Origin of the sequence: Rhodococcus koreensis (assembly GCF_900105905.1) — a bacterium.
Classification (GTDB): Bacteria; Actinomycetota; Actinomycetes; order Mycobacteriales; family Mycobacteriaceae; genus Rhodococcus_F; species Rhodococcus_F koreensis.
This window is the reverse complement of record NZ_FNSV01000009.1, coordinates 1-54,476: the sequence shown is the minus strand read 5'-3', so window position 1 is coordinate 54,476 and position 54,476 is coordinate 1. Positions and strand designations below refer to the sequence as shown.

The 54,476-nt window shown below is 65.4% G+C and carries 51 protein-coding genes and 5 pseudogenes; 25 read left to right on the top strand and 31 right to left on the bottom strand.

What is annotated here, in order from left to right; all coding sequences use genetic code 11:
• On the top strand, nucleotides 1-490 hold a 490-nt coding region (locus BLV94_RS47570), incomplete at its 5' end, for a pyridoxamine 5'-phosphate oxidase family protein (RefSeq protein ID WP_341866531.1).
• A 207-nt stretch (nucleotides 491-697) separates the two neighbouring features.
• Here BLV94_RS47570 and BLV94_RS52285 read toward each other — a convergent pair.
• From BLV94_RS52285 to BLV94_RS47555, 3 genes and pseudogenes are all read right to left on the bottom strand, one after another.
• Complete coding sequence (locus BLV94_RS52285; RefSeq protein ID WP_143051331.1) at nucleotides 698-1,342, bottom strand: CNNM domain-containing protein; 645 nt, start codon at nucleotides 1,340-1,342, stop codon at nucleotides 698-700.
• Between the two features lie 706 nt (nucleotides 1,343-2,048).
• Nucleotides 2,049-2,703, bottom strand: a pseudogene (locus tag BLV94_RS47560) (response regulator transcription factor).
• Nucleotides 2,700-3,712: pseudogene (locus BLV94_RS47555) on the bottom strand (HAMP domain-containing sensor histidine kinase). Before BLV94_RS47555 ends, BLV94_RS47560 begins: the two co-directional pseudogenes overlap by 4 nt.
• 131 nt (nucleotides 3,713-3,843) lie before the next feature.
• Here BLV94_RS47555 and BLV94_RS47550 point away from each other — a divergent pair.
• Both BLV94_RS47550 and BLV94_RS47545 read left to right on the top strand, forming a co-directional pair.
• Nucleotides 3,844-4,116 carry a cation:proton antiporter regulatory subunit gene (locus BLV94_RS47550; protein WP_072950254.1) on the top strand — a complete coding sequence of 91 codons (273 nt, stop codon included), beginning with the start codon at nucleotides 3,844-3,846 and terminating at the stop codon, nucleotides 4,114-4,116.
• Nucleotides 4,117-4,268: 152 nt separating this feature from the next.
• A complete protein-coding gene (locus tag BLV94_RS47545) occupies nucleotides 4,269-7,241 on the top strand; it encodes a UPF0182 family protein (protein ID WP_174705582.1) in 2,973 nt (990 codons plus the stop codon).
• Nucleotides 7,242-8,546: 1,305 nt separating this feature from the next.
• On the opposite strand, the gene BLV94_RS47540 is transcribed toward BLV94_RS47545, so the two are convergent.
• Nucleotides 8,547-8,897: a hypothetical protein gene (locus tag BLV94_RS47540; protein WP_167372111.1), complete on the bottom strand. Its 351-nt coding sequence runs from the start codon at nucleotides 8,895-8,897 to the stop codon at nucleotides 8,547-8,549.
• A gap of 344 nt (nucleotides 8,898-9,241) precedes the next feature.
• Nucleotides 9,242-10,366, bottom strand: coding sequence for a helix-turn-helix transcriptional regulator (locus tag BLV94_RS47530; RefSeq protein WP_072950259.1), 1,125 nt, complete (start codon nucleotides 10,364-10,366; stop codon nucleotides 9,242-9,244).
• 107 nt (nucleotides 10,367-10,473) lie between these two features.
• Here BLV94_RS47530 and BLV94_RS47525 point away from each other — a divergent pair, with 107 nt between their 5' ends.
• The 5 genes from BLV94_RS47525 (at nucleotide 10,474) to BLV94_RS47505 (ending at nucleotide 14,095) form a co-directional block, all read left to right on the top strand.
• Nucleotides 10,474-11,493: a methyltransferase gene (locus BLV94_RS47525; RefSeq protein ID WP_072950262.1), complete on the top strand. Its 1,020-nt coding sequence runs from the start codon at nucleotides 10,474-10,476 to the stop codon at nucleotides 11,491-11,493.
• 27 nt (nucleotides 11,494-11,520) lie between these two features.
• Nucleotides 11,521-12,648, top strand: a complete 1,128-nt coding sequence (locus tag BLV94_RS47520; protein WP_072950264.1) for a flavin-containing monooxygenase — start codon at nucleotides 11,521-11,523, stop codon at nucleotides 12,646-12,648.
• 293 nt (nucleotides 12,649-12,941) lie between these two features.
• Nucleotides 12,942-13,136: a site-specific integrase gene (locus tag BLV94_RS51390; RefSeq protein WP_307718331.1), complete on the top strand. Its 195-nt coding sequence runs from the start codon at nucleotides 12,942-12,944 to the stop codon at nucleotides 13,134-13,136.
• Between the two features lie 147 nt (nucleotides 13,137-13,283).
• The gene (locus BLV94_RS47510) at nucleotides 13,284-13,745 is read left to right on the top strand and encodes a hypothetical protein (RefSeq protein WP_083396019.1); all 462 of its coding nucleotides are present in this window, start codon (nucleotides 13,284-13,286) and stop codon (nucleotides 13,743-13,745) included.
• A complete protein-coding gene (locus BLV94_RS47505) occupies nucleotides 13,742-14,095 on the top strand; it encodes a hypothetical protein (protein ID WP_072950270.1) in 354 nt (117 codons plus the stop codon). The genes BLV94_RS47510 and BLV94_RS47505 overlap by 4 nt, the downstream gene beginning before the upstream one ends.
• 186 nt (nucleotides 14,096-14,281) lie before the next feature.
• Here BLV94_RS47505 and BLV94_RS47500 read toward each other — a convergent pair.
• Together BLV94_RS47500 and BLV94_RS47495 are read right to left on the bottom strand one after the other, a co-directional pair.
• A pseudogene (locus BLV94_RS47500) lies at nucleotides 14,282-14,755 on the bottom strand (calcium:cation antiporter); the annotation flags it as partial.
• A 319-nt stretch (nucleotides 14,756-15,074) separates the two neighbouring features.
• Entirely contained in the window at nucleotides 15,075-15,497 is a 423-nt protein-coding gene (locus tag BLV94_RS47495; RefSeq protein ID WP_072950274.1) for a pyridoxamine 5'-phosphate oxidase family protein, read from the bottom strand.
• A gap of 597 nt (nucleotides 15,498-16,094) precedes the next feature.
• Here BLV94_RS47495 and BLV94_RS47485 point away from each other — a divergent pair.
• Nucleotides 16,095-16,625 carry a universal stress protein gene (locus BLV94_RS47485; RefSeq protein WP_072950278.1) on the top strand — a complete coding sequence of 177 codons (531 nt, stop codon included), beginning with the start codon at nucleotides 16,095-16,097 and terminating at the stop codon, nucleotides 16,623-16,625.
• Between the two features lie 80 nt (nucleotides 16,626-16,705).
• On the opposite strand, the gene BLV94_RS47480 is transcribed toward BLV94_RS47485, so the two are convergent.
• The 7 genes from BLV94_RS47480 to BLV94_RS47450 all read right to left on the bottom strand — a co-directional run bounded on the left by BLV94_RS47480 (nucleotide 16,706) and on the right by BLV94_RS47450 (nucleotide 23,376).
• The gene (locus BLV94_RS47480) at nucleotides 16,706-16,963 is read right to left on the bottom strand and encodes a hypothetical protein (protein ID WP_007298788.1); all 258 of its coding nucleotides are present in this window, start codon (nucleotides 16,961-16,963) and stop codon (nucleotides 16,706-16,708) included.
• A 174-nt stretch (nucleotides 16,964-17,137) separates the two neighbouring features.
• The gene (locus BLV94_RS47475; RefSeq protein WP_072950280.1) at nucleotides 17,138-17,326 is read right to left on the bottom strand and encodes a hypothetical protein; all 189 of its coding nucleotides are present in this window, start codon (nucleotides 17,324-17,326) and stop codon (nucleotides 17,138-17,140) included.
• Between the two features lie 264 nt (nucleotides 17,327-17,590).
• A complete protein-coding gene (locus BLV94_RS47470; RefSeq protein WP_072950283.1) occupies nucleotides 17,591-17,992 on the bottom strand; it encodes a DUF5313 family protein in 402 nt (133 codons plus the stop codon).
• Nucleotides 17,989-19,722 carry a SulP family inorganic anion transporter gene (locus BLV94_RS47465; protein ID WP_072950286.1) on the bottom strand — a complete coding sequence of 578 codons (1,734 nt, stop codon included), beginning with the start codon at nucleotides 19,720-19,722 and terminating at the stop codon, nucleotides 17,989-17,991. The genes BLV94_RS47470 and BLV94_RS47465 overlap by 4 nt, the downstream gene beginning before the upstream one ends.
• 305 nt (nucleotides 19,723-20,027) lie before the next feature.
• On the bottom strand, nucleotides 20,028-21,941 hold the full coding sequence (locus tag BLV94_RS47460) for a phosphoenolpyruvate carboxykinase (GTP) (protein WP_072950289.1): 1,914 nt from the start codon (nucleotides 21,939-21,941) through the stop codon (nucleotides 20,028-20,030).
• A gap of 58 nt (nucleotides 21,942-21,999) precedes the next feature.
• Nucleotides 22,000-22,878 (bottom strand): hypothetical protein, encoded by an 879-nt coding sequence (locus BLV94_RS47455; protein ID WP_072950291.1) that lies wholly within the window; start codon nucleotides 22,876-22,878, stop codon nucleotides 22,000-22,002.
• Between the two features lie 132 nt (nucleotides 22,879-23,010).
• Entirely contained in the window at nucleotides 23,011-23,376 is a 366-nt protein-coding gene (locus BLV94_RS47450) for an ArsR/SmtB family transcription factor (protein WP_072950293.1), read from the bottom strand.
• A gap of 304 nt (nucleotides 23,377-23,680) precedes the next feature.
• On the opposite strand from BLV94_RS47450, the gene BLV94_RS47445 reads away from it, so the two are divergent.
• The gene (locus BLV94_RS47445) at nucleotides 23,681-24,346 is read left to right on the top strand and encodes a DUF1275 family protein (RefSeq protein WP_279635376.1); all 666 of its coding nucleotides are present in this window, start codon (nucleotides 23,681-23,683) and stop codon (nucleotides 24,344-24,346) included.
• Between the two features lie 524 nt (nucleotides 24,347-24,870).
• Nucleotides 24,871-26,268, top strand: a complete 1,398-nt coding sequence (locus tag BLV94_RS47440; RefSeq protein WP_072950297.1) for an NAD-dependent malic enzyme — start codon at nucleotides 24,871-24,873, stop codon at nucleotides 26,266-26,268.
• 255 nt (nucleotides 26,269-26,523) lie between these two features.
• On the opposite strand, the gene BLV94_RS47430 is transcribed toward BLV94_RS47440, so the two are convergent.
• A complete protein-coding gene (locus BLV94_RS47430; RefSeq protein WP_072950302.1) occupies nucleotides 26,524-27,150 on the bottom strand; it encodes a carbonic anhydrase in 627 nt (208 codons plus the stop codon).
• 3,117 nt (nucleotides 27,151-30,267) lie between these two features.
• Between BLV94_RS47430 and BLV94_RS50135 the strand changes: the two genes are divergently transcribed.
• Nucleotides 30,268-30,876, top strand: a complete 609-nt coding sequence (locus tag BLV94_RS50135; protein ID WP_174705588.1) for a hypothetical protein — start codon at nucleotides 30,268-30,270, stop codon at nucleotides 30,874-30,876.
• Nucleotides 30,803-31,519: a DUF4238 domain-containing protein gene (locus tag BLV94_RS47415; RefSeq protein WP_143051548.1), complete on the top strand. Its 717-nt coding sequence runs from the start codon at nucleotides 30,803-30,805 to the stop codon at nucleotides 31,517-31,519. The genes BLV94_RS50135 and BLV94_RS47415 overlap by 74 nt, the downstream gene beginning before the upstream one ends.
• Nucleotides 31,520-31,602: 83 nt before the next feature.
• Here the strand turns inward: BLV94_RS47415 and BLV94_RS51385 are convergent.
• Nucleotides 31,603-31,799 (bottom strand): annotated as a pseudogene (locus tag BLV94_RS51385) (phosphatidylserine/phosphatidylglycerophosphate/cardiolipin synthase family protein); the annotation flags it as partial.
• An 873-nt stretch (nucleotides 31,800-32,672) separates the two neighbouring features.
• Nucleotides 32,673-33,791, bottom strand: coding sequence for a TauD/TfdA family dioxygenase (locus BLV94_RS47410; protein ID WP_074934000.1), 1,119 nt, complete (start codon nucleotides 33,789-33,791; stop codon nucleotides 32,673-32,675).
• 137 nt (nucleotides 33,792-33,928) lie between these two features.
• Between BLV94_RS47410 and BLV94_RS47405 the strand changes: the two genes are divergently transcribed.
• The gene (locus BLV94_RS47405; RefSeq protein WP_074933998.1) at nucleotides 33,929-34,576 is read left to right on the top strand and encodes a TetR/AcrR family transcriptional regulator; all 648 of its coding nucleotides are present in this window, start codon (nucleotides 33,929-33,931) and stop codon (nucleotides 34,574-34,576) included.
• A 606-nt stretch (nucleotides 34,577-35,182) separates the two neighbouring features.
• Here the strand turns inward: BLV94_RS47405 and fdhA are convergent.
• Together fdhA and BLV94_RS49135 are read right to left on the bottom strand one after the other, a co-directional pair.
• Entirely contained in the window at nucleotides 35,183-36,400 is a 1,218-nt protein-coding gene (fdhA, locus tag BLV94_RS47400) for a formaldehyde dehydrogenase, glutathione-independent (RefSeq protein WP_072950802.1), read from the bottom strand.
• Nucleotides 36,401-36,464: 64 nt separating this feature from the next.
• Nucleotides 36,465-36,689, bottom strand: a complete 225-nt coding sequence (locus BLV94_RS49135; protein WP_341866532.1) for a 2Fe-2S iron-sulfur cluster-binding protein — start codon at nucleotides 36,687-36,689, stop codon at nucleotides 36,465-36,467.
• Between BLV94_RS49135 and BLV94_RS50130 the strand changes: the two genes are divergently transcribed.
• Both BLV94_RS50130 and BLV94_RS47385 read left to right on the top strand, forming a co-directional pair.
• Complete coding sequence (locus BLV94_RS50130; protein WP_174705586.1) at nucleotides 36,631-37,005, top strand: hypothetical protein; 375 nt, start codon at nucleotides 36,631-36,633, stop codon at nucleotides 37,003-37,005. The two genes, BLV94_RS49135 and BLV94_RS50130, sit on opposite strands and share 59 nt — an antisense overlap.
• 45 nt (nucleotides 37,006-37,050) lie before the next feature.
• Nucleotides 37,051-38,121, top strand: coding sequence for a PhnD/SsuA/transferrin family substrate-binding protein (locus tag BLV94_RS47385; RefSeq protein WP_244163966.1), 1,071 nt, complete (start codon nucleotides 37,051-37,053; stop codon nucleotides 38,119-38,121).
• Nucleotides 38,122-38,553: 432 nt separating this feature from the next.
• Here the strand turns inward: BLV94_RS47385 and BLV94_RS47380 are convergent, their stop codons facing one another.
• The 6 genes from BLV94_RS47380 to BLV94_RS47355 form a co-directional block, all read right to left on the bottom strand.
• On the bottom strand, nucleotides 38,554-39,294 hold the full coding sequence (locus BLV94_RS47380; protein ID WP_072950797.1) for a hypothetical protein: 741 nt from the start codon (nucleotides 39,292-39,294) through the stop codon (nucleotides 38,554-38,556).
• On the bottom strand, nucleotides 39,291-39,569 hold the full coding sequence (locus BLV94_RS47375) for a hypothetical protein (protein WP_167372268.1): 279 nt from the start codon (nucleotides 39,567-39,569) through the stop codon (nucleotides 39,291-39,293). The genes BLV94_RS47380 and BLV94_RS47375 overlap by 4 nt, the downstream gene beginning before the upstream one ends.
• A gap of 161 nt (nucleotides 39,570-39,730) precedes the next feature.
• A complete protein-coding gene (locus tag BLV94_RS47370; RefSeq protein WP_072950792.1) occupies nucleotides 39,731-39,994 on the bottom strand; it encodes a hypothetical protein in 264 nt (87 codons plus the stop codon).
• An 86-nt stretch (nucleotides 39,995-40,080) separates the two neighbouring features.
• On the bottom strand, nucleotides 40,081-40,464 hold the full coding sequence (locus BLV94_RS47365; RefSeq protein WP_072950789.1) for a hypothetical protein: 384 nt from the start codon (nucleotides 40,462-40,464) through the stop codon (nucleotides 40,081-40,083).
• On the bottom strand, nucleotides 40,461-40,721 hold the full coding sequence (locus BLV94_RS47360) for a hypothetical protein (RefSeq protein ID WP_143051546.1): 261 nt from the start codon (nucleotides 40,719-40,721) through the stop codon (nucleotides 40,461-40,463). The genes BLV94_RS47365 and BLV94_RS47360 overlap by 4 nt, the downstream gene beginning before the upstream one ends.
• 78 nt (nucleotides 40,722-40,799) lie before the next feature.
• A complete protein-coding gene (locus BLV94_RS47355) occupies nucleotides 40,800-41,012 on the bottom strand; it encodes a hypothetical protein (RefSeq protein ID WP_072950783.1) in 213 nt (70 codons plus the stop codon).
• A gap of 229 nt (nucleotides 41,013-41,241) precedes the next feature.
• On the opposite strand from BLV94_RS47355, the gene BLV94_RS47350 reads away from it, so the two are divergent.
• Together BLV94_RS47350 and BLV94_RS47345 are read left to right on the top strand one after the other, a co-directional pair.
• Entirely contained in the window at nucleotides 41,242-42,606 is a 1,365-nt protein-coding gene (locus tag BLV94_RS47350; protein WP_072950780.1) for a hypothetical protein, read from the top strand.
• Nucleotides 42,607-42,742: 136 nt separating this feature from the next.
• Nucleotides 42,743-43,531: a hypothetical protein gene (locus BLV94_RS47345; RefSeq protein WP_072950778.1), complete on the top strand. Its 789-nt coding sequence runs from the start codon at nucleotides 42,743-42,745 to the stop codon at nucleotides 43,529-43,531.
• Here the strand turns inward: BLV94_RS47345 and BLV94_RS47340 are convergent.
• Nucleotides 43,488-44,879 carry a hypothetical protein gene (locus tag BLV94_RS47340; protein WP_072950776.1) on the bottom strand — a complete coding sequence of 464 codons (1,392 nt, stop codon included), beginning with the start codon at nucleotides 44,877-44,879 and terminating at the stop codon, nucleotides 43,488-43,490. The two genes, BLV94_RS47345 and BLV94_RS47340, sit on opposite strands and share 44 nt — an antisense overlap.
• Nucleotides 44,876-45,694 carry a protein kinase domain-containing protein gene (locus BLV94_RS47335; RefSeq protein ID WP_072950774.1) on the bottom strand — a complete coding sequence of 273 codons (819 nt, stop codon included), beginning with the start codon at nucleotides 45,692-45,694 and terminating at the stop codon, nucleotides 44,876-44,878. Before BLV94_RS47335 ends, BLV94_RS47340 begins: the two co-directional genes overlap by 4 nt.
• A gap of 522 nt (nucleotides 45,695-46,216) precedes the next feature.
• On the opposite strand from BLV94_RS47335, the pseudogene BLV94_RS52280 reads away from it, so the two are divergent.
• Nucleotides 46,217-46,334 (top strand): annotated as a pseudogene (locus tag BLV94_RS52280) (YciI family protein); the annotation flags it as partial.
• Nucleotides 46,335-46,391: 57 nt separating this feature from the next.
• Here the strand turns inward: BLV94_RS52280 and BLV94_RS47330 are convergent.
• The gene (locus tag BLV94_RS47330) at nucleotides 46,392-46,577 is read right to left on the bottom strand and encodes a hypothetical protein (protein ID WP_072950772.1); all 186 of its coding nucleotides are present in this window, start codon (nucleotides 46,575-46,577) and stop codon (nucleotides 46,392-46,394) included.
• A 9-nt stretch (nucleotides 46,578-46,586) separates the two neighbouring features.
• Entirely contained in the window at nucleotides 46,587-46,895 is a 309-nt protein-coding gene (locus BLV94_RS50125; RefSeq protein ID WP_174705587.1) for a hypothetical protein, read from the bottom strand.
• A gap of 232 nt (nucleotides 46,896-47,127) precedes the next feature.
• Between BLV94_RS50125 and BLV94_RS47320 the strand changes: the two genes are divergently transcribed.
• Nucleotides 47,128-47,529, top strand: a complete 402-nt coding sequence (locus BLV94_RS47320) for a helix-turn-helix domain-containing protein (protein ID WP_072950770.1) — start codon at nucleotides 47,128-47,130, stop codon at nucleotides 47,527-47,529.
• On the opposite strand, the gene BLV94_RS47315 is transcribed toward BLV94_RS47320, so the two are convergent.
• Complete coding sequence (locus tag BLV94_RS47315; protein ID WP_072950768.1) at nucleotides 47,526-48,017, bottom strand: hypothetical protein; 492 nt, start codon at nucleotides 48,015-48,017, stop codon at nucleotides 47,526-47,528. The genes BLV94_RS47320 and BLV94_RS47315 overlap by 4 nt on opposite strands.
• A 191-nt stretch (nucleotides 48,018-48,208) precedes the next feature.
• Between BLV94_RS47315 and BLV94_RS47310 the strand changes: the two genes are divergently transcribed.
• The gene (locus BLV94_RS47310) at nucleotides 48,209-48,895 is read left to right on the top strand and encodes a helix-turn-helix transcriptional regulator (RefSeq protein ID WP_083396016.1); all 687 of its coding nucleotides are present in this window, start codon (nucleotides 48,209-48,211) and stop codon (nucleotides 48,893-48,895) included.
• Nucleotides 48,896-49,829: 934 nt separating this feature from the next.
• Here BLV94_RS47310 and BLV94_RS49835 read toward each other — a convergent pair.
• Complete coding sequence (locus BLV94_RS49835) at nucleotides 49,830-49,994, bottom strand: hypothetical protein (protein WP_167372267.1); 165 nt, start codon at nucleotides 49,992-49,994, stop codon at nucleotides 49,830-49,832.
• A 686-nt stretch (nucleotides 49,995-50,680) separates the two neighbouring features.
• Here BLV94_RS49835 and BLV94_RS47300 point away from each other — a divergent pair.
• The 4 genes from BLV94_RS47300 (at nucleotide 50,681) to BLV94_RS49125 (ending at nucleotide 53,786) form a co-directional block, all read left to right on the top strand.
• The gene (locus tag BLV94_RS47300; RefSeq protein WP_167372266.1) at nucleotides 50,681-52,345 is read left to right on the top strand and encodes an SIR2 family protein; all 1,665 of its coding nucleotides are present in this window, start codon (nucleotides 50,681-50,683) and stop codon (nucleotides 52,343-52,345) included.
• A 65-nt stretch (nucleotides 52,346-52,410) separates the two neighbouring features.
• A complete protein-coding gene (locus BLV94_RS47295; RefSeq protein ID WP_143051544.1) occupies nucleotides 52,411-53,184 on the top strand; it encodes a DUF5677 domain-containing protein in 774 nt (257 codons plus the stop codon).
• Between the two features lie 94 nt (nucleotides 53,185-53,278).
• The gene (locus BLV94_RS51380; protein ID WP_244163965.1) at nucleotides 53,279-53,401 is read left to right on the top strand and encodes a DUF6308 family protein; all 123 of its coding nucleotides are present in this window, start codon (nucleotides 53,279-53,281) and stop codon (nucleotides 53,399-53,401) included.
• On the top strand, nucleotides 53,376-53,786 hold the full coding sequence (locus BLV94_RS49125) for a hypothetical protein (protein WP_167372265.1): 411 nt from the start codon (nucleotides 53,376-53,378) through the stop codon (nucleotides 53,784-53,786). The genes BLV94_RS51380 and BLV94_RS49125 overlap by 26 nt, the downstream gene beginning before the upstream one ends.
• Nucleotides 53,787-54,476: the final 690 nt, after the last annotated feature.

The following is a 54,476-nucleotide window of genomic DNA, read 5'->3' as shown; positions in this document are numbered from 1 at the left end:
CGACAATGCTGGAGGGGTCGGAACGCGCACCGATGAACAGGACACCATGGACTCTCACCTGGAGCCAGCGAGCGCCCCGATCAACGGGGCGCTCCGGACGGGGGAGTGCCTGAGTCTGTTGCGGTCCGTGGCCGCCGGGCGGCTGATCTACACTGACAATGCCCTGCCGGCCGTGTGGCCGGTGACCTTCGCCGCCCCGGACGGGCAGATCGTCATCCCTACCGGAGGACATCAATGGTTCGACCGTTTCGACGCCACCGTCGTAGCCCTCGAAGCCGGGGCCATCGCGTCGGTGACGCGCACCGGCTGGACGGTCCTCGCCATCGGGCGATCCCGGTTGGTGATCGGCACCGACGGCCTCCACGGATTCGACGACCCCACCCGCGCGCCCTGGACCGAGGGCCCCGACGAGGGGTACCTCGTCTTCGACATCGAACGCCTCACCGGGCACCGAGCTGCCCTGCTCCGTCCCACCGGTGACCACCGCTGAAAACGCCCGCATAAGCGCAGGCCCACAAGGTTTTTCCGAGGCCATCCCTCTCGGATGTTACCGCGGGCCTGTTTCGAGGACCGTGGTCGCATCGGTGCCCAGCAATACCGTTGCGGCCCGCTCCGTAATGTGTCTGGTCGCTTCGATTGTCGCTTTCGGGTCCTCACCGAGCAGGCGCACCAACAGGTCGGTCGAGGCCGACAGCAGTCAGATCACCGGGCGCACCACCGTGGCGAACCGGCCCAGGGTCGGAGTAGTGAGCAGGGACACGTCACTGGAGCGGTGCAGCGCAATATGTTTGGGAATCAACTCGCCCAGGATCAAGGACAGGTACGCGATCATCGCACCGGCGGTTCCGCCGCCGACGGTACGGGTGCCGATGCGCGACGCGACCGCTCCAGCCCCGGGCTGGCGGGCAACCTGGAGGCTTACAATCGGGTTATGCGGAAGGGCGGTCCGGTGCGCGAGGTGCGCGAGGTGCCCGATGTGGTCGGCTTCGGCGCGGACGATGCCTGCGCCATTGTGCGCGGGGCGGGACTGATCCCGGTCGGGCCGAAAGGCGCCGGGGCGCCGACCGTCGGAGTGATCGTCGCCCAGCGGCCGATCGGAGCTGCCGGAATCGAAAAGGGCGGCGAGGTGATTCTGTGGAATCAGGACAGCGGAGGCGCGCACGGCGCACCGGTACCCCGGGGCCACGAGTCCGCGGCCCTGGATCCGGTATGACACCGGCCACTCCGGCGGACACGCGAGGTGATGCAACCTGCAGCGAGGTGGTGGGTCGGGGAACGCCGGTGTGGGGGCGTCGAGCAGCGCGACCCACACCAGTGGGGCGACTACGATCTGTGTCCGCACCGCCGGATCAGGTTGGGCCGCGGCGGCGGCCTGCTTCCCAGCTTCGAGGACACCATGATCATCGGCTACCTGAACCCGCTCCGTACACTCGTGTTGGCGAAACATCCGGCCGCGCACCGGCGGCACGAATTTCCAAGTCCTCCAGGACCAGCAGTTCGGCTGCACCGGTCCGTCCTCGAGTCCGGTCCGTCGTCGTCTCGTCTGACGGGCGTGATGCCACGGCCATCGTCGCGTTGGGGGTCTCGAGCGACTGGCGCACAGGAGGTTCGAAAAGGGGTGAGGGCCGCGCCGACATGTGCGGCGGCGGCCGATGACAGTGGCTCGTGCGGGGGCGGGTCAATCGTTGCCCGGCACCCGCGCCGGCACAATCGGGTCCGACACCCACTTATCGGGTGGACGACATGTAGCAGCAGGTTCACGGCCTGCGGTGCAGGGAATGGCTGCGCTCACCCATCGACGCCGGTTCGATTCCAGCGGAACCGGGGAATAGGTGGAATTCGGCGGTCATCCGCCGGGGCACGGGACACCGAGAAAAGGTCGACCGGAGTCACAAACCGATCGATCCGCTCGCCGACCGCCGCCACCTGACTGAACGAGAATCCCCGGCACACACAAAGGTACGGCAACTAAATCCATGTAGACGTCCCAGCTCGCGTCTACACCATGGTCTGAGAAGGGTCTCCGCGGTGGGCGGGGAGTACGACGATTACGGCTCGATCAGTCCGGAACGGATTGCGTATCGGGTCAGGGCGAGTCTGTCTCGTAGTCCGAGTTTCTTCAGGATGTTTGCGCGGTGCCGGTCGACCGTTTTGGCGCTGATACTCAAGGTGTTCCCGATTTCTCGGTGGTGTCGCCTTCGGCGATCAGTTTCAGTATTTCCTCTTCGCGGGGGTGAGGATGGTGCTCGGTAATGATTCTCCGTGCCGGGCTCGGTGCAGGTAGTCGCGGATGAGGGCGGTGACCGCGCCGGCGTAGAGGAAGGGTTCGCCCCGCAGGGTTGCCCGGCATGCTTCGAGCAGGTCGCGGTCGGCGACGGATTTGAGGACGTAGCCGGAGGCGCCGGCTTTGAGGGCCTCGAAGAAGTATTGCTCGTTGTCGTACATCGACAGGATCAGGATCCTCACGTGGGGATGGGACCGGGTGATTTCGCGGGCCGCTTGCAGCCCGGTCATCCGCGGCATCGCGATGTCGAGGATCGCCAGGTCCGTCGGGGTGTGGGCGAGTGCATCGATCGCCTCGTATCCGTTGGCTGCCTCGGCGACCACCTGCAGGTCGGGCTCGGCGTCGAGGATCATCCGCAGGCCGCTGCGCACCATCGCGTGGTCGTCGGCGAGCAGAATGCGGGCAGGTTGCCTGGTCATCGTGGCCTCGATTGCACGTGGACCGGGACGATCAGCCGGATCTGCGTCCCTCGCTGGACGACGAGTCGATGGTGAGGGTGGCGTCGACCAGCAGGGCGCGTTCGCGCATTCCGGTGATACCGGCACCGGCAGTGACCACTCCGCCCTTGCCGTCGTCGGCGATGCGCAGCGTCAGGTGTTCGTCGGTGGCATGGAGGTCCACCCGAACCTTGTCGGCGCCGGCGTGGCGAGCGACGTTGGTCAGCGCTTCTTGTGCGACGCGGTAACAGACGAGTTCGATGTTCGGGTCCAGCCGGGCGAGGTGGGCGTCGAGGTGTTTGACGACGTCGACGCCGGTCGCCTGGGTGAATTCGCTGCACAGGGCGTTGAGCGCGCTGTGCAGGCCGAGGTCCTCGAGAACGTCGGGTCGCAGCCGACGGGCGATGCCACTGACCTCGTCGAGGCTGCCGCGCACGGCATCCTGGGCGTGGTGCAGGTCCCCGCGAAGTCCCGTCGGCGCTTTGTCGACGGCACGTTTGAGCGCAAGCAGTGCGACGGTGAGGCTTTGGCCGATCTCGTCGTGCAGCTCGCGCGCGATCCGCGCTCGTTCGGCTTCCTGGGCGGCGAGGGCCGACCCGCTCGCCGAGGTTCGCTCGGTCTCGAGCCGGTCCAGCATGGCGTTGAACGAGGCGATGAGATGCCGTAGGTCGCCCGTGCCTCGGTCGTCGATCCGGTCACTGCGGCGTGGGGGGTCCACCCGGCCCATGGAACTGGCGAGTTGGTCGAGCGGTGCGAGGCTCGACCGCAGCAGAAGGGCGTTCGCGGCGAGGATCGCGGCCAGTCCCACGACGAGCACCGGAATTTCGGTCAGCCGGATATGCGTCGACACTGTCGCCGGTGACAGGGCGAGGGCAAGGGTGCCGACCGTGAAGACCAGCCCGTTGATCACGAATACTCGCCAGAACAGCGCGCCGGCAGGTGTTCGCGCTTGTCCTCGGAACCGGTCCACGACCGATGCGCGACGGTTCATGGGTCCAGCTTGACCGCTGCACATCGCAAATGTCCATACATGTCGTTGCCCAGTGTAAATGGGTGTCGGACCCCATTGTGACAGCATCGATCGCCTGCACAGACTGGGTTCATCTCCAGTAGGGAGCTTCGATGTCCATCGATCGGACGACGGTACCCGGCAAGGGCGTGCTGCACCACGTCGTCGCCCGCGCCGGCGGACACCTCTACCTGCTGGTCGATCCCCGCGGCCCCCGGCACATGCTCTGCTATGACGACTCCGATCTTGAGGTTCCCGCCCGGGCGATCGCTCTGGCACCGGACGAGGCCGACCAGGTGGCCGAGATCCTGCACAGTCAGCCGATCGCCGACCGACTCGCTTCGCTGGAACGACAGGTCAGGGACCTGATTCGGGGGGCGAGGTAGATGACGAAGAGCTGCCCGCTGATCGCCGTGGTCGAACCCGCCCCACCCACCCCCGGAGTGGGCCGAAACGGGCATTCTGTGTGTGTCGTCCGGCCCGTTCACAACACGTCGCCGGCCGTTGCGATAGGCGTGGGGGTCCGCGGGAGGTGAGCATGCAACCGTCGGAGGATGCGCGGCCGCTGTCGCGGGGAGCGGTCAGATCGATCTGGGTGCTGCTGGGCTTTGTGGCGTTGCTGGTGATCGGGCCGCGGCTGATCACGGTGTATACGGAGTGGTTGTGGTTCGGTGAGGTCGGCTACCGGACCGTGTGGGGCACGATTCTGCTGACTCGGCTGGTCTTGTTCCTCGCGGTGACCCTGCTCATCGGTGCCCTGATGTTCGGCACCCTGATCTGGGCCTACCGGTCACGGCCCCTGTTCGCGGCCGCGGCCGCGAACAAGGATTCGCTCGAGCAGTACCGGACCGTGGCGATGAGCCGGCCCCGGTTGTTCGGCATCGGTATCCCACTGCTGCTGGCTCTGCCGTTCGGGCTGAACGCGCAAGCGAACTGGGCCACCGTGCAACTGTTCCTGCGCGGTGGCGATTTCGGCACAGCCGACGCAGAATTCGGGCACGACATCGGTTTCTATGTCTTCGACCTGCCGCTCTACCGGCTGATCCTGACCTGGTTGTTCGTCGCGGTATTCTTCGCCTTGTGGCTCAGCCTCGCCGCGCACTACCTGTTCGGTGGGATCCGGGTGACCCCCAAGCGCGGCGGGAACCCCATCGAGGTCACCGCCGCGGCGCGTGTCCAGCTCGCGGTGCTGGCCGGGTCGTTCGTCGCGCTGAAAGCGGTCGCGTACTGGCTGGATCGGTATGCGTTGCTGTGGGGCAGCCGTAAGGAACCCACCTTCACCGGGGCCGGGTTCACCGACATCAATGCCGTCCTGCCGGCGCGGCTGATCATGTTCTCCATCGCGATCGTGTGCGCGATCGCGTTCTTCGCCGCAATCGTGGTGCGGGATCTGCGGATTCCGGCGATGGCCACCGCGCTACTGGTGTTGTCCTCGATCCTGGTCGGGGGAATCTTCCCGGCGCTGATGGAACAGTTCTCGGTGCGCCCGAACGCGGCCGATCGGGAACGCCCGTACATCGAACGCAACATCGCCGCGACCCGGCAGGCCTACGGACTGGGCCCGGACCGGGTGCAGTACGAGGCCTATCCGGGTGTGGGCACCCGGGCGCCGCGCGACGTCCCGGCCGACGTCACCACCATCGCCAACGCGCGACTTCTGGACCCGAACGTGCTCTCCCGCACCTTCACCCAGCAACAACAATTGAAGAATTTCTACGGTTTCACCCCGACCCTCGACATCGACCGATACACCATCGACGGGGAGGTCGCCGACTACATCGTCGCCGCCCGGGAGCTGTCCCCGAACAGCCTCAGCGGCAACCAAACCCAGTGGATCAACCGGCACCTCGTCTACACCCACGGCAACGGGTTCGTCGCCGCCCCCGCCAACCGCGTCAACGCCGCCGTCCGGGACGCCTCCGGCCAGAGCGCCAGCAGCGACAGCGGCTACCCGATCTACACCGTGAGCGATCTCGCGTCCCAGGCGACCGGCCAGCAACTGATCCCGGTCGACCAACCCCGCATCTACTACGGCGAGGTGATCGCGCAGTCCGAGGGCCCGGACTACGCCATCGTCGGTGCCGAGGCGGGTGCACCGGCGCGGGAGTACGACACCGACGTCTCCACCTACACCTACACCGGCGCCGGCGGAGTGCCCATCGGGAACTGGATCAACCGGCTGGCGTTCGCCGCCCAATACGCCGAACGCAACATCCTGTTCTCCGGCGCCATCGGAGCCGAATCGAAGATCATCTTCAACCGCGACCCGAAAACCCGGGTCGAGCACGTCGCCCCCTGGCTGACCACCGATACCAACCCCTACCCGGCCGTCGTCGACGGGCGGATCACCTGGATCGTCGACGCCTACACCACCCTCGAGCACTACCCCTACGCACAGTCCGGGGCGCTGACCGAGCCGGTGATCACCGACACCGGGCGTCCGCTGCCCCGGCAGGAGATCTCGTACGTGCGCAACTCGGTCAAGGCCACCGTCGACGCCTACGACGGCACCGTCACCCTCTACCAGATCGACCGGGAGGACCCGGTCCTGGCCGCGTGGATGAGCGTGTTCCCCGGCACCGTCAGACCTGGCGAGGCGATCTCCGACGAACTGCGCGCTCATCTCCGCTACCCCGAGGACCTGTTCCGGATCCAGCGCCAGCATCTGGCGAAATACCACGTCAACGATCCGCGGGAATTCTTCACCAACAACGCCTTCTGGTCGGTGCCGTCGGATCCGACCTCGGACAGTACGGGGCAACAGCCTCCGTATTACATCCTGGTCGGAGACCCCGAGACGACGCAGCCGTCGTTCCGGCTCGCCAGCGCCATGGTCGGCTTCAACCGCGAATTCCTCTCCGCCTACCTGTCGGTGCGTTCGGATCCCGATGGATACGGAACGATCGAAATCCTGCAGTTGCCGACTGACACCCTGACCCAAGGTCCGCAGCAGATACAGAACTCGATGATCTCCGACACCCGGGTGGCCTCCGAACGCACGTTGCTCGAGCGGTCGAACCGCATCCACTACGGCAACCTGCTCACCTTGCCGATCGCCGACGGCGGTGTCCTCTACGTCGAACCGCTGTTCACCGAGCGGCTGTCCACCACAGCCGAGGGCTCGACGTTCCCGCAGTTGGCCCGGGTGCTGGTCAGCTACCGCGAACCCGGCACCGGCGGTGTCCGTGTCGGGTACGCCCCCACCCTCGCCGAAGCCCTCGACCAGGTCTTCGGTCCCGGTACCGGCCGCGCCGCCACCGCACCCGGCGGCGACGCCGCCACCGCACCCCCACCGGCACCCGAGACCAGCCCCGGCACCCCGGTTCCCGAGGTCGTGCCGCCGCAGGCAGTGCCGGAGGAGCTGACCGGCGCGGTCCTCGAACTCAATGCCGCCCTGACCAACCTGCGCGCCGCCCAGCACACCGGGGACTTCACCGCCTACGGCACCGCCCTCGACCGCCTGCAACGTGCCATCGACGGCTACCTCGCCGCCGGCGGCACCCTCAACTGAAGGCTCGGTGCCGTCGCCGACACGCCCGATGTGCGCACCAGCGATAGTGTTTCGCCACTCGGCGATCAGGGAGTGAGGGACAGGTTGCCCATGCCCTGCGGCCCGTCACCGGCACTGCCGATTCCTCGACGGTCGCTGTGGCGGCTGATCGCGTCGCCGACGAGACGTCCCGAGTCCGCCCGGTCGTCGTGAGCGCGAACATGCCGTACATCAGCAGCGACACCACTACCGACAGGCCCACACAAGGCCATGGAGGGTGCTCATGACGCCGGAATGGGCCCCACCGGTCCAGGCCGCCCATGGCTGACCGATGGGGTCCATCGCCCGTGTGGCGGCGTCCGACGGAAAATCGATTCGGCGTCGGCGCGCCGCGTACGGGCACACCCGCCCAATCTCGGTTGGGCGGACTCTCGCCTCGGTCTCGAAGGTCCGAGATCGCGATTTGCCGCTGCGTCGTGCGACTGGTTGGACGCTATCGCGATCCAAGGTAAAGCGCAAGTAAAGGCGCTCGGGTTTCGGGACGACCGCTCCGCGCCCCGCCGGAGCGACGCACCGAACGGAGTGCTGGGGACGGGCTTCACGTTCGCCCAGGTTCCCGTGTGCCGGGTTTTCCCGGAGTCATGGTCACGCGTGCCTAGGGTGCGGTAGGGAGGCGCGGTGGACTATGGTTCCGTTCTGCACGCCCGTGACCTGCGTGCGAGGTGGGTGATTGCCGCGGCTGCACTCGGATACGTCGCGGTGGTGTTGAGCTCGCCGGTGACGGTCTTATTTGTGGCGGCCGTACTTTCGGGTCCGCGATCCCGGCCTTCCACCTCGAGCAGTGCCGTCCGATTGCCGGCTGGTGCGCCTCGATCAGCGCCGGGCTATGTATTCCGTCGGTGCCGTTGTCGGTGCTGCAGTTGGTCAACTCCCTGTAGATCGGCCTTACCGGATGAAGGTTCGAGAACCGGATGCACCGCTCGGTTCGGCCCGATCAACGACGGCGCAGCACCCGACGATGCCGACGCCGACGACCGCCTCGTCTGGTGAAACCCCGTGACGAAGCCGCAACTGGGACTCGCAGGCCGGACATGCGGGGAGGATTGCGGGATACCCGAGGATTGTTCCACCCGGATGTACGGACCAATCATGCGCCTCGGTCGAATGCACGAAAATTGTTCTCCCGCAACGGCAGAAACTCCACACGTCTTGCTCCCAAGCGGGGCTGGGGCCGGACGCCGATCGAGCTCATGGGGCCAGTTCATCCTTAGCCGCTAAAGGTAAAGGATTGACAAAAGTAGTGCGCCAGGGGGAGTGTGATCAGCTTTACTTATGGCGCTCCCGCTGCCGTCTGGCGAATCGTCCCCGCTGCTCGTCCAAGATCGCAATACCCTGCCGCTCTTTGCGGTGATGCTCGCGCGCGATCGCAACACGAACTCGGGTGGTGTGGGCCGTCAACGCGATCGCACGGTGGGCTGCGGTCTCGTCGTTCAACAAACATGCGGCAACCTGGTCGCATCCAATCAGGAACTGCTCGTAAGCGAGTCTGGTCGACGCCTCCGGGTTCATCTGCGACACCCCGACGTCCTCGATCAGCTGCAGCGGAATGCGCACCAACCGGTAGTTGAATCGCAGCACGGCAACCGGGAATGTCTGAAATGTCCTAATCGGGGTCACGAACGTGGATGTTAACGGGTGAGAATCGACCGTGGGGGAGGAACGTGCCGATACCCGCGAATTGCCGCGGAGGATCGGCTCGGAAGCGACTGCTCAGTAATGCCCACACCCAGTCGATCGTGTGGTGTGAACAAATTGCTCATCGACGAACCAGATATGGGAATCGGGGCCACCTCCGTTCGCTGCGGCGGCGACAGAATGTGCGAGGGGCACGTTCCTGGTCGACGGCATACTGTCGGTGAGCGGCAGCGTCGTGGAAGGAGAGATGGTTCGGGCGGTGCACCTTCTTGGTTGGCGCGCCATTGGCCGTGAAGCAGTTACGCACGGCTGAGAGTTCGGCGAATTCAGTTGATGCCCTTCGCCCACCATCCGGATGGCGGGGATGCCGCAAGCTCCCAGCGTGGCGCGTAGTGCTCGAGGAATATCTGCCCCACCAGTTCCCCGCGGCTGCGCACCCCGGTCTTGTCGAAGATCGACTTCATGTGGTCTTGAATTGTGTAGACGGATAACGACATTGCGTGCGCCATCTCCCTTGTCGATCGCCCTTGGACGCACAGCGCAGTGAGATGGCATTCGCGTTGGGACAGTCCGTAGGCCATGGCAATGACGGGCGCGATCTCATGCGGCGTCGCGGGTTGGATGATGACGGCAGTGCGTCCGTCTTCGACGCCGGAAAGCCTGGTCCCGTACAGCAACAGCCAGGCGCCGGATCGCGTGCGTACCCGCGAGCGCGCGGCAAGTTCCAGCGGATCGGTGCCCGGTTCGATCGCCCGCGCCCTGGCCGCGATGGCCTGCACGACCTTCGATTCGAACGGCGTCGACGGCGCCGGGACCTCGACAATTTCGTCGATCCAGCGTTCCGCGGCGGGTGAGACCGATTCCGGGTCGCCCGCGGCGTCGAAGACCACCACGCCGGGGCCGTAGTCCACGGTCGTCACGGCGACCTCGACCTCGTGGAGCATCGAACGTCGCAGACCGGTAGCGAGCGCGGGCGCCAGCGCGGCGATTGCGCGGACGTGCTCGGCGGTGTACCACGGCGCGCCCGCATCGCGCAGGAATGCCGCTGCACCCCAATAGACCCCGTCCGACACCAGGGAGACCCGCAGCTCGTCGCCGATTCCGTACGCCTCGTGCGAACGGTGCCGTGCACTGCGGGACATATCTCCGTGGGTATCCAGACTGAGTGCACCCGCCAGGCGGCCACTGTGCGCAAGAAACGCCCACTTGTCGACGTCCTCGACCTCGTATTCGTAGTGCGCCAACCAGGATCCGGAACACCCAACGTTCCGGTTCACGCTGCCGGTGAACAGGATGGTGCCCGGGTCGACGGTGTGCCAGCAGCAGCGGTCATGTGGGATCACCGTGCGCAGGGCCTCGCTCATTCGCGCGCTGTACCCCACCCAGTCCAGCTGGTCGGCGACGGCACGCGAGATTTGATCGCGGACGCGTGGCAGCAAGCTCTGCGCCATGTCCGAAGTGTATCGCAGCAGGTTAGGGCTGCCTACCCCAGAAATCTGGGTGAATTCCCCAGGATTCAGGGATATGACGCAGAACCGACAACAACGACGCTGGTTTCATGACGATGACAGCCCATACCTCCGCCGAAACCGACCACGACCTGCCTAACCCGGAGCCGATCATGCAGCTGGCGTCCGGGTTCATGGCCGCCAAACACCTCTTCGCCGCCAGCGAACTCGGTTTGTTCGAGGCGTTGGGCGAGGGCCCCACCGACCTGCGTGGCCTGGCCGCCCGCACCGGGCTTACTGCCCGAGCCACCCGGATCAGCGCCGACGCCATGGTCGCGCTGGGTATGCTCGAACGCCGAGGCGAACAGTACGTCAATACCGAGACGGCGGCCGCGTTCCTCGCCGGCGGATCGCCCGCCGACCTGCGTCCGCTGCTGCGGTTCTGGGACAAGATCAGCTTCCCGGCGTGGGAAGATCTGGCCGACGCACTAGCCCGCGGGCCGAAACACCAGATCTTCGACCTCGAAGCCGCCCTGCAACCCATCGCCTCGATCGGTATCGAGGCGTTTTCGGCCGGCCCCTCGCTCGCCCTGCCGGACACGGTCGATCTGTCCGGCAATCGTCGACTCCTCGACATCGGCGGCGGCACCGGCTCCTGGTCCATCGCGGTGGCGCGCCACTGCCCGCAACTGAGCGCGACCGTGTTCGAGCTGCCGGCGGTTGCCCAGACCGCGCAGGACCGCATCGCGTCGGTCGGGCTGGAGGGGCGAATCGACGTATGCGCCGGCGACGCAGGGGCCGACCCGCTGCCCGCCGGATACGACGCCTTCCTGGTCGCGAACCTGGCGCATTACTGGTCACCGGAGCAGAATCGTGCTCTGCTACACCGCATTCGCGACGTCGCCGCACCCGGCGCCACGCTGCTGATTGCCGACTTCTGGACCGACCCCACCCACACCCAGCCGGTCGCGGCCGCCCTGATGGCGGGCGAATTCGCGGTCCACCTCGAACACGGCGACGTCTACAGCGTCGACGAAGGCATCGCCTGGCTGCAGGACACTGGCTGGCGCTACCGCGACCATCGCTCGCTCACCGGCACGATGAGCGTCATTGTCGCCGAAACCGCATGAAACAAGACAACACCCAAGGAGCACACGATGAGCGAGCATCAAGTCGCAATCGTCGGTGCCGGCACCTCCGGGGTCGCGGCGGCGGTGGCCCTCGCCGACCGTGGCATCAACCCGTTGCTGATCGACCGAGCCGACCAAGTCGGTTCGTCGTGGCACTCTCGTTATGACCGGCTGCGACTGAACACCGGCAGGCAATTCTCCCATCTGCCGAACCGCCCCTACAAGCAGGGCACACCGACCTTTCCCACGCGGGAACAGGTGATCGAGCATCTCGAGCGGCACGCACGCGCGGACGGGATCGAACTGCGCCTGGGCTGCCCGGTGGAACGGCTCGACCGAACTGACGGGCGCTGGCGGTTGACCACCGCTGCCGGTTCGGTCGACGCTGCCGAGGTGGTGGTCGCGACCGGCTTCGATCATGAGCCCTTCGTCCCGGACTGGCCCGGACGCGGGGACTGGCGGGGTGCACTGGTTCATTCCTCGCAGTACCGGAATCCCTCGCCGTACAACGGGAAACGGGTCCTCGTGGTGGGAGCGGGCTGCTCGGGCATGGAAATTGCCTACGACCTCGCCACCGGAGGCGCGGCAAAGGTCTGGCTTTCGGCTCGCACGCCGCCGAACATCATGCTCCGCCAGGGACCTGGTGGCATACCGGGAGACTTCATCGCAACGCCGCTCTACCATGCCCCGGTCCCTATCGCGGACGCAATCGCTCGGTTCGGCCGGAAGAGGAGCATCGGCGACCTGCGCGAGTTCGGATTACCGATCCCCGACGAGGGGATCTTCGCCCGCAGCGCCCGCCTCGGCGTGGCACCGGCGATCGTCGACAAGGAGCTCATCGCCGCGATCCGAGACAGGTCCATCGAGGTCGTTCGCGGAGTCGAGTCACTCGACGCGGACAGCGTGTGGCTGGTGGACGGGATGCGAATCGACCCGGAGGCGATGGTCTGCGCGACGGGGTTCCGCCAAGAACTCGAAAAGCTGGTCGGGCACCTCGGCGTACTGGACGAGCGAGGTTGGCCGCACGCCACCGGTGAAAAGCCGGCCGCCGAGAGGTTGCGTTTCATCGGGTTCGTGCCCAGGCCGTCGCAGATCGGGTTCGCGGCGAAGCAGGCTCGCCGCGCGGCCCGAGCGATCGCGCGGGAACTGCGGTGAGCGTCGGCGGTAGGATTCTCTCGCCCTGCCCCGGCGCTCGAACAATGGCGGGTCTGCGCGGAGATGGCCGACCGGTCAGATCCCCCCACACAAACGGTCGATATCTTTAGTCGCTCCGCTGCTGTCTTTCACGTAGCCCACGTGATGTTTCGGTGGCCCATGCTGCGTCAAGGACGGGCTACCGTCGCTGTCGTCCATGACGAAGACGGTGGGAGATGTGATGCGAGTGATGCGAGTATTGGATCCGTCGAGTGACGCGGTGTCATTTACTCTGCTCGACGAAAAACGGTGTCGTGGCGCCGGCTGAACGCTATCTGCGGTACCTGGCCGATATCGAGCGGTCGCCGAACACGATCAAGGCTCATGCTCATGACCTCAAAGACTGGTTCACCTTCCTGGGTGAGATCGAGTGTGATTGGCAGACAGTAAGACTAGAAGAATCGGAGCGTTCATCCGATGGTTGCGGCGACCTCCGCTACACACTCTGAGCTCGTCCACGAGTTGCAGATCCATCAAGTCAGACTCGGCGGGACTCGGGTCCGCCCATTGTCGGGTTGCGCCGACGTGGTGGTCGGTGCCTCGTCATCGCCACCTTGCCGACCCAACACTTTGAAAGTACATTGAAAGTTATGTCTGTGGGTGAGGTGCCGTTCTCGGATATCCAGAACAAGGGGAAGGCGACACTGTCGGAATGGCAGCGGTCGGGAGCGCGGCCGCTGCGGGTGACGCGCCGCGACGATGAGGATCTGGTGTTGATGACGGCGGCGCGGGCGGATCAGGCGCGGGAGGTGCTCGCGGCGGCGACGGCGATGGTCGACGCCCTGCTGCACTCGGATGACCGTGATCTGGTGCGCAAGGTCGTCGCGGCGGCGTTCCCGTGGGTGAGCTACCTCTCGGGTGAGGAGGTCGCCGACTTCGTCGACGAGCTGATCGCGTCGCTGCGGGCGGGTTCGTCGCTGGATAATCCGGCTCCGCCGGCCCGCACGATCGAGACGTGGCGCCACACGGCGGAGGTGTATGCGGATCCGGAGTTGGCTCGGATCCTGTCGACGCCGTCCGAGGGTAACTTCGGTGCTGTGCCGGTGCCGGAGCTGTGAGTCCGAAGCGGGGCGAGCGAGTCGCGCCGCCGGTGGCCGGAGAGTTGTGGGACCTGCGGTTCGCAACGAGCGATGCGGCAAAGGGGTGGGACGAGCTGTGCCGGCAGGCGCCGGCGAACACATTGGTGGCGTACGAGGGGATGCGACGCCGCGCGGTCGCGCAGGAGTCGACCACCCGTCATCACCGGTTGAAGGGCAAGCTCGCGACCGGGGTGCACAACGGTGTTGAGATGGAGCAGTGGCAGTACGAGGTCACCGCAGGTGGCCGAATCTGGTACGTGATGGACATCGAGCACCGCACCTTGTGGCTGAAGTACGCTGGCACAGGACATCCCAAACAGACCGAATAGTGTTGCCGGAGACGAAAATGGCCCGAACCCCCAACGCCACCTTCAGCAAGGTCACGCTCAGCCCGGCCATCGCGGCCGTCGGTTGTCGGGGACTCTGTCCGATCTCGATGGGCGGGTCCTCCGTGACGGCCGGGGGGCACCGCAGCGAAAGCAATTTGGGTCGAAGGGAATTCGGTCCTGGGTTGGGCTGCTGGTGAACGTGGGCAGCACCAGGGCAAGGGTGATGAGCGAGACGATGGTTGCGAGGGCGGCGCCGGTACCCTTGGCGCTGAACAGCACGGCCCCATGGCGCCCTGCGCCGACGAACAGGGCGAGCCCGACGATGCCGTTGAGGGCGATCATCACGGCGGCGAAGACGGTGTCTCGTGCGAGGGACGCCGTCGAGGGGCCACCGGAGATCATCAGGACCACGATCAGCCCCACCTGGATGACCGTGACCGCGACGGCAAAGATCAGGGACCCGAACGGCTCGCCGACCCGGCGGGCGAGCACCTGCGCATGATGGACCGCCGCCAGGACCGCGCCGATCAGCGCCAGCGCCACCGCGAGCACCAGCACGGGTCCGAGGTCGCGTCCCCAGGTGACGGCGAGCACCGCCATCGCGACCGATGGACTCACAAGGGGCCACGTAGTGATGGCCGACCGCCGACGAAGCGCCATGGTTCGACTGTGCCAGCACCTTTCGGGTCCTGTTTACTGAAATGACGATTCCCAGGGATCTGTGACCGAAATCCGTTAGGTCGACAACAGCTACCGACTCTTTCGACTGCGGACCGGGGAGGTGCGCCGGGATGTGCTGTAGAACGGCATCCCGTGGTGACGGCACGAGCGGTGTGCGCAGGGGCCGACTCGGAGGTCAGGGGGTGCGCCCGAATGCCCTGATGGTGCTTGCTGATTCAGCGCGCCCCAGCGGGGCGACCGGTACCCCTTGCCAGTCTGATCAATCCGGTTCGGGTTTCCGGCGTCTGGTCCCACACCATCATCGGTTGTCACCGTGACGCCGCATCAGCGTGACGCGTCGGCCCGACACGTATTCCATGTCGATGATGAGATGCCGGTCCCCGGGATGAATCGACCACGGGACCGCGTTCCGGTCGTGGAATCTGGCCACGGAATCGGCGAAGGACACGTACGTGGCGTGGCCCATGGCAGTGACACTCCACCCGATTCGGGTGATCAGATCGATGTCTCCCGCTTCGAAGGCGAGAAACTCCCCGTCGAACCGTGCGAACGACTCGTCGTCGGTGGGGATGACGACTTCGCCCCCGACGGCGGCGAAGGTCACCGGACGCAGCGCCGGCGCCGCGTTCTCGGTGAAGACCATTCGACCGACCGGAACCGACCGCAGCAAGTGAATGCACTCGGCTGCGGAGAGCACCGAATCCGGTGCTGTCGTGGTCATGGCGGTGTCCTCCCTCGACGTGCCCGACCACTTCAACACTCACCTCACCGCGGGTGGTGGAACAGAGGACAAGGTCACCCGCTAGGCCGGTCCCCGAACTCACGAGGAAACACACCCACCTTGACGGGCACCGTTGTCGGACCGCGGGAGCGTGTGCGCCGTCGTACCGGCCTGCCTGGTCGCCACCACGGCCGGCGCGCCCGGCGTCTTAATCGATGACGTCGAATTGCCAGGCATTGCCGGCAACATCGCTGGTCCGGGGCAGAGTCGCTTCGCCGGTGTTCGGTGGATTGCGCGTGCGGGCAGCGCCGGGGGTGCCTGCGGATCGTCGACGCGATGATCGGTCACCGGCGGGGCTCGTCGTCGCCGTGGGCGAGGGCCGCTCCTGATCGGGTGGCGCCTTGGTGGGTTTCGTGACCGGGCCCGTGTGTGCACGACGTTCCGCGGTGATCCGGCTGATCGTGGGTGTCGGGTGCTGTTGTGGGTACACCACCTTCAGCACCGTGGGAGTCGAGGACCGTACCGCCGATCGAGCACCGGACGTACCTCTGCCGGTGCGGCGAGCGCGCTGGGCGCCGCGGCGGTGAGGAGGAGCAGGTGATCGAGAAGAAGCCTTCCGACCGGGACGGCGTGCGGGACTGGCGGAAACCGGTGCGGGTGGACGGGCCCGCAGCCGCGACCGCGCCGGTGTGCCATCTGGTGGTGGGGTTCGACCGGTATCCCGCCAGCCATCGGGCGCTGTCCTTCGCCATGGGCCTCGGGGTCCCGCTCCGTGCGTATCTGCATGTCGCCCACGTCGTCGACCTCGACGATTTTCCGGTCGAGCCGGACCGGGACGATTGGGAACGGCGCATCGTCGAGACGGTCGAGCGGGACCGGACGGAGGCGTGCACCATGCTCGCAGCGCTGCCCGGGAACTGGAGTTACTACTCCCATGAGGGCAACCCGGCGCACCTGTTGGCGTCGATCGCCGACGCGAATGACGCCCTGATGATCATCATCGGCAGCTCACGGGGAGGGCTGGTGTCCGTCCTCGAGCGGGTGGTGGGGGAGTCGGTGTCCTCGCATCTGATCCACCATGGCCGCCGTCCGGTGGTCCTGGTCCCCGAACACATCGGCGGGCGCTGAGTGAGATGCCACAGCGAGGTCCGGTCACTCGCGCCGCGACTCGGACGCCGCGAGTCCGTCCCGTTGTGGCCGGGATGGGGTCATCCGTGGGCGAGGCGGCGTACGGCGCCGCGGAGGGTGTGTTCGATCTGGGGCAGGTCGACGTCCTCGGGGGCGGTGGCGGTGTTCTGGGTGGGGTTCCAGCTGATTCGGCGGTCGATCCCGGTGGCCGCGGCGGCGAGTTCGGTGCTCCACTCGCTCAGGGTCGGTTCGGGGTTGTCGACGCCCTCCCACTCGAGAATCCAGAGGGCGAGTGAGTTCCACTGCAGATCGGCGGCGTGGATGGTGCGGGTCGTCATCGGGTGGGTCCTGTTTCTGTGTCGAGGTTGGCGGGTCGCTGCGGTCGGTGATCTCGACGAGCATGGGTGGTGGTTCCGTTCCGGTGTCGCCCCGTCGGCGACGCCCGGGGGGCGAGGGTCGGGCACGGTGATGCGAGGGAGAAGGCTATCGGCCCGAGTTTCAGGCGTGCGGACTTATTCGCGTTCCGGCGCTCCCACGGATCGGCGGCTCAGCCGTTCGGTGATCTGGTCCGGTTCCACCAGCTCGAAGTAGCGCGGGTCGGGATTGGTTCGCGCCGCGACGATGTCGCCGTAGTTGATCATCCGGGTCGCAGCACCGAGATGGATTCTCTCGTGGGTGCCGACGTATCGGAAATGTGGCATGACGTTCCTCCCTCGCGGGCGTGGCCGGTGATCGGGCGCACCGCCGGACGGATATGGGGCGCCACCACCCACAATGCGTGCCGATCCAGCCTGGCTGGTTTCGCCGAGCCCCGGTTCCGCGTCGCTCGATCCGGGAGGCGCGCATACCCCGCCCAGTTCATCGTCCATTCCATTTTTTCTACTTACGAAGATTAGCAATTAATCGTTTGGTAGTGAACTGGGGTGGACCCCAGGATCTGGGGTGCGCCCCGGTTGTTTGCGGGTTCAGGGGGCGGATCGGTAGCGGGATTCGTAGGAGGCCTGCTCCTGGTCGAGTCGGCGTTGTTTGGTGGCGTTGAGGAGGCGGGGGTCGAGGCCGTGACTGACCAGGCGGTGGCGGAGGTAGATGTTCTTCAGGGCGAGGAGGAAGTACACGAACGGCAGGAACAGCAGCAGCACCATCCCGGTACGGATGATCCAGGGGCCGGGGATGAGCAGGAGCCCGACCAGGATCGGGATCAGCGGGATCAGGCAGCGGGTGGCGTAGCGGCGGGTGGCGCCGGGCCCGGTGGTGTCGCCCACGACCCAGCCGTGGAACTCGGCGGGCAGGGTCCTGCCCAGGACGTAGCCGAGGCGTTGCCGCGCGGTGGGCGTGGGGGTGGGAGTGGCTGCGGGGTTCTCGGTCATCGGTCCTCGTTCGTGGTGGGGGTGTAGTGGTGTTCGGGTAGGACGAGCATGCGGGCGTAGGCGATGGCAAGCGGGGTGGTGTCGAAGAGGTGCCGGTCTTCGCTGTCGGTGGTGGTGAACACCCCGAGCGCGGTCAGGGGGCGGAGGTGTTCGGGTTTGGCTCCGGAGATCAGGACGGTGATGTGCCGGTGCTCGAGCTTGGTGATGACGTCCTTGAGGACGATCGCGCCGGTGGCGTCGATGGCGGTGATCCGCGACATCCGCAGGATCACCACCTTGACGTCGGAGACGTCGGCGAGTTCGAGTAGGAACCGGTGCGCGGCGGCGAAGAACAGGGCGCCGTCGATCCGGTACGCGACGATGTGCTCGCGGAGCAGGTCGTGTTCCTCGGCGAGGTGGTCGTCGGTTTCGAGCGGGACCTGTTCGAGGCGGGCGGATTTCGCGACCGCGCGGAGCGCGAGGACGGCGGCGAACCCGACCCCGACGGCGACCGCGGTGACCAGGTCGAAGACGACGGTGACCAGGAAGGTGGCGACCATGACGATCGTGTCGGCGCGGGTGGCTCGGGTGATGGCCAGGATCGAGGCGGTCTCGACCATCCGCACCGTGGTCGCCAGCAGCACCCCCGCCAGGGCGGCGAGCGGGATCTGCGCGACGAGCCCGGCCGCCGAATACACGATCGCCGCGAGGATGAGCGCGTGGGTGAGGGCGGCGAGCCGGGTGCGGGCGCCGGAGCGCACGTTGACGGCGGTGCGGGCGATCGCCCCGGTCGCCGGGACACCGCCGAACAGCGGGGCGGCGATGTTCGCGAGCCCCTGCCCGAACAGTTCCCGGTCCGGGTTGTGGCGGGCTCCCACGGCCATCGAGTCGGCGGCGGTCGCCGACAGCAGTGACTCGAGTGCCGCCAGCGCGCCGACCGCGAGGGCGGGGGCGATCAGTGAGGTCAGCTCGCCGAGGTGCAGGAAACTCAGGGTGGGTGCGGCGAACCCGGCCGGAATGGTGCCGATCCGGGCGATGTCGAGGTGAAAGAGTTGCGCGATCAGGGTGGTGGCGGCGACCGCAATCAGGGAGAAGGGGACGCGGGGGAGGTAGCGGCCGCCGAGGAGGATGACCGCGGCCACCGCCAGTGCGGTCGCCGGGGTCAGCAGGGAGGGGTCCTGGGCGAACTGGCGGACGGCGTCGGCGGCGCTCTGCCACACCTTCTCCCCGGCGGCGCCGGTGATGCCCAGCGCGGCGGGAAACTGCTGCAACGCGATGACGACGGCGATGCCGGCGGTGAATCCCTCGATCACCGGGGCCGGCATGTACCGCACGGCCCGGCCCACCCCGGCGAACGCGAGGACGACCAGCACCATTCCGGCGATCAGCCCGACCGCGAGGACCCCGGTCGGCCCGTACTGACCGACGATCGGCACCAGCACCACGGTCATCGCCCCGGTCGGGCCCGACACCTGGAACCGGGACCCGCCGAACACGGCCGCCACCGCCCCGGCAATGACGGCGGTGGTCAGGCCGGCGGCGGCGCCGAGACCGGAACTGATCCCGAACCCCAACGCCAGCGGCAGCGCCACCAGCGCGACGATCAGCCCGGCGAGCAAATCTGCGCCCGGGGCACCAGCCGCGGGTTTCCACTCACCCCAGCGCGGCAGCAGCGCGGCCACCGACCGCGCCGCCCGCACGAGGGTGCTCTCGGCCGCGTCGGCCGGGCCGGTGGTGGTGGGTTCGGTCATCGACGTTCCTCGGTAGTGACGGCCAGCAGGCCATCTCCTCTATAGTTGCTAATGTTAGCAAGTAACCATCATGGAAAGTTGAGTGATGCGGGTAACCCCGATCACCGTCCTGCGGGGGGGGCGGATTCTGCATTGCACCGACTGCGGACGGTGGTGCCGGGTGTCGGCGCTGCGGGCCGGCGACGACCGCTGCCCCGGGTGTGGGCACCGGACGCTGGTCTCGGCCGGGACCGGACGGCCTCACCGCTCGGAACCCGGCACGGTCTCGAACTGATCCGTGCTGCCCGAGCGTTGCGCGTCCCGGGTCAGAACCGCGGTCGTGACCAGCGCGAATCCTTCTCACCGGAGGTGGCGTGAGTTCCCCTGCGGTGGAGGGCGTCGCCGAGTTCGAGCTCGGCCAGGCGGAGCTTGAGGGCCCCGAGTTCTTGGCGCAGGACGTCGGGCAGCGTGTTGCCGCCGATCCTCGCGTACCACTCGTCGATCAACCGGGTCTCGGCTACCCATTCGGTCGTGTCGACCTTCAGGGCGGCGGCGATCTTGGTGTGATCGAACTTCAGGCCCGTCAGGTCGAGGGCGCCCGGGGTGGGCACCAGGCCGATCGGGGTCGCCTCGGCGTCGGCGGTGCCCTCGATCCGCCGCAGCGCCCACTCGAGGATCCGGGAGTTCTCCCCGAAGCCTGGCCAGAGGAATTCGTCGTCATCGCCGCGGCGGAACCAGTTGACGTAGAAGATCTTCGGCAGCAACTCGGCGTTCGTCCGGGTGCCGATGTCGAGCCAGTGCTGGAAGTAGTCCCCGACGTGGTAGCCGAGGAACGGCAGCATCGCCATCGGGTCGCGGCGCACGACGCCGACCTGCCCGGCCGCGGCGGCGGTGGTTTCCGACGACAGGGTCGAAGCCAGGAACACCCCGTGCTGCCAGCTGCGCGATTCGGTGACCAGTGGGATGGTGGTGGCGCGGCGGCCGCCGAAGAGGATCGCCGAGATCGGCACCCCGGCCGGATCGTCCCATTCGGGGGCAACGGTCGGGCACTGGGTGATCGGGGTGCAATACCGCGAGTTCGGGTGCGCGGCAGGCTCTCCGGAGGCCGGGGTCCAGTCCCGCCGTTTCCAGTCCGTCAGATGCGCCGGCGGCGTGTCCGTCAGCCCTTCCCACCAGATGTCGCCGTCGTCGGTGAGGGCGACGTTGGTGAAGATCGAGTTGCCCCGCTCGATGGTGGCCATCGCGTGCGGGTTGGTGTGGACGCCGGTGCCGGGGGCGACGCCGAAGAACCCGGCCTCCGGGTTGACCGCATAGAGCCGGCCGTCGTCACCGAACCGCAGCCAGGCGATGTCGTCGCCGATGGTCTCGGCGGTCCACCCGTCGAGGGTGGGGTCGAGCATGGCCAGGTTGGTCTTGCCGCAGGCCGACGGGAACGCCGCCGCGATGTAGTGCACTCGCTGCTCGGGTGAGGTGAGTTTGAGGATGAGCATGTGCTCGGCGAGCCAGCCCTCGTCCTTGCCCATCTTCGACGCGATCCGCAGCGCGTAGCACTTCTTGCCGAGCAGGGCGTTGCCGCCGTAGCCGGAGCCGTAACTCCAGATGGTGCGCTCCTCGGGGAAGTGGGAGATGTATTTGGTGTGATCGCACGGCCACGGCACGTCCACCTGACCCGGGTACAGCGGGGCGCCGACCGAGTGCAGGCATCGGACGAATTCGGTGCCCGCGGTGAGCCTGTCCCAGACCGGGGTGCCGGAGCGGGTCATGATCTGCATCGACACCGCCACGTACTCCGAATCGGTGATCTGGACCCCGAACTTCGGCTCGGCCGCATCGAGGGGTCCCATGCAGAACGCGATGACGTACATCGTGCGCCCGGCCATCGCGCCGCGGTAATGCTCGGTCATCACCGTCTTCATGTCGACCGGGTCCATCCAGTTGTTCGTCGGACCCGCGTCCGCCTGGAACCGGGAGCAGATGAAGGTGCGGTCCTCGACCCGGGCAACGTCCTCGGGGTCGGAGGCGCACCAGAAGGAGTTCGGTTTGCGCTCCAGTCGCACGAAGGTGCCCTTGTCCACCAATTGTGTGGTCAGCCGGTCCCACTCGCCGGCGCTGCCGTCGCACCACACCACCTCGTCCGGTGCCGTGAGGTCGGCGATCTCGTCGACCCAGGACACGACGGCGGGATGCGCGGTCGGGGCAGTGCCGGCGCCGGCAGCGCCGGGGGCGGTGGGGGTGCTCACGGGTGTTCTCCTCACAAGAATCCGACAGAATGTGCTGCGTGCGGTGCGGTGCGTTCGATCACCGATGTGGATCGCGATACGGGACGGGATGGCCGAGGGCCCGGCTCACGTGGCGGGCGACCGCGGACACCAGCAGCCGGTCACCGAGAGACGGCAGCATCCGATCGGCGGGGGTGATCAGCGCCAACGCCCGCACACATGCGGCCACCACCTCGACCGTCACGGTCCGCACCTCGTGTCCACACAGCGCGGCGAGCAGCCCCGGCAGCACCAGCGCACCATAGGCGAAGCCGTCGGCCGGGACCGTCACCGTGCGACCGACTGCCGCACCGTCGGGGGCGCAGCCGGCGAGATCGACCAGGACATCGTTGTGGTCCATCACCCGGCGCAGCGGGAACGCCTCGGCATCACGCTCATGCCAGCTGCTCAGATCCCCGACCCCGGAGGCGATCAACACTGGAGCCAGCAACGGCGCCCACGACGCGCCGGTGATCACGACCCGGCCGGCGCGCGGCGGCACGCCGCGGCGGCGCAGGGTGGTGATCGCCGCGGCCGCCACCGCCGCCGTCAGCACGTCCAGTTCGGTGAGGACCACGGGCCCGCCGCGCCCGGTCACCGCACGCGCTACCGCCGCGGACTCCCGGTGCCCCACCCCGACCACGAACACCGCGGACACCCCCGTCGGGAGTCCCAGGATGCGCTCGGTCAGCACGTGCGGGTCGCCCGTGGTCACCGGAAGGCGCAGCGCGCGCATCGGGGTGTTCGCCCGGATGAGTGCCGCATAGTCCTCCATCGCGACCCACGGCGGCCGGGTCCGCGCCGACCCGGCCGTGCGCGAGCCGGTGGTGGACACCGCGACGACGGCCACGCTGATTCCCGTCAAGACCGGACCGCCGTCGGACGGACCACTGGCACCACCGTCGTGATTGTTCGTCACCGCCCACTTCTCTTTTCTCGTTTTCCGGTCGAGAGCGACATCTCCCACGCCACCCGATCGCACAATGTACGCACTTAAGAAAATTCGCAACCAACCCATGCAATGGGGGATTCCTGCCTTGGTGAGCCCCCGTCAGCCCCCGGTTTCACCCACCAAGGCAGGAGGTTGGGAGACGTCCTCGAGCACCTCGGCCTGCCCGGCCACCACCCCCGTCAAGATCCCCCGCGCCACCCGCAGGAGTTCGGCGATGCGGGGGGAGGTCAGCGCGTAGGACACCGACAGGCCCTCACGGCGGGCGGTGACCAGGCCGGCGCGCCGGAGGATCGATAGCTGCTGGGACAGGTTCGCCGGCTCGATTCCCACCTCGGGCAACATCTCGGACACGGCGTGTTCGCGTTCGCTGAGAAGCTCGAGGACCCGGATGCGCGCCGGGTGCCCCAACGTTTTGAAGAAGTCCGCCTTCATCTGGTACAGGGGTTGGCGCGAGTTCGCGGTCATGGCTCCTCCTGTCGTCCGGGTCGAGCCTGCGGCGGCGAGGTGCGTGTCGCGCTCGCCGCGTCGCCGGGTCTGCGGCCTCGCCTGCAACCTCCAACTCCGGCAGGTTGCATTACTTGCGAATCTTAGCAATTTGCTAGAATTCGCGCTGCAGAGCCCCTTCCGGCCCCGCATCCCGAAACCCGGGCGCCCGTAAAACGGTCGCGGCAGGCGCCTCGCCACCGAGGGGAGAGGACCGGACCGACCGCGCTGGTCCACGATCCCCACCCTGCCCGATGCCGGCAACCTACCGGTGGTGAGAGAGCCGATGAGCACAACCGATGCAGAGATGACAGCGCGACCGCGGTCACGGCGACCGGTGGAGACGATCGTCGCGATGCACCTCGGATTCGTCGACGCCTTCGGGTTCGTCCTGCTCGGCGGGTTCTTCGTCTCCTCGATCGAAGCCACCACTACCCGAGCCGGCGTCGCCCTCGGCAGCAGTTCGTGGTTCGTCGTGGGCCTGACCGGGGCCATCCTTGCCGGGTTCGTCGTCGGTGTCGTCCTGGCCGCGGTGGTCGGGCAGAAGTGGCCACGCCAGCCGGTACCACGGGTACTGCTGCTCGCGGCGGGCCTCCTCGCGGCGGCCGGCGGCCTCCACGCGGTCACCACCACCGCACCCCTGATCGGATTCGCCCTCGCCCTGGCCATGGGAGCCGAAGCCACCCTGCTCGAGACCGGCGGCCTGCTCGCCGACGCGGCGCGGTCCCTGACCGATCGACTCTTCGGCCGGGGACCCCATCGATGGGTTCGATACCTACAGCTCTGGGCTGCGGTCGCGGTGGGGGCGGCCGCCGGCGCGGCGACATACCGGGTGCTCGGGTTCGGCGCCCTCTGGATCGCCGCGGGCGCCGCCACCCTCGCCGCCTACGCCTTCAGAAACAACCCCACCGACCCGACCGACACCGCCGGCCCGTGTGGGCTGGAAAGGTAGGTGCCCCACCACCGATCGGCCAGCGCGGGGGTCGATCGGCCGATCCGGAGCAGACCCGCGAAGTCGCCCACAGGTCCCCCGCAGACCGCCGCCCGGCCGCGCAAGGCCGCGGTGTCACCGCGCGCCAGCGAGGCCCAGCACGACCCCTCGATGGGCCACCGCGCCCACCAGTGCCGGCGACAACGCCGGGGAGACAGCTATGCCAGGTCCCGGCGGAGCACGGCCCCGGACCCGCGGACACTTTCGCCGTGGCGTGTTCCCGGACGAGGGGTTAACTCGCGGTAACCAATCACCGTGTTCTGTGTTCGCGCCTGGTGGTTGGTCGCCGGTGTGTCTTCCATCCTGCTCCGCGGCCCGGGGACGCGGGGCAGCGTTTCGGGCGCGGAATCAGCCGAACTCCTCTTGTCCGGATCGGCGCTGGCCGCGCAGACTGAAGATGTTGCGGCGGAAGCGCCGGCCGTGCGGGCCGATCGGGTCACGCCCCCTGTGGGCGCCTGCTGCTCGTCACTCGATCAGGAGTTCCCATGCCCAGTCCCAGCCCCGGCTATTCGATCACCGTCCGCGTCCACGCACCGGTCGGCGTCGGCACCACGTCCACGTTGGCGGCAGCCATCGCGTCGGTGAAGGGCGCGATGACGGCGCTCGATGTGGCCGAGAGCCACCCCGACCACATGGTCATCGACCTCACCTGCGACGCCTCGGACGTCGCGCACGCCGACCAGATCGCGACCGCCATCGCCGAGGTGCCCGGGGTGACCGTCGGCAAGGTCAGCGACCGCACCTTCCTGCTGCATCTGGGCGGCAAACTCGAGGTGAACCCGACGGTTCCGCTGACACACCGCGACGACCTCTCCCGCGCCTACACCCCCGGCGTCGCCCGGGTGTGCACCGCGATCGCCGAACACCCCGAGGACGTGCGCCGGTTGACGATCAAACGCAACACCGTCGCCGTGGTCACCGACGGGTCCGCAGTCCTGGGATTGGGCAACATCGGTGCCGCGGCGTCGATCCCGGTGATGGAGGGCAAGGCGGCACTGTTCAAACAATTCGGTGGTGTGGACGCCTGGCCGGTGTGCCTGGACACCCAGGACCCGGATGCCATCGTCGAGATCGTCCGCGCCCTGGCACCCGTCTACGGCGGGATCAACCTCGAAGACATCTCCGCGCCACGGTGTTTCGAGATCGAGGCCCGGCTCCGCGACATGTTGGACATTCCGGTGTTCCACGACGACCAGCACGGCACCGCGATCGTGGTCCTGGCCGCCCTGACCAACGCGCTGCGCGTGGTCGGCAAGACGCTCGACCGGGCTCGGATCGTGGTCTCGGGTGTCGGCGCCGCCGGGCACGCCGTCATCCGGTTGCTCGTCGCCCAGGGCGGCACGAACATCATCGGTTGCGGGCGGAAGGGAATTCTGTCCCCGGACGACACCGCCGACGAATTTCGTACCTGGATCGCCGAGCACACCAATCCGGAGGCTCGGACGGGATCACTGCGGGACGCGCTGGTCGGGGCGGACGTGTTCATCGGGGTCTCCGCGCCGAACATTCTCACGGGTAAGGACATCGCGGCGATGGCCGACGACTCGATCGTGTTCGCACTCGCCAATCCGGTCCCGGAGGTCGATCCCGTCGTCGCCGGTGAACATGCCGCCGTGGTGGCCACCGGCCGGTCCGACTTTCCGAACCAGATCAACAACGTCCTCGCCTTCCCCGGGGTGTTCCGCGGTCTGCTCGACGCGCACGCGGTCGACATCACCGACGAGATGCTGATCGCCGCGGCCGGCGCGATCGCCGACAGGGTGTCGCCGCCGGAGCTCAATGCCACCTACATCGTGCCGAGCGTGTTCGACGCCACTGTCGCGCCGGCGGTCGCGGCGGCGGTCCGTCAGGTGGCCGAGAGGGGGCCACAGCCGCAGAAGTGAGCTACTCGATCGTCGTCGTGCGTGCGCCCGGGCGATCACCGCAGCGGGCACGAGGTGTCCCGATGCGTCGGCACGTGGGAATCGATCGAGTCGCAATGCTCGCCGGCCTGGCGAGGACCTTCCGGGTCTCCTTCGCGGTGACCTCGGGGGCCGCGGAGATCGGCCGGTTCGCGATCTGCCCGTGCGTTCCGTTCACCGCGTCAGGTCTCCGGATGGACCGGTGGATCAGCGGATCAGCGGGCTCGGTGTGTCGCGTCAGTCGCGGAGCTCGCCGATGTCTCCGACCCCTCCCTGCAGGTGCATCCGGCCGTCGGACAGTTTGTAGGTGACGCCGGCAATAGCGCAGGCACCACTTCCGACGCGATCGGCGATGATGCGCGAACGCTGCATCAGGAGAGCCCCGGTCTCCACGACGTGGCGGCCTTCGAGTTCGTCGACGGTGGTGAGGCCCTCTTTGCGACCCACCATGATCGACGGCGCCACCCGTTCGACGATGCTGCGGATGAAGCCGTCCGGAACCTTGCCCTTGTCCAGCGCGTCCAGCGTGGACTTCACGGCGCCGCAACCGTCATGACCCAGCACGACGATCAAGGGCGCGTCGAGGATCTGCACCGCGTATTCGATGGAACCGAGCACGGCGTCGTCGAGGACGTGGCCGGCCGTGCGGACGACGAACATGTCACCGAGTCCCTGGTCGAAGATGATTTCCGCGGCGACACGTGAGTCTCCGCATCCGAACACCACCGCGGTGAGGTGTTGCTCGGCGTCGAGCTGCGCGCGGTCGGCGATTCCCTGACCGGGGTGGATCGAGACTCCGCTGACGAAGCGCTCGTTACCCTGGCGGAGGGTTTTCCACGCGGCAACCGGGTTGGAGTGGGGCATGCGGTTATCGTGCACCCGCCCTGTTGCGGCTGCTCGGCGGGAACATTACGGCGACGGAAACTCCGGTTCGCGCCTCGCCGACGGGACGTGTGAGGAGAAGTGACGGGCGACGCCTCGTGCCGATCAGCCGGTGCGAGTCGGAGGCCTGGAATCTCCCGCGGCGTCGTGAGGGTGTGTGACCGCCCGACACATCCTGATGAGCGAGATCATGCTGCAGCAAACGCCCGTCGTCGGTGGCGCCCACTGGGGGGATGGGTGCAGTGGCGGGCGTCGAGCCAGACCGACATCCTGCGTGCTTCCGGCGGGCCACCATCGACGGGGGAGACAGCCCTCGATAGGCCTCGCGAGTCTCGTGTCCCGACCGAACCGCTGATCCGCAACCCGAGGGCATACCCCGGCGCGCGAATCACGGCCCAGCAGGAAGCCATGAACGCGATGATGTGGATTGGGGCGGCGCCCTCCTGGTGGTTGACGGCGCGGTCAGCCTGCTGACAGGGCCCATCACCTAGCGGGTCCTCCGACGTCCGGACAACCCCGAGCAGGAACCGCCCCGTGTCGACGAGGTCACCTCGAGCAGGGCCACCACACCGATGTCCTGCGGCCACCCGGCCTCGTCCGGCCACAGATTTATCACATCCTGGCGGCCAACCTCTCGATGAGCCTCACCCGATCCGTGCCGGATCGTCCACCCCGGAAAACGACATCGCCCGCCCGCCGTCTCCCCACCCCCGCGACCAGATCACCCGGCCGCCGTACCGCCACCGTCCGGGAACCCGCCGGGCCGTCGAGTCGTCACGCTCGATCGTCCACCTGGCGTTCGCGCACCCGCGCATAGCCACTGGTATCCGAGTCGGCGAACGGTCCTCGCACCTGATCCACCACGGCCGCCGCCCGGTGGTCCTCGTCCCCCCCACACACACACCAACACCGCGCCACCAGCAGCCGGTCGCTGAGTTGAGACGACCGACAGTCGGTCGCCGAGTCAGCCGGTGCCCTTGTGTCACCGCGTCTTCCGGAGCACATGCGCGTGAGGGGGCGCCCCGGCAGCGGTATCCGTCGGAGGCCTGCTCCTGGTCGCGTCGGCGTCGCTTGTGGAGACCGAGCAGGTGGGGGTCGAGGCGGTGGCCGACGAGCCGCTGCGGAGGTAGATGTTCTCTCGGGGCGAAACAGGGAGTACGCGAAGGGCCGGAACAGCAGCAGCACCATGCCGATTAGGATGAACCGGCGGACACCAGATTCCAAAACCCGTGAGCCTGACAGGAACTCGAACATCGTAACGGTAAACCGCGGTAACCAACCAATTGGGCGAACGGTGGTAGGTCCCGGCAGTCGGACTGAGGCGCAAGCCTCCATGCATGGGAGGAATCGCCTGTTGCGAGGAGGGCGGCGGAGCACCTGCCGATTGCTGATCGTCTCGGCACCTGGCGAAACCTCTACTGCGGCGGTCTGACCGCACACTTCGACGAGATCGGTACGCTGGAGTGGTGCCCGCTTTCTCGGCACTGGCCGCGTTGCCGTTCCACCGTGCTCCCCACCATCCCGCTCGTCCGCGTTTGGGGATGCGACCCGGTGAGGATCGAAACATGTCGCCAGCGCGGCATCCTGGCAATCGATATGCTCCCGCCCTGCAACGAGCCGAACACCCACCCGCCCACACCACCGTTCACACGCCGGAGAACCGATGCTGCCGTGCTTCGTGCCCCAGACGGTGCCTCCCACGTATCACCGCCGCCCAGCGCTCTAGAATGTGACGGTGGTCATCGTTTTCGAGGTGTTGCTGGTTCTCGCGGCTGTGCTCATCACGTGGTTCTCCCTGTACGTCGTCTACCGCTTGATCGACGGCGAATCGAACCGCCGATACCGGTAACCCTGCAGGGGTCGCCCGCACACGCATGATTGGGCGAGCGTCGACTCGATCGAGCGGGCCAAGGGCTGGCTGAGTTCGGCTAATCCAACCTGCGTACCCACGTCAGACATCCTGAAGCGTCGGGCAGCCGACGGGATCAACGAAGTCGACGCCATCGTTGAAGCGCACAGTCGCTTCGCGGTCGCGCCGATGCTCACGGATGAACCGGCCGGGATCTCCGCTGAGGCTTTCTCGCCGACCCGGGAAGCGAAGCCCACCCCACGTGCCTGACGTGACCGAAGACGATGTTGCGGTCGAGTAGATCAAGGCAGTGGGGGAGGGAATGGGTCGGCGACGTACATCTGTCGGTGTGCTGTCCCGGCGCGGGCACAGTATCGACATTGCGGGCAGGCCGGGACATTCGGTGAAGGAACGCCCAGTTCTTGATCGACGCGGTCCTCAGCGTCGATCATCAGTGATGCCGTGCTCGGGGAAGGGAAGGCTGTGGATCGCGGTCCGGATGGTTGGTGGTTAGCCTTCGCCGGACGTTCGTCGAGCGGTTGGTGCGGGTGACGATGAGCCCGTCATCGGTGGTGAACGGGAAGTTCGGTAGATCGCCGAGGTGGGTGTTGAAGGTGGCGGCGAGGACTACTGGGGAGCGCAACAACGACCGCGTTTCGACCGATGTTCATGGCCATCGAAGGTCGGCCGAATCGTGCTGCGGCCAACCGGCGGCCCGGATCGATGTCGGGGACCCCTCGACCCTGTAGCAGTGAGAAGAAACGCCACGGCATCCCCATCGGTATCCCGCGGGGCATCAACCGAGGGGAGCCTCCGCCGGCAGGTCCTGGTCATCGGCAAGCTCTACGGTGAACTTTCAGCGAAGGTGCCGGTCGCAGGGCCAGGCGGACGCTTCCGTGCGGACGAGTGCGCAGCCGCGGGCAGTATCGACGTTGCGTGTCACACCGGTTGGGCAGACCTGACTTTCGATACCCTCCGGATGTGGAGCTGCCTCGATCGGCCCCTCAGCGACCGGCTTGACGCCGCCAGGGTCTCTCCCGGAGGCGCTCGGCGAATGCCGTCGGCAGGTCACCGTGGTCGCCCAGCTGATTATCGGTGCGGAGGACTCTCGAACTCCAGACGGTTCGTCCGCTGGCGGTTGAGCATCGGACGCAGCTCAACCCATACCAACGGCGACATCTCAAACGGTGACCCGTTGCACCCGGTTCCTCACTTACCCCACCGGCGACGTCACAGGCATCGACCGACTCATGCTCGAGCGCTACCTGGACGACCTGGCCAACGATGCGGTAGAAGACCATCGGCGTTTGATGCGGGTCCCGGTGCAGATCCGGAACCCGCAGGAGTCGGAACAGGGGTCACCGGCATATAACTCGGTGTGCATTGCCGCCGTGAAAGGTCGCAACGTCCCTCAGCGGCGCGCTGCGGTCTTTGACGACGCGCACGTCGACCCGGTCGAAACGATGGTCAGGGGCGATGATTTCGGTGGTGGCGCAGGTGAACGCGTGCTGCGGGTTGTGGGAGGTCATCACGACGGCCATCCCGTCCGCGAGGGCCGCTTGCCGATCCGCCACGGCTCGCCCAGCGGCATCGCCACCTCCGCGCCGACGATGCCCATGACGTCGTGCTGCACAAGGCGCCGGCGGCGGCACAGTCGCTGGCCGCGGTCCCGATCGGCCTTCGGCCATGAGGCCGAGGACCTCGCGTTCACGGGTCGACAGCGTGTCGATAGGGCGGCTGTCGCGGTGCGGCCTGGCGACCATCCGGCTCACCACGCTGGGGTCGATGGCCGAGCCGCCCGCGGCGACGCGGTTGAGGGTGTCGATGAACTCGTCGATGTCGGAGACCCGGTACCGTGAGCGAACACTCGCCCTCATCACCGGCCCGGACTCGGCGAAACGCGAGTACCTGAAGCAATCAGGCCTGAGTTCCGAGGACATCGAGGAGTCGATGCGCAAACGGCAGGCCGACCCGCAACATGAGGCGCTCGATCTGATGATCAAAGACGTCCGCAATGTTGCAGCGACAGGACTCTATGACCGCGAGTGGGCGGTTTGTCGCACTGCGACACCGATCGTCACCTGTGATGACCCGGTTGTTCTTCTGGCTGGACCTCCCTTCACCCGAGATATCAACGCGGGCGTTGGGCTCAGCGCCGTGGCGTTGTATCCCCTGAACCCGCATCAATTACTTGTGATGCTCCGTCCAGGACTTCACCACCGCACTCCGTATCGTCTCGACGAAGCCGAGACGCACAGCGTCAACGTCGAGATCGTCGCGGCCGCGACACAGACGACCTTCGAACGACCCGGTGACGAGATCGCTGTCAAGATCAGCGTTCCGCAGTGGCCGGTGCGTGAGGTGGTCGACGAGGAAGCCATCGCGAACCTCAGCGCCACAGCGGCGTTGAAGAAGTTTCTGAACTCGGTGGTACCAGGTACCCGATGGACTGACCTCGGCGTCGCACCGGATTGGCCCGTGCCGCGTTGGTACGGAAACTAGAGAAGGGCCGATCCATTAAATTGGTCGCTGGCCCTTCGGGTCCCTATCCGGTGTGAGTCGAACTGACGCAGTAAGTTTCACACAAGCGTGACCAGAGAGACCACATGCGCGCGCACCGCCGCCCGAGATGCGTTCACGACGAGGAGATCGCCGGCCCGCAGCGGAAGCGGCGTCGGCGCGTCCTCGCCCAGGTAAGCGATCGCGGCATGGCGCGGCCTCCTCACTCGAATGGCGCGGGTGATGTGCGGCCAGGGACCGGCCCGTGAAATGTCGTCCCCATACGTTGAACGGTAGCGCGGGCGTGATGGGCTGTGCCGCTACTGGCTCGGGCCCGGCTCGTACGGTGCAGCCCATGAAGACAATTGCATCTCGGATCTCGCGAAAAGCGGTGATCAACTGTGGATATGACACGTCCCCTCTATGACATCGAACGCCGCATCTTCGACCCCGACCGCAAACTGTTCACGGTCACGCCGCAAAGCGCACGCACACAACGAACTCCCCCATTCCCCTCGAGGGTGGGGGCTTCGTCGTTCCAGGAGGTCCTCTAACGGAAGGACTGGGCCTGTACCGGAGTGTGCGCGGATTCGTTCTGGTCGCTGAACGAGGATCAGACGATTTTCAGCTGCTCGCGACATCGCGCGCAGCTTTAGAACTACCGCACGACAGACGGCGCCGTGCCGATTTCGGGCTCGTGCCTTCTGCAGATCGACCTGACCTCCGTGGACTCCAACAAAGCCGGAGACGGCCCCGGACTGCCGATGCGCCTCACGCCCGACGGCGACGCATCGGCAGTGACGAGGTTCTCGGCTACTCGAGCAGCGGCATTGTGACGCAATCCTTCGTCGGAGCCCGAAGTGGCACAAACGAGGTCACGGCCGACACATCAATCGACAGCCGCGCGATCACGGTCGCAATGCTGACTGAAGAACAACACCCACTGAAGAACAACACCCACCCGCGGCCGCCCGCTGCAGGATCGTCATCCGGTGCTAGGCGTTCGGCTTGCGGGCAGCCGAGGTGTTAATCGGGTGCGTGCCTGTCGAAACCTCACCTGGGTCCACTGCCATCGCGCACGTGCGCGGCCTCGCCGAAGGCGTTCCGCTCGATCGGACACCCCGTGTGACACTCGAGTCTCCCCTGGCGGTTGGCGTTACCCGATCCGCACGTTGCGACCAGCTGATTGATCGAAATGCCACTCTCCGGACAGGTACTCGGGAGCAAAGTACTCGGGGTAGAGCCGTGAGTACCGGGGATGGACGTTCATCCCCGGGACGTGTTTGTAGGCGGAGTCAGCGGCGGACGCCACAAACCACTTGCGAGCGAGTACGCGTTGCGTACCGTAGACGTCGTCCTCGAAGGCAGTCCGGGAGTGAATTACCTGGGGATTTCGGATTAGTACCCCCTGGCCCGGATGCATCATGTGCACAAAGGTTGATGATGGCGCGAAAGGCTGCGCGAGCCTCACAAGCAACTCTCGAGCTTGGTTCAGGGCGGGGAGATCCTTTCGCCAGCTGATTTGGTACTCGCCCGAACCGATGCGGAAGAACGTCTGTGGATGTCCATGGTCATTGACATAGAGGACTGGTGACGCGACGCGGATCGCGCCCTTGCCCCGCGGGCGGACAGCAACGATTGCGTCCGGGGTGAACAGGGCGCGAAAAGCCCTCGCGTCAGAGTTAGCTAGGGCTATGGCGAGTCGGATGAACTGCTGGAAGCAGGTGTATCCACCCCATGCCGGTGCAGAGTCGAGTACGAGCATCGCGGCTGAGACTGCACCCGCATAGCCGAGCCCGTCGTTGTGCGCGGCGAACAACTCCTTGCTTTCAGCGACTTCCCGGTACTTGTCGACCTCGAGAGGAATCGGAAGGTTGTAGATCTTCAAGGTGCCGTCGCTGGGACCGAATCTCATGCGAGCTTGTGGGTGTTGCTCCATCGGGTGGTCAACAGCGTGTGCGAGCGGCAATCTGCCATTCAGTTGTTCGGCGAGCGCGAAAAGTTGATGTCGATCGGTCTTCTTCGACCGCTCCCCGGCGTAGGCGAAGTGTGCGACTCCATTCGGTCCGAAGAAGTCATCTTCGATTTGCCTGCGTTCTTCTCGCGTGGGCGAGTCTGGGTTATCGATCCACACCGGCGTAAGCGGACGGGGCTCCTGCATCAGGACGTCTGGGATGGTGAGTTTCGCAGCATCCGGAAACTGGGTGCGCGCACTCTCGAGAAATTCCTCGCTCTGTTCCAAAAAAGCCTTCAGTCGAATCCGATCGCCTGTCATGGCGGTCTCCTCTTCATCCGGGGAAACCCCAGTCTGAATCACTATCCGACTGGGGTCAATACCCGACTCGGATTGTGACCCGAGTGAGATAGGCATCCGAGTCGGATGGCACTGAGTATGAGGACTATGGTTTGCGCATGACTCCGAAGTTAGAGGACCGTGCGGCGGCGGCGCGAGCGCGTGCAGCTGAGACCAAGAATCAGCGGACCAAGATGAAGATCTTCGGAAGCGCTGTGCGGCAGGCTTCGTCTCGCCGGAAGCAGCCGATCACGGTAGCTTCGATCTGCAAAGAAGCTGGTGTCAGCTCGACCACCTTCTACTATCACTTCGAGCGCGGCATCAACGACGTGTTCAGTGAGCTACTTCTGCGCTCTGTCAGACATGTGGAACACCGAATCCGCGAAGATGTTCAGCGGGAAAATCCAGACGCAAACTATCGAGTTGTGATCACGATTTACCGGCTTGTCGAGGAACTCTTTCGATATCCGAACATGTTCGAGTTGGAGTCAGTTCCCAGAGAATGGGTGCAGAGGCTTGCTGAGCCGCTTGCGGAAGCGATCGGCGGTGGGCTAGATGACCGCGATGCCTCCGCGAATCACCCGGCATTGATCATCGCGGAGTATCACGTCAATGCGATCATCGGCCTGATCAGGCGTGATTTTACGCCGAGTTTTGACTTCATGACAAAACTTGTTATCTCGCAGGTGATTCCAGTCATCGGTCTAGCTGAATTTGAGTTCTCCGACAGATGGCACAATTTGGTTCACAGCATGCCGCGTTTCTGAACGTCGCTCACAAACCGTAGTCGCGGGTGGGTGGAGGCGGTGCCGCATCGTTGACCACGGCGGTGGCCAGGAATCGACCCTGCGGTTACATCGGCTCAGCCCTCCCTGACTCCGGCTGGGCCACGAAGGACCTGACACCTACCTTCCAGACCCGCTACGCAGCGGAGAGCAGCGTCGGCGAGCCAACCTCATGGGGTGAGTCGCCTCGACGGCACTCCGAAGAAGTCATGGATCTGCATCCGAACCGCGATGGGATAACGCAGGATTCGTGGGCTGCATGCCAAGCTACGCAGACGATCTACGTAGACCCTCCTCGTTACGCCGAACGTAACCATGATGTCCTCATCTGAACCACCGCCGAAAGGAGCCCACCGCTGGAAGAACTGCACAAGGAGATCGTCTTCGCGGGTACTCTGATCAGGTTCTTTGGACCGATTCATAGTTGCTCCTTCTCGACCGGGGTGGGCTGCTGGCCGTGCATTGAGGGTGAGCGCCCGTCAGGGAGGGAGCCGGAGGTGCGACCCAACTCGATGACGACCGAGAACTCCGCATGTGTCGACCTTCGACGTGTGGAGAGGCTGCGACGTTGGTCAGATGAATCCTGTCTCAGGCGGAGATGAGTCCGTGGGGATCGATCACGAACTTCTTCGAGGCGCCGCTGTCGAATTCGGCGTAGCCGGCCGGTGCCTCGTCGAGGGAGATGACGGTGGCGTTGACGGCCTGGGCGATGCGTGCCCGGTCGCGCAGGATCGCGTGCATCAGTTCGCGGTGGTACTTCATAACCGGGCACTGTCCGGTGGCGAACGAGAGGGACTTCGCCCAGCCGGTGCCGAGGCTGAGCGACAGGGCTCCCTTGCGGGCGGCGTCGTCAACTCCGCCCGGGTCGTCGGTGACGTACAGGCCGGGAATGCCGATTCCGCCGCCGGCGGCGGTGATGTCCATCAGGGAGTTCAGGACGGTCGCCGGTGCCTCGTGGCCGGCGTGGTCGCCGTGCCCGCGGGCCTCGAATCCGACGGCGTCGACGGCGCAGTCGACCTCGGGGACGCCGAGGATCTGCTCGATCTGCTCAGCCGGGTCGCCCTGGGACACGTCCACGGTCTCGCACCCGAAGGAGCGGGCCTGCTCGAGTCGGCTCGGGTTCATGTCGGCGACGATGACGGCGGCCGCCCCGAGGAGCTGAGCTCCCACCGCGGCGGCGAGACCGACCGGGCCGGCGCCGGCGATGTAGACGGTGGAGCCGGGCCGCACGCCGGCGGTGACGGCGCCGTGGTACCCGGTGGGGAAGATGTCCGAGAGCATCGTCAGGTCGAGGATCTTCTCGAGTGCCTGGTCGCGGTCGGGGAACTTGAGCAGGTTGAAGTCCGCGTACGGGACCATCACATATTCGGCCTGACCGCCGACCCAGCCGCCCATGTCGACGTAGCCGTAGGCGGATCCGGGACGATCGGGGTTGACGTTGAGGCAGATACCGGTCTGCCCGATCTTGCAGTTGCGGCAGCGGCCACAGGCGATGTTGAACGGCACCGAACAGACGTCGCCGACGGAAAGGAATTCGACGTCGCGGCCGAGTTCGACGATCTCGCCGGTGATCTCGTGGCCGAGAACCAATCCTTCGGGGGCGGTGGTGCGTCCGCGGACCATGTGCTGGTCACTGCCGCAGATGTTGGTGGTGACCACCTTGAGGATGGCGCCGTGCTCGCACTTGCGTCCGATGTTGGCGGGATGAACTCCCGGTCCGTTCACCAGTTCCAGTTTGGGGAACGGGATCTCATTGACTTGGACCTCACCGGGTCCGACGTAGGTTACTGCTCTGTTCGACGCCATCGCTGGCCTCCTCGACGCTGGGGGTGGTTTTCGGGGATGTGATGTGTTCTCGTAGGGTCGGCGGTCAGGCGTCGACGACGAGGGGGGTTCGTGGTTTCGAGCAGCACAGGAGGATCTTGTTCTGGGCGATCTCCTTGGGGCGGATGCCGCCGTTGTGTTGCATGTCGACTTCTCCGGAGACGAGGGTGACCTTGCAGGTTCCGCACAGGCCCTGACCACAGGAGGAGGGCATGTTCAGTCCAGCCTTGGTTGCGGCGTCGAGGACGGGGGTGTCCGAGGAGCAGTGGATTGTCGTGGCACTCTTGGTGAACTCGACATCGAAGCCGGTCGCGTTCTCGCCGCCGCCGCTGACCCGCATCAAGATGCATGGCCTACTGCAGCAACTGGTCGCCAAACACCGGCCTGCGGTGCTGCTGGTCACCCACGACGTGGACGAGGCGATCCTGCTCGCCAACCGCGTGATCGTGCTGACCGACGGTGAAATCTCCCTGTCCTCGGAGGTCGGAATCCCGCAACCCCGCTCTCGCGAGACACCCGAATTCGGAACGCTGCGTCGGCGGCTACTGACAGAACTCGGCGTCGGCGACGAGCCCGACGCACGATGACGCGAGTCCCGCCCACCACGAATCGCTTCAAGAAAAGGATTGAATATGCTGTCTTCCACACGTTCCCGGTGGCTCATGCTGCCCGTGTTGGCCGCGAGTCTGGTTGTCTCCGGGTGCGGACTGTCCGGCTCGAGTGAGCAGGAGGCGCTGGCCGAGGCCACCATCGCGAACGGCGGTGGCGACATTCCCGAGGGAACCAAGCTGGTCGTCGCCGAGCAGGATGCCAGCCGCTCGCGGCCCCTGAAGCTGTCGGGCGCGGCCGAGAGCCTACCGTACGAGCTCGAGTTCGCCGACTTCAGCGGAGGACCGGCGGTCATCGAGGCACTGCGTTCGGGCGCCGCGGACATCGGTTCGATCGGTGAGGCCCCGATTCCGATCGCCGTGGCGAACGGCATCACCGACATCGTCGCGGTCGGCCTCGAAGCCAATCCGGGCAGCAGCGGCGGGTACTTCCTGGTGGCACGGCCGGGAAGTGACGTCAAGACCGTCGCGGACCTGAAGGGGCGAAAGGTGGCATACCCACCGGGGACCGGGCGCCACATGGTCACGGCCGGACTGCTGGCCAAAGCCGGGCTGAATCCGAAGACCGACATCGAGGCCGTCGAGTTGGCAGGTTCGGAGGTCGCGCCGACGTTCTCCTCTGGCGCGGTGGATGCAGCGATGCTCGCAGGTGCCCAGTACTACAAGGTGGGCGAGCCGCCCGTCCTCGGAGACGGAACCGGAATCAACACCGGAATCAACACGTTGATCGTGCGACGCGAAGTTCTCGAGGATCCGGCCAAGGCGGCGGCGATCGGCGACTTCGTGGGCCGGAACGTCGCCGCGAACAACTGGATCGAATCACATCCCGACGAATGGGTCGAGGAGTACTACGTCGGCACGCAGGGTTTGACGACTGAACAGGGACGCGAACTACACGACACGGTCGGTACCGGCAAGTTCTACCCGATCGACGACAAGTCGATCGTTCTGTTCCAGACCGTCGCGGACGGACTGTTCAATACCGGCACGATCGCCACTCGCGTGAATGTCGGCCCCTATGTCGACGGTCGCTACAACGACATAGTCGTTGCCCAGAACGCGGCGGACGGCGTTGCGCCGACACCGCTGCCCTGACAGTTCCCATCGAAGGAGTTCACATGACGCAGGCCGCTTCTCGACTCGCTGTGATCGCGCTGTCCGGTTCCACCGGCGTGTAGGTCCGCGGCGTCGACCTCACCCGCGAGCTGGTCACAACAATCCGTGAAACGAACCAGGGGAGATGCACATGTCCAACACTGCAGACATCGAGGAGAGTCGGCCCCGTTGGTGATCGTGCCTTGCGGAGCATCCCGCGGCTGCCCGCGAGCGGAGTCAGGGCGTGTGGATCTCTTTCTTTGGGACCTTCTTGGTGGCGATGTCGTAGGAGTCGGGCGGCGGTGGTACTGATCACCGCGGACGCGAAAGCACTTGGAAGTCCCTCCAAACTGGCCCCACTCGTCGCGGTTCCTCGCTTGAGGCTTCAGAGCGCCCTGCTACGTAAATCCAAGATGCGAGGCGAAATTGCACTCATCGCTGTGCGTCCACGACGCCGCAGAATTGTGCCATTTCACCGCGGCATTCGGGGTCGGGCGGAAGCTTGGGCCAAGGCGCGTACGCGACATCGGTCCGGTCGTCCGTGGCAGTGGGATCGCTGTCTGTCGGTGCCAGGGTGAGTCCGAGTAGGGGAGCGACGGGGCCGTGGGCGTAGAACCACCACACTAATGTCACTTCACACGTGCGCCGTGGCGCGAGGGCGGCGCAGGACGCTCCGGGAATCGGGAGCGCGGGGTGGCCGAATTCGGTGACAAGTTCGTCATCGTGCGAGGGAACCAAGGCGATCGGGGATCCATCAGCGTCGCTGGCCACGCGCAACCTATCCGAATGACGCCCGATGTTGGAGACCGTCAGCCACACCACGTATTCGGGATTCGAAGCGGTGATCGAGGGCAGGGAGATCGCCTCGTCCCCGGCAGTGACCTGCACAGTGGCATACACGATGTGGCCGGGACTGATCTGTCCGGTGTCGTCGTCTCTGTGCTGAACGTCGAGTTGACCCCACGCGAGCGGTTGCAGATGCGGGCGCACGGGAGCCGCGGCCACCTGACGGTCTCGGTCGAGAGCGGGAAGCATGAACGTCGTGACGATCAGTACGACACCAACGATCCCGGCGCCGCCGAGGACGTAGCGCCACCGCCACATGAGTCCGATGACCGCTATCAGGCCGGTGCCGATCAGGCCCACGATCCAGATGACGAGCGGGGCGATCATGGTGCGCGCCGTCTATTGCGGTGTCTGGGGGTCCGGCGGAAGATTCGCTGTATCACCAGCCGCACGTTGTTGGGCTCGTCCGAGTCGGGTGTCCCGCTGGAACCGTCTGACTCGATGACCTTGCCCTCTACGTCCCGGGGAACTCGCAGATCGGGAATGTCGGCCTGGAGGCCATCGTCGCGGATATGCCCCTCCGTCGGGGTAAAGCTGGGGTCGAGTGCGGCGACCATCGGAGCAAGGCGGCCATACGTGCCGGCGCGGAACTCGTCGATCATCTGTTGTCCGAGGGGTGAGGCTGTCGCGGTCAAGTGGTTCATCGATTCGTGCAGATCGCGCATCTGGCGAGCCAAGTCCTCGGGATCTCGAGGCGAAGCCGGTTGGATCCATCGGCTCGTATAGGCGCAGCGCGAATCACGTCCGGGTGTGTCGTTGTGGGTCATTGGACGAGCCTTCCGATCAGGCGACTGGTGCGGATCGCGACTCTCTCGGCCATCCGGCGCTGTGCCCGGGGAATCGACGGGGGCAGAGCCTCGACGGCGCGCACGCAACTGCCGATCGCTCCCAGGGCCGCGTGTTCCTTCGCGATCTGCGTTCGCACCTGCTGAACGGCCCGGGCCACTTCGGCCTCGACCCGCGCGATATCGCGGTTGGTGCGTCGGTCCGCCGAGTTCTGGCGGCGCCTCTCCAGGTCTCCACCCATCAGGTTTCTCCTTCTGTTTCGGATGAGTCCGCCCGTCAGGCGAGGACGGTGTGCCTCACGAAGGGTGCGGCACACCGCCTCGCCATCTAGGCGCGTTCGATGGCCTCGCTCGCCGAGTTCATCACCCGCTGGATCCTCGCGCTGCTTCCCGGAAACAGCTCGGCAACCAGCTGATCGGCGAGGGGGCCACTCTGTGCGAGCACATTCGACACTTCCTCGGCGAGGTGGGCGGCACCGAGTAGTCCCTCCTTCTCCACCGCGAACGCGCCGCGGACCTTGACGACTCCGACGACCGCTCGACCCTCCGCCTTCTGCGCATCGAGAAATGTGTTTGCTGCGATCTCGTTCGCCCGGTGCGTCGTCGCCCGCTCCAGCCGTCCTGCCGCGGTGAACGGCAGGGCAGGACGAGGTCGGTCGTACCCCGCCGGGCTCGTCGAGGACGCCCGCTCAGGGAGATTCGGTCTGCTCATGTGCCTGTTCCTCTCGGTCGGGACTCGAACGTGAACTGCTTCTCGGCCTGCAAGACTCGCTGATAGTCGAAGACCCGCGCGGCGTGTCGCTCACGCACCTGCTCGATGATCGGCAGGTACCGATCTCGTTGAGCAACTGCATCATCGAATCGGCGAGTGTCGAGTTCGATCCGCGCCTTTCCGGTTTCCGCTTCGAGCTGGCGGGACTGCGCGTGAACCAGGCCCGTGATTGCGGAGATCTTGCGGTTACTGCTCATCGTGTGCGTCCTTCCGCTGGAGAGATCGGTGTTCGGGGCGAGGAGCCTCGACCCGAACACCGGTCTCTGCTCGCCTGGTTACTTGTTGCCGCTCCCGCCGTTACGGACGCCCTTCGCGCGGGTCTCCCCACGCATCCTCGACGCGTCATTGTTGGCGCGGTCGCGCATCATCGCCTTGCCCTCACGTTTCGAGTCGGCGATGTTGCCGGTGTTCTGCACCGGAGCGGTGGCCATGTTCACCACGATCCCAGCTGCGGTGCCGGCGGCCTTCGCTTTGTCCTTCCATCCCATCTGGTCACCATTCCCTCGGTTCGGGGGGCTGGCTTGTTGCCGTATCCCTCTGTGAGAGAAACGTTACGGAGTACTCAAGTGCGCGAATAGGACAATGAATGTCGCGGCATGACCGGAATATGTTGTCGCGCCCAGGCAGTAAAAAGTTGTCTTCTGCGCGACAGTTCTTAATCTTGCCGCGGGCCGCTGGTGGTGTCAGTGTGTTGGGGTCGGGAGAGATGAGGGGGTAATGGAAAACGATCTGAGGACTCTCTATAACGAGAAGTTGAAGGAGCTCCAGTTGAGTTCTCGTCAGCTCGCAGAGCGGCTCGGCGGTCGATATGACTACGAGACCGTCAAGCGCCGGCTGAAGTCCGGTGGGCTTCCGGTCAACGAGATAGCGCACTTCGTTGAGGCGTTGAAGATCGACCCGGACGCCCTGCTCAGGGCGCTTCTTCCTGATTTGCCGGACGCACATTCCACCGTCACCGAATGGAAGAACCTAAAAATGCAGGTCGTGCAACTCGAGGATGAGCTGAAGGTCCGCCGTTCCGGAGCCGTTGATCACTTGGGGTTGGCCGCGGACATCACCGCGTCCGGACGATGGGCGGTCGGGATTCTTCCGAACCGGTCGGGCCCGAGCGCTGACGCCGAGGTTCTGACCGGAACCAGGCTCGCGGTCACTCCTGTCCGACCGGACCTGATTCCACCTGGAGAGACCGTCCGATCGGCCCTTCTTCTCGAGTTCGGGGAGATCATCCGAGACCGTGCAGTGTTTCTCGCCGATCATGTCCGTCCGCGTCCGAAGCCGCCTATCCCTGTCGACGACAGTCAGGTCGTTTACCTCTCTATTCCCGGCTTCACTGCTGACCGGCCACCAGCCCAATCAGCGGTGCCGCTCCCGCGACTCGGAGTGAAGTCGGTCGCGGTCGTCGCGCTGACGCAAACCGCTTGGCGTGAGAATGTCACGGCCGTCGCCGCCCGCGCGCTGGGCTGGGGCGTCCAGAACACCTCCTCGATCGGCCGAGTCGCGACTCCTGTGAAGGACGGCGACCGCGACCTGTTCATCGAGTCGATGAACAAGGTGCGCAATGACGGACTGAACAGATACCTTCTGTCCCCACCAGATCACACCTTCATCCACCACGCCGGCCGCGAGGTGACCGGCGAATTCCCGGAACGGCACTCACTGGTCGAGCTGGCAGCGAGCGAGTTCCGCGACCAACTGCCGTTCATCGTTCTACTCCGTGAAAGCGACCGGATCATTGCACGCCAGGAGCGGATGTCGGTGCGCTACGACACTGGAGAGCCGCGTTTCCCGGCGACGACGTGGGAGAAGTGGCGAAACGAGCTGACCGACGCAGTCGAATCGTTGGACAGCAATCGCATGATGATTCTGGATGTGGACCTCCCGTGGGACAAGCAAGATGAGCTCGACGGGCCACCGGCCGACGTCGAGGTCAGAAACCGTGCGCAGTGGGGTCGCAGCGCGAAACTGGCTCAAAAGATCATCAACCAACTCTTCAGCCTCGGCACAGTCGGCAGCAGCCGGCCCGCGGACAACATGGACCCCGAGGCCGAGCGTGTACTGCGAGCCGCCCGGATGTACATCTGAGCGGAACGAATCCTTGGGTGACGACGGCGGCCTCCCCGCCGCCGTCGTCACCCCGTCTACGCGCCCATCCCCATGCCGGGATCGACTTTTGCATCTCTCCGACCACCGCGAAATCGTTGCGGCTAGGGTGGATCGCATGACTGTGTTGGCGACGGAGCGACCGGCCCGGTTCCGGGCGGAGGCCGACATGCTCATGCCATTGGCCCGAGCCAAAGCGGTCTTCAGCAAGGGCTGCACGGCCTTGTTCGAGGTTCCGTGTACCGCGGGAGTCCCGGACATCGTCCTTGTGCAGTTCGACAAGAAGGCGCTCGGTGACCGCGGCGGCAGACATCCTTTGACCGAGTTGGTCGACGTGCGCGTGCTAGCCGCGACCGCGCACGCGCGACATCCGATCACCACTTCATGGACCACTGACAGCCTGGCATCGGCCGCCGGTGTGACCGCCATACACCTAAAGAGATCCGTCCTTCCGCGGCTGGTCGATGGAGGCCACCTGGAGACGGATGGCAAGGACTGGCGGCCGACGTACCGGTTCCGTTCGCTTGCCCGGAAGGTCGTGACGATCGAGGCTAAGCTACGCGACTGGCGAGGAGCCATTGCCCAGGCTTCCAGGCACACTTCGGTCGCGGATGCGGCATGGGTGGCCATGGACGCGTCGAGCGTGCGCACCGCGGCGAACAATCACCAATGGTTCACGACGTATGGTGTCGGACTCGCTGCGGTGGCGATCGATGGCACGGTGTCCCCGATGATCAGACCGGCTGCCCCCCACACGCGGCCGGTCCACCGAGAACTCCTCGTCGAGCGCGCAGCCGCGCTCCATCAGGCAGGCCGTGTCTCGGGAGAACTGCCGCGTGTGTTCGGGCAAACCCTCGTCGCTACTACAGGAGCCGATCCCAGACTGATAGGTGTTGGGGCACACTGATACCGACCAACGGCTGATCAGCGGCCGCGCCCATCGCATCTCGAACCGTGCGCCGTACCGCGGCCGCTTGCGATCGTCCGGTTGCGGTGGCGACACCGGCGAGACGGCCCATCCAGTGCAGGTGGTGAAGGCGAGCCAACCCGTGGTCCCACTCGCCACCGGACAGTAGGGCGGGGCAGTACGGGCAGTCGCACGTGACGTATCCGGGTCGGGCGCTGAGCACGTCGTGCACATTGCGCTCAACCGGGTGCAGCAGTGTCGGCTCGAAGTAGCGGGGGATCGGTGGGTTGCCACCACCGCCGCCTTGGCTGTCTTCCTTGAAAGCATGACCTGATCCGAACGGGCCGGCCCCGAATCCCGCCGCACCGAAGCCAATCTGCAGCCACCCTGTCAAGCCGCTCTGGGGAAGCAGTAGAGCCCGTTCCTCGTCGGAAGCCAGTTGGGAGAGACGCTTGTAGCCGTCGAGAAGATCGTGATCCAGCGGTTGGTGGAGCGCCCGCAAGGTCGCCGGCCACTGGACTCGAATGTGCCAGAGATCGAATTGTTCCTGGTCGACGAGTTGTGCGAAGAGGACGTTACGCAGCGAACGGTTGCTCAGCCATTGGGCGGGCAGCGTCAGGTTCAGTGCCAGTCGCTCACCCGGGCCGAGTGCAGAGAGGGCGTCGTCGGCCTCCTCGAAGGCAGTGTCGAGGGACTTCTGCGCCGAGGTGGGGTCGAGCGCCCGACCGGACGACAGCAGCAGATTCGCGCCCGCGGTGCGTTGGGCGTCGAGCACATCGCCGATGTTCAACGGCCCGCCGGCGAGATAAGGAGATCGCCGCTTGGCGAGTGAGGAGACCTCGGGTACTCGGACGATCGTGGGGTCGAGCAAATAGCAGAGGGGATCGGCGAGACGAACCGATGCGGCGGCGCAACTGTCCAGCCAGTCAGTGTGAGCGGTCGCTGATCCAGCGGGCAGCCGTACGCTCGCCCCAACGCTGACTGCCCCGCTGGTGGCGGCGAGGACGGAGGCCAACAGGCGGGGGATACTGCCACGATTCTGGTGGGGACAGTGAACGATCATCAGAGGCCGGGTACCGCGCAGAGCCTGGTCCCGGGTGGCTATCCCCGGCACCGTCTGCGGCGAACCTGTGCCAGTGTCAGTCGTGCGGGGAAGGACTGCCGTTCCGGCGCCGGGTCCGCTCAGCACCAGAGACCCGTCCCCTCCGGGAAGTTCGGCGACGACCCGCGGACCGACGTCCTGCGTGAAGTGCGCGTCGATATCCGGCGAAACATAGTCTGAGACTTCGTCATCGAGGTCGGTCCAGTCGGCCGAGTCGGCGTCGTCGGTGTTCCATGGATCGGTCATTCAGCTGCCGCCAATCTGCGAAGGTTGCTCGTTGCGCTGCCGCGTTCGAATTCGGCCGGGCGTACCAGTAGGTCGAGAACGTTGTGAATATTTGAAGGAATGGTTTCCGGTAACGGGGTGGGTCCGAGGTCAATCTGTTTGAGCGCCTCGTCGTAGGTGTAGTGCTGGCCTGCTTCGTAGAACGGATGCTCGCCGGTGATCGCCGCCCGCACGGTCACCCCGACGGCGAAGAGGTCTGCGGCCTTTCTGGCCCGGCGGGCTTCGAGCTGCTCAGGTGCCATGTATGGGGCGGTCCCGATATGCCCGGGGTAGATCGTGACGGTCTTCTCGGTCGTGGACTTCGCCAGCCCGAGGTCCAAGATCACGGGAAGATCCCACCTGCCATCGCGCAGGGCAATGTTCTGCGGCTTGATGTCTCGGTGGACTGTGCCGTCGGCGCCATGGAGGTCTCGCAGACCAGTAAGAAGCCCCTGAAGCAAACCCAAGGCCTCCATGCTTGTCGGCCGACTCCGGGCGTCCAGCTTCTGTTGGAGGTCACCGCCCGGGATGTACTCGAAGGTCAATGCGGGGCGAGGCTGTCCGCCCAAGGACACAGCACCGGCCTGCACCAGTTTCACAACATGGGGGCTGTCGACGCGGGAGAGTCCGCTGACCTCGCGGGCGATACGTTCAGGTGGGTATCCGTCCTTGCAGATGATCTTCACTGCATGGTCGCCAACCTTCCAGGTGTCTCCGAACACCCCTGCGCCGAGGAACGACACCGTGGGTACCCCTAACGCAGCCGCCACTTCGGCTGATTCGTAACGCGGAGACATGCAATAACCCCTTAGTAACTCGGCCCTCGAATGGGCGGCAGCAGATAAAGGATACATTCCCGGCGATCCGGCAAATGCCCTGCGGAATATATGTGTTTCGAGCGGGCACATGCACCGACCTGAAGGTTGCCTCCCATACGCCGATCTCCAGATCTCTGGCTGTGGGAGGCATCTGGAGTCCGGTAGAAAGGCATTTCCACTGGCGGGAGTGGATTACGACGGGTTGAGCGTCGGCACGTGGGCGACAAAGAGTGTGCAGGAGGCGTTCCGGTCCACCGCGGAGGATCTGGTCGCGGTGACGTTCCTGAGTCCGTGCAGGTCCCACCGAGGGCGGCGCGGGCGATCCTGCACGCCGAGTCGGAGACGCTGACGCGCTTCTGACGGCAGTGGCCCGGATCGGGACCTGGTGCGTCGAACCGGAGTCGCTGGCCCCGGGGCGGCCCGCCTGTGACCTGCCCTTCGGGAGCTGCTGGGATTGGGCGGGATGAAGGGCGACGAAGCTGATCGCCCGCAAACGCCCCAGTGATCGCAGGTTGGATGGTGATCGATGTCGACAGCCATGAGCGGGCGCTCGAGTTGTCCGCGGCTCAGGGTGCGGGTGGGGGGCGATCACGAGTGGCTCGAGTTGCGTCCGGTCCTGGGTGGATGTCATGACCGTGACGGTGATGGAGTGATGCACGGTGGATGGAGGCCCCTACTAGGGATCGGGATGGAGCTCGGTGATGCGGTCGTGGATCCAGGTTTCGAGGTTCTGGCCGGCTGTGCGGGCGGCGGCGTGGGCGCGGGTGTATTCGTCGTCGCTGAGTCGGATGGGGATGCGGTAGGCGGAGCCTGCGATGCGCTGACACCCCGAGCTTGCTCTCGAGGGCCGGGGCGGTGACACGCTATGAGGTCAGACTGCTGCTCCGGGGCCGCCGCCGCGTTGACGACGCTCGACGTCTCCACCTTGTCCGGGGTCCTCGACGCGCGTGGGTGGCGACGAGTCGGCATGGTTCGATCCCAGCATCTGCCACCGGGTTGCACACCGATCGGCTTCTGCGGGGATTGGGCGACGGCGAGGACCGCGGATCCGGTTACGGTAGGGCAGCAGCGCCACGTCGAGGCGGTCTAGATCTGCCGATCCCACCGCGTACGTCAGAAGGCGGATGATTCCCTCGGCGCCGGGATCGGTCACGTCGATGGCCACCGGGATTGCGCTCACGTGGCCCACGGTAGGGCCGATGCCCTGCGAGGCGCAGTTGGGCCGTGTCTCGCGCTGGGGAGGCTCCCTTTCCTGCTTGAGGTATACGCCCGCGAGCAGCGGTTACTGGCCGCTGAACACGCCTCCAAAGTCCTGGGAGCCGTCACGCGGTTGTCGCGCGGGTAAAACGGGCGTAGCGTCACCCCACGTCGGTGCGTATCATGTATGTTACGTTTAGTTGAGAGGGGCCGGTATGGATAGCCACAGCGTCTTTTGGGACGATCTTGCCGAGGATCTTGAAGATCCGGAGTTTCTGCGCGCGTTTCTGCTGGAGTCCATCAGGATCAAGACCGTTGATTCCATCATCAATGGGATCGACGATGCACGCGAAGCTGCCCATTTGAGTAAGGCGGCCCTGGCAAGGGCGGTCTCTGTCGAACCTGCAGCAGTTCGTCGGCTGCTGAGTGCCTCTTCGTCCAACCCGACGTTGGGTACGGTCTCGGAGTTGGCTGCTGCAGTGGGCTTCCGGTTGACTCTGGAACCCCTGAATGACCGGCAGGGTTCCGCCTTGTCCAAGGCTCTCGTCGACGGTGAGGTGCAAGATCAGGCCGAGCTGCGCGCTGCCATCGATGTGTTCGACGCGGCCACGTGTTAGTTGAGTGAGCGGGGATTCTTGGCGAAATACTCGTCACCTAGTTCGCGTACGGCAGCATAATCGTCTTCTGAGAATGTGGTTCGGAACGGCTTGCTCATCCCCGTGATGACCACAAGCAGTGGCTTGTCGTACCCCTCGGCGTCGTAATCGAGTCGACAGAATAGCCGGTGATGCGTGCGTCCAGGACCGTCGACTCGAACCTCGAACCAGCCGGTCATGCTGCCGTGCATGGCCTCCCAATACCCGCCGCCGGCGAACCGCTTAGGGGGTGTTTTCGCGACGGCGATCAAACATGCACTCATGGTCGCGCGAACCTTGGTAGGGAGTCCTTGGAGGTACTCGCGGCCTGGCGCCGAATCGGCTCCGATGTAGCGGCGGAAGTACACGATCTCATGGGGGTCGTCGGAGGACGGGCGGCTCTGGGCGGGGAGGTCGTCGCGAGTCTTCTTCGGTGTGCGGGCGCGGCGGGATCGCTTATCTGGTGACATTGCTCGACCGCACCTTCTCTTGTCGGGTAGCCATGGAGCGATCCGAGGCGCCCTTGGGGCTGGCGGGCTGTGGCCGAGGTTGAAACACGGGCGGCAATTCCTTCCCAATATGTTGTTGCACCCAATTTGGTATATGTACAGTTCAACAGACTATTCGCCCCACGGCAACCTTAAACGGGTATATTCCCAATATGGGAAGGGATGATCGTGCCGAGAGCTATTTCCGCAAGCGAATCAAGGCGGAAAGGATGGCAAGACGCTGGTCTCAGGAAGATCTCGCCAAGCGCCTTGCCGAGCGCGGTCTCACCGCACATCCGACGACCATCGCGAAGATCGAGGCGGGAACACGCGCGATCAAGTTGGACGAGGCAGCGGAGCTGGCCGCTCTGTTCGACATCTCGCTCGATGCCCTCCTGGGGCGTGGTGATGTCGAGGATGACCTAAAGCATGCGACCAAGACTCTCGCTGACACGGCTATGAACGCCCATGCAGTTCTGGTAAAGACAACGGAATCGATCGTCGAGGCTTACGAGCTCCTACGGCAACAGCTCGACTTCACCGGTATGGAGAAAGGGATCATCGAAGGTCGCCAGTTCGATATCTCCGGGCTGTCGCTCGAACATATTCGCGCTCTGATGATCTGGACTTCCCAAGACCTCTTGAGAGATGCGCTCTACAAGGCGTCGATGTCACTCTCGACGGTGGCTTGGGCGCATTACGCGACGCCGATTCAGGTGAGGGATGGCTGGGACGGAATCATGCAACGTGTGGAGCAGTTGCGGCGAGAGAACCCTGAGGATCCACTGCGATTGCGGCGCAGGATGGTCTTCGTCCAACAGAACCCCGACGAAGCGTCGGAGACAGAGGGCGAGCCGTAGATCCCCGCCATAGGTTGCGATGACGTCACACCCTCGGCGACCCGGGAATTCCTGTGAAAGATGCTGCACGGCCGAGGTTGCGGTCTCACTAGTGAGCCGATCGGCGTGACTGTGGACTTCCCCGAAGTCGGACATACCTCCGTAGTCCAGACCGGTTCTGTCTGGCGCGACAACGGATCGGGCGTTTCCCATGGGACGCGGGAGTTCGCGTCGGCAATCGCGGGTTCACTGCAGCAGGATCCGTGATCGACGAGGAGTCGAGAGGAGGACTATGGTTCAGCTGGCGTCGGGAATGTCCTGTTCTCCGAGCAGTTGGCGGATTGCTTTCGCGGCGTACACCTTGCGGTTGGCCAGGGAAATGTCCTGGAAGTCGATCTCGGCGCCCCTTGGGTTGCAGATCCTGAGTCCAGCAAGTGCTGTACCTCCCGACGCAGTCGGGCCCACAGGTCCTCGTCGAGGTAGCGAGCGAGGTTGAGCGCAGAGGTGTCCGCCCATTCCTCATACGGGATCTCGGTGGTCAGGGCTCGCACCGCGAGGCTGATCACCTCCCCACGCAGCGCCGAAGTTGCCGCCAAAACCTGGGCCGGGTCCACCGAGGGCACTTCCGTCGGTCGCGCCAGAACATCGACGATCGCAGACATACCGAACCGCACCCGGTAGTCATCGACGAACCTGGTGGCTTCCTCGGTGGCACTCGCCGCGCAGATCGCCCCCCCCCCCGAACAACGTGTAGTAGACCACCTCATCCCACCCGTGAATACGCCAGGTTGCTGCCACTGGGCGAGATGATTTCCTCGGTAATCAGGTGCGCAGCCGCCGCGGACTGTCCCCCGGAGCCTGCACGATGACGTCGAGGTTGTGCAGGACCTGGCACCGCGCGCGAGACGCCGGCAGGCGTCGTCACCGATGCATTCGCGGTCAGCGAATCGTGCGCTCATTCCCCCGCCTGCACCTGGTGCGTCAGGTCAGCGCGCACGTCGGCATCCTTGACGTCACGAACGGGGATGCAGAACGCGAAATAGCGGTCAAAGTATTCGCTGTCGTGGACGCGGCGCGGCGCAGTGTGCGGTAGGGGATACACGCCGGTCGGTCGTGTCATGTGAGGGAGCAACATCACAAGAAGCCGGTAGATCTCGGTCAGGAGACACGCACCGCGTGCGGTGACGCCTCCGGCTCATCCGTGCATCATCAGTGATCCGGCGATAGCCGTGTGTTGTGAGGGCGCCATAGAGGCGACTCATCGGCTGGGCGCGCCCTGAGCGTGTTTCACTGTCGGGCTCGTTCGGCTCTCTCGGAGATGAGGGGACGTGTCGTTTCCCGAGGTCAGAGCCTGCGATGCCGGACCTTCATGCCGGATGCGTGGAAGGGTGTCAGCGAGTTCCTCGAAGATGGCTGGCCATCCGTGGCGAGAGGCAGGTAAGCCGGCCGCGATCGCGGTGGCAGCTGTCGGGACAACAACCGACACACATCGCCCGACATCAGCTGCCCGCCAACCCCGTCTGTGCCAAACTTCGTGAACTGTTAGGTCCAGCTATGGCCAGCGTGGGTGCATGGACTTGCCGACGGCGATGAGTTGTTATCCCTATCCCTTGTCCAAACCAAGCGCCTGCAATAGTGAATCGGTAGCTTCGAGATTTGGAGAGTTCTTTGACACAGCCGTCACCTTCGAACGCCCTGACACCGCACGTGATGCTGGCGGTTTCGATGTACTCACAGCCTGGCGTGTACGCCGTCCTGATCGGCTCGGGCGTTTCGACGGGCGCTGGCATCCCCACGGGGTGGGGCGTGGTGAAAGATCTCGTCAAACGTATAGCGATTGCTTCGAATCCGGGTTCACCCGATTCGGTCAGTGCTGCGGAAGAGGACCCGGAAGCTTGGTGGGCCGCCAACGCGGACGGTGAGCTCGGTTACTCGTCACTCCTAAAGTCGTTGGCGCCGACGCCGGCCAACAGACAGGGTCTCCTCGCTGGATACTTCGAACCCTCAGGCACCGACGGGACCAGGATTCCCAGCGCCGCACACGAAGCCCTCGCGCGGCTCGTGAAGCGGGGAACGGTTCGGGTCATCCTCACAACCAACTTCGATCGACTTACCGAGCAAGCACTCGAAGCAGAAGGGATCGCGCCTCAGGTGATTTCCCGGCCCGAGGCGGTGAAGGGGATGGCGCCCCTCGCCCACGCGAGAGCGACGGTGATCAAACTGCACGGCGATTACGCGGATCTGGAAACACGCAACACCCCAGAGGAGCTGGAGCAATACCCCGCCGAGTGGAACAACCTACTTGACCAGGTCTTCGACCAGTATGGACTGCTCATCTCAGGGTGGTCCGCCGATTGGGACACGGCCCTCGTCGCTGCCTTCGACCGTGCGCAGTCGCGGCGCTACCCGCTCTACTGGGACCGCAGATCAAGCAAGGGCACAACCTCAGGGCGGTTATTGAGCTTGCGGGCCGGCCACGTTGTCGAGGCGGCCGACGCAGACGAACTCTTCACGAACCTCGAGACCAGCATCGAGGCGCTGGAAAGGCTCGCTGAACCTCCACTGACTACTGCGATGGCGATTGCTCGACTCAAGAGGTACCTCCCGGACCCCGTTCACCGGATCGATCTTTATGACCTTCTGATGGACGCAACTGACCGAGTCGTTCGTGAGATCGGGGACCAACCTATCAGTGATCCGAACTGCACTTGGGAACTCGTTGACGAGACTTATACAGCATTCTTGCGGTCGTCGATTCCGTTGCTGCGGTTGCTCACAACCGGAGTGTGGCACGACCATGAAGGTGAGCACTCAGGACTGTGGTGCGAAGTCCTGCAACGACTCCTATCCGCGGGGAATGCACCAATTCCTAACGGCTCGTTCAACCAACATCTGCGGGATGCCCGCTTCTACCCAGCGCTGTTGGCGCTCCAAGCGATGGGTGTGGTTTCTGTCGCGAGAAACCGAGACGCAGACTTGATTCGTCTGCTGCTGGAGGTTGAGATGCGTGATCCATATCGGAACGACCTGTCGGTCCCGGCCGTCCACGCACTTCATGTGAATGCTCGATTGGATGGCGAAGTCGTCAACGCTCTCCCACGGTTCGGGGGAACTCGTTGGAATTTTCCGGGCAGCCACATGCTGAAAGAAGACCTTCGAGAGGTGCTGCAAGAGTTCTTTCCGGACTACCAAGGTTATGCGTCAGCTGTTCACGGATATGAGTACAGAGTCGGCCTCGTTCAAGAAGCGACCAAAGCTGAAGGCGCCTACAGGGCTATGAGCGGTGAGTACGTTGGGGAGCGAGAATGGAAAGCCGATGGCAGCCTGACGGCAGAACAAGAGTTCCGCAAGAGCGCAGCTAAGGGGGCGAGAGACTGGCCGTGGACCGGCCTCCTCGGGGACCTCAAGAATCTTGAGGAGACGCTCCTGCGTCATCGCGAAGTAGTCTCGAAGTACAAGCGGTGGGGATAGCAATTCCGAGTGGCCCCCGGGGCCGGTTCTCAACCTGGTGACCGTCAATCGTCACAATGGGCTCCATGGTCTCCCTTGATGTGAAGCTCATTCCGGAGGAATCACGGTGGATGGCTGCGGCCGAGGAATGTCTACAGCTATTCGAGACTCCTCCGGCGAGAGTCCTGGTCGCAGAAGAGGACAACCACTGCTTCCGCGTGTGCTATCCGATCGCCCGGCATGCACTGAACCAGGTCGAGGCCTGCCTGACGCTCATCAGGACTGGCCTGGTGTATCCGGCCGTCGCCAACGTGCGGGTTGCGTTCGAGCACGCACTGGTCGCTCAATGGGTCCTGCTCACGGATCAGGGTGAACGCGCATTCGTGGCCGCGACCCGGCGGAGCAGCGCCGCGTTTGTCAAGGACTTTGCGCAGTATGCGAAGATCCCGGACGATCTTCTCGCCGGTGCGGATGATCCTTCGCGCGACGGAGGGAATTTTCCCAACATGCAATCCCTTTGCGACAGATTCGACGGCAAGACTAAGAAGATCTACACGGTGTACAGGTCGTTGTCTGGCGCAGTACACCCGTCAGCATCCACGCTGGCTCGCCACCTGGAATGGGATGCTGCGACCGACAACTTCAGACTGAGACCCAAGGGATCGACGGAGTTGCCGACGGACCTGGCGATGGCGCTCGGCTGGTCGGCAGTCATGGCGTCGTATGTCATCGAGACCCTGAAGCAGGAGAAGTCGCGAGTGAAGGAAGTCGAGAGGATTGCGCGTCGCGGCGGACTCCCTATGGATCTCAGGTCGGATGATACACAGCCGCATTTCCAGCGGAGGTCGTCCGGCCTTTGAACAGGGGGCCGAACTTCGGCCTGATAGTCCTCGCATCTGAACCCGGTCTGGGAGGCGCTGCGGGCCGACGGCGGGGCGTTGCACCGCCGGTTGCTTGTCGATTCGGGAGGAGGCCGGCCTTCCGGAGGAGGTCTCGGCGCTGCGGGTGTTCGATGTGATCGCGTGGATGGACGGCAAGAACGGCGGCCTGGGTGAGCGCTTTGACCTGGGGAGATGACACGTCCCTGGGTGATCGGTCGTCGGTGAGGCTGATGATGGGTGGTGTGGACGAGGTGACACCCGTGGGCTCGGCGAGGGGTTGGCGGATTTCGCTGGGGGTGTGCGCGGGTCTGCTGGTGGGGTTCTTTTGCTATGTGCCGGCGGTGATCTTGTGGCAGCACTTTTTCGAGGTTCCGCGACCTCGGGTGTATCCGCACGGGTCGTTCACGTCGTTCGGGCTGGATCCGCCGCCGGTCGGGTATTGGGTGAGCTGGGCGGGACCGGCGGTGCTGGTGACGGTTCCGTGGCGCGCTGCCCGGCAGTTCGCCGTTCCGTTTGTGCCGATCGCCGCGTTGGCGGCGTGGTTCGTGATCGGGATGGACCTGTTCTTCACCCCGGACTGAGCGTGGCTCGATGGTCCGCCGGGTGGGGTGTATGTGGAGGGCCGGGAGGATCGGCCCTGGCTGGACTCCGTGACGTGGACCGCCGCACCCCGCACCCCGCAAGCCGCGGCCCGCATCCGGTTTCCGGGGTGCGGGCCGCGCCTGTGTGAGAGGTGTGATGGGGTTGTGACCTGGTGTGATGGCATGTCCCCGGTTTGTGATGCGGGGTCGCCGGCGACCTGTGGGGGCGGAGTGCCGGAGAGGTGTCGGGGAGGGGCCGGTGCCGGGGGCGGCGTGGGTGTCCGTTTCGCCCGTTTTGGAGGACATTTGAAAGTTGTTGACTTGCAATATGTTTGAGTAACCAATTGTGTAATAACTATTTACAAGTGTTGTGCACAAATATGAGATTGTAAGGTACGTAATATGTTGTAGATCAATAGTTTTGGGTGTTGCGATGTTTTCGACTGTGCGAGTTGCGTGGAGGGTGGGTGGTATGCTTTGGGTATGACATGGAGCGGTGCGGGGAGGGTGGGTGTGCGGCGGGTCGGGCGCACCCACCCGCTTCCCCAGCTTGGTTGGGGTGTGGGGGGACCGGGTCGAACGTTCCGGATTAAAAGTGCAGGTGAGAGCCTAATCTCGGAAACGCAGAGGAGCGAAGCGACTCGATCGGCGGCAACGGGAATCGGCCCACTGCGAGCCGCGCAGCGGCTC

Coding starts and splice junctions, on each gene's coding strand:
- BLV94_RS47320 (WP_072950770.1), top strand. CDS start 47,128: ATGGATAGCCACAGCGTCTTTTGGGACGATCTTGCCGAGGATCTTGAA.
- BLV94_RS47440 (WP_072950297.1), top strand. CDS start 24,871: ATGCCCAGTCCCAGCCCCGGCTATTCGATCACCGTCCGCGTCCACGCA.
- BLV94_RS50135 (WP_174705588.1), top strand. CDS start 30,268: ATGCTCGAGCGCTACCTGGACGACCTGGCCAACGATGCGGTAGAAGAC.
- BLV94_RS47365 (WP_072950789.1), bottom strand. CDS start 40,464: ATGAGCAGACCGAATCTCCCTGAGCGGGCGTCCTCGACGAGCCCGGCG.
- BLV94_RS47495 (WP_072950274.1), bottom strand. CDS start 15,497: ATGACCACGACAGCACCGGATTCGGTGCTCTCCGCAGCCGAGTGCATT.
- BLV94_RS47445 (WP_279635376.1), top strand. CDS start 23,681: ATGAGCACAACCGATGCAGAGATGACAGCGCGACCGCGGTCACGGCGA.
- BLV94_RS47520 (WP_072950264.1), top strand. CDS start 11,521: ATGAGCGAGCATCAAGTCGCAATCGTCGGTGCCGGCACCTCCGGGGTC.
- BLV94_RS47410 (WP_074934000.1), bottom strand. CDS start 33,791: ATGACAGGCGATCGGATTCGACTGAAGGCTTTTTTGGAACAGAGCGAG.
- BLV94_RS47450 (WP_072950293.1), bottom strand. CDS start 23,376: ATGACCGCGAACTCGCGCCAACCCCTGTACCAGATGAAGGCGGACTTC.
- BLV94_RS47295 (WP_143051544.1), top strand. CDS start 52,411: ATGGTCTCCCTTGATGTGAAGCTCATTCCGGAGGAATCACGGTGGATG.
- BLV94_RS50130 (WP_174705586.1), top strand. CDS start 36,631: ATGTTCAGTCCAGCCTTGGTTGCGGCGTCGAGGACGGGGGTGTCCGAG.
- BLV94_RS47530 (WP_072950259.1), bottom strand. CDS start 10,366: ATGGCGCAGAGCTTGCTGCCACGCGTCCGCGATCAAATCTCGCGTGCC.
- BLV94_RS47550 (WP_072950254.1), top strand. CDS start 3,844: ATGTCCATCGATCGGACGACGGTACCCGGCAAGGGCGTGCTGCACCAC.
- BLV94_RS47380 (WP_072950797.1), bottom strand. CDS start 39,294: ATGATCGCCCCGCTCGTCATCTGGATCGTGGGCCTGATCGGCACCGGC.
- BLV94_RS47545 (WP_174705582.1), top strand. CDS start 4,269: ATGCAACCGTCGGAGGATGCGCGGCCGCTGTCGCGGGGAGCGGTCAGA.
- BLV94_RS47310 (WP_083396016.1), top strand. CDS start 48,209: ATGGGAAGGGATGATCGTGCCGAGAGCTATTTCCGCAAGCGAATCAAG.
- BLV94_RS47360 (WP_143051546.1), bottom strand. CDS start 40,721: ATGAGCAGTAACCGCAAGATCTCCGCAATCACGGGCCTGGTTCACGCG.
- BLV94_RS47480 (WP_007298788.1), bottom strand. CDS start 16,963: ATGACGACCCGCACCATCCACGCCGCCGATCTGCAGTGGAACTCACTC.
- BLV94_RS47405 (WP_074933998.1), top strand. CDS start 33,929: ATGACTCCGAAGTTAGAGGACCGTGCGGCGGCGGCGCGAGCGCGTGCA.
- BLV94_RS47465 (WP_072950286.1), bottom strand. CDS start 19,722: ATGACCGAACCCACCACCACCGGCCCGGCCGACGCGGCCGAGAGCACC.
- BLV94_RS47370 (WP_072950792.1), bottom strand. CDS start 39,994: ATGGGTGGAGACCTGGAGAGGCGCCGCCAGAACTCGGCGGACCGACGC.
- BLV94_RS47350 (WP_072950780.1), top strand. CDS start 41,242: ATGGAAAACGATCTGAGGACTCTCTATAACGAGAAGTTGAAGGAGCTC.
- BLV94_RS47385 (WP_244163966.1), top strand. CDS start 37,051: ATGCTGTCTTCCACACGTTCCCGGTGGCTCATGCTGCCCGTGTTGGCC.
- BLV94_RS47475 (WP_072950280.1), bottom strand. CDS start 17,326: ATGCCACATTTCCGATACGTCGGCACCCACGAGAGAATCCATCTCGGT.
- BLV94_RS47525 (WP_072950262.1), top strand. CDS start 10,474: ATGACGATGACAGCCCATACCTCCGCCGAAACCGACCACGACCTGCCT.
- BLV94_RS47430 (WP_072950302.1), bottom strand. CDS start 27,150: ATGCCCCACTCCAACCCGGTTGCCGCGTGGAAAACCCTCCGCCAGGGT.
- BLV94_RS47470 (WP_072950283.1), bottom strand. CDS start 17,992: ATGACCGAGAACCCCGCAGCCACTCCCACCCCCACGCCCACCGCGCGG.
- BLV94_RS47375 (WP_167372268.1), bottom strand. CDS start 39,569: ATGATCGACGAGTTCCGCGCCGGCACGTATGGCCGCCTTGCTCCGATG.
- BLV94_RS49835 (WP_167372267.1), bottom strand. CDS start 49,994: ATGACACGACCGACCGGCGTGTATCCCCTACCGCACACTGCGCCGCGC.
- fdhA (WP_072950802.1), bottom strand. CDS start 36,400: ATGGCGTCGAACAGAGCAGTAACCTACGTCGGACCCGGTGAGGTCCAA.
- BLV94_RS47315 (WP_072950768.1), bottom strand. CDS start 48,017: ATGTCACCAGATAAGCGATCCCGCCGCGCCCGCACACCGAAGAAGACT.
- BLV94_RS47340 (WP_072950776.1), bottom strand. CDS start 44,879: ATGACCGATCCATGGAACACCGACGACGCCGACTCGGCCGACTGGACC.
- BLV94_RS47415 (WP_143051548.1), top strand. CDS start 30,803: ATGGCCGAGCCGCCCGCGGCGACGCGGTTGAGGGTGTCGATGAACTCG.
- BLV94_RS47335 (WP_072950774.1), bottom strand. CDS start 45,694: ATGTCTCCGCGTTACGAATCAGCCGAAGTGGCGGCTGCGTTAGGGGTA.
- BLV94_RS47345 (WP_072950778.1), top strand. CDS start 42,743: ATGACTGTGTTGGCGACGGAGCGACCGGCCCGGTTCCGGGCGGAGGCC.
- BLV94_RS47355 (WP_072950783.1), bottom strand. CDS start 41,012: ATGGGATGGAAGGACAAAGCGAAGGCCGCCGGCACCGCAGCTGGGATC.